The organism is Olsenella sp. KH3B4, assembly GCA_900111695.1.
Classification (GTDB): domain Bacteria; phylum Actinomycetota; class Coriobacteriia; order Coriobacteriales; family Atopobiaceae; genus Tractidigestivibacter.
Window position 1 is genome coordinate 172,489 of sequence record FOHD01000003.1, and the last position, 57,671, is coordinate 230,159.

47 protein-coding genes and 1 tRNA gene (1 of these 48 running past the window's edge) are annotated in these 57,671 nt (G+C 61.6%); 35 read left to right on the forward strand and 13 right to left on the reverse strand.

Features of this window, described 5'->3' with window-relative positions:
- The first annotated feature begins 1 nt into the window (after nucleotide 1).
- Genes BMX94_RS04150 through BMX94_RS04160 form a run of 3 tightly spaced genes read left to right on the forward strand, consistent with a single transcriptional unit; the run spans nucleotide 2 to nucleotide 2,056 of the window.
- On the forward strand, nucleotides 2-811 hold the full coding sequence (locus BMX94_RS04150; protein ID WP_177171321.1) for a mechanosensitive ion channel family protein: 810 nt from the start codon (nucleotides 2-4) through the stop codon (nucleotides 809-811).
- Nucleotides 812-825: 14 nt separating this feature from the next.
- Nucleotides 826-1,350 (forward strand): S-ribosylhomocysteine lyase, encoded by a 525-nt coding sequence (locus tag BMX94_RS04155; protein ID WP_091003972.1) that lies wholly within the window; start codon nucleotides 826-828, stop codon nucleotides 1,348-1,350.
- Nucleotides 1,343-2,056 carry a 5'-methylthioadenosine/adenosylhomocysteine nucleosidase gene (locus tag BMX94_RS04160; RefSeq protein ID WP_286160014.1) on the forward strand — a complete coding sequence of 238 codons (714 nt, stop codon included), beginning with the start codon at nucleotides 1,343-1,345 and terminating at the stop codon, nucleotides 2,054-2,056. Before BMX94_RS04155 ends, BMX94_RS04160 begins: the two co-directional genes overlap by 8 nt.
- Before the next feature lie 227 nt (nucleotides 2,057-2,283).
- Here the strand turns inward: BMX94_RS04160 and BMX94_RS04165 are convergent, their stop codons facing one another.
- The gene (locus BMX94_RS04165) at nucleotides 2,284-3,141 is read right to left on the reverse strand and encodes a DegV family protein (RefSeq protein WP_091003976.1); all 858 of its coding nucleotides are present in this window, start codon (nucleotides 3,139-3,141) and stop codon (nucleotides 2,284-2,286) included.
- 138 nt (nucleotides 3,142-3,279) lie between these two features.
- On the opposite strand from BMX94_RS04165, the gene BMX94_RS04170 reads away from it, so the two are divergent.
- Nucleotides 3,280-3,960: a DUF1836 domain-containing protein gene (locus BMX94_RS04170; RefSeq protein ID WP_091003978.1), complete on the forward strand. Its 681-nt coding sequence runs from the start codon at nucleotides 3,280-3,282 to the stop codon at nucleotides 3,958-3,960.
- Between the two features lie 82 nt (nucleotides 3,961-4,042).
- Nucleotides 4,043-5,425 carry a Na+/H+ antiporter NhaA gene (gene nhaA / locus BMX94_RS04175; protein ID WP_091003981.1) on the forward strand — a complete coding sequence of 461 codons (1,383 nt, stop codon included), beginning with the start codon at nucleotides 4,043-4,045 and terminating at the stop codon, nucleotides 5,423-5,425.
- Nucleotides 5,426-5,904: 479 nt separating this feature from the next.
- Here the strand turns inward: nhaA and BMX94_RS04180 are convergent, their stop codons facing one another.
- Nucleotides 5,905-7,347 (reverse strand): lipopolysaccharide biosynthesis protein, encoded by a 1,443-nt coding sequence (locus BMX94_RS04180; RefSeq protein ID WP_286160015.1) that lies wholly within the window; start codon nucleotides 7,345-7,347, stop codon nucleotides 5,905-5,907.
- Between the two features lie 257 nt (nucleotides 7,348-7,604).
- Here BMX94_RS04180 and BMX94_RS04185 point away from each other — a divergent pair, with 257 nt between their 5' ends.
- Together BMX94_RS04185 and BMX94_RS04190 are read left to right on the forward strand one after the other, a co-directional pair.
- A complete protein-coding gene (locus BMX94_RS04185) occupies nucleotides 7,605-10,367 on the forward strand; it encodes a phosphoenolpyruvate carboxylase (RefSeq protein ID WP_091003983.1) in 2,763 nt (920 codons plus the stop codon).
- Between the two features lie 455 nt (nucleotides 10,368-10,822).
- Entirely contained in the window at nucleotides 10,823-13,327 is a 2,505-nt protein-coding gene (locus BMX94_RS04190) for a phosphoketolase (RefSeq protein WP_091003984.1), read from the forward strand.
- Nucleotides 13,328-13,448: 121 nt separating this feature from the next.
- Here BMX94_RS04190 and BMX94_RS04195 read toward each other — a convergent pair whose 3' ends face one another.
- From BMX94_RS04195 to yedE, 3 genes are read right to left on the reverse strand one after another with little or no spacing between them, the layout of a single operon-like run.
- The gene (locus tag BMX94_RS04195) at nucleotides 13,449-13,709 is read right to left on the reverse strand and encodes a putative Se/S carrier protein (protein ID WP_091003987.1); all 261 of its coding nucleotides are present in this window, start codon (nucleotides 13,707-13,709) and stop codon (nucleotides 13,449-13,451) included.
- Nucleotides 13,710-13,719: 10 nt separating this feature from the next.
- Nucleotides 13,720-13,929: a sulfurtransferase TusA family protein gene (locus tag BMX94_RS04200; RefSeq protein ID WP_091003990.1), complete on the reverse strand. Its 210-nt coding sequence runs from the start codon at nucleotides 13,927-13,929 to the stop codon at nucleotides 13,720-13,722.
- A gap of 2 nt (nucleotides 13,930-13,931) precedes the next feature.
- Nucleotides 13,932-15,014: a YedE family putative selenium transporter gene (gene yedE / locus BMX94_RS04205; protein WP_091003993.1), complete on the reverse strand. Its 1,083-nt coding sequence runs from the start codon at nucleotides 15,012-15,014 to the stop codon at nucleotides 13,932-13,934.
- Between the two features lie 107 nt (nucleotides 15,015-15,121).
- On the opposite strand from yedE, the gene BMX94_RS04210 reads away from it, so the two are divergent.
- The 3 genes from BMX94_RS04210 to BMX94_RS04220 all read left to right on the forward strand — a co-directional run bounded on the left by BMX94_RS04210 (nucleotide 15,122) and on the right by BMX94_RS04220 (nucleotide 18,497).
- Nucleotides 15,122-16,282 (forward strand): aminotransferase class V-fold PLP-dependent enzyme, encoded by a 1,161-nt coding sequence (locus BMX94_RS04210; protein ID WP_091003995.1) that lies wholly within the window; start codon nucleotides 15,122-15,124, stop codon nucleotides 16,280-16,282.
- Between the two features lie 123 nt (nucleotides 16,283-16,405).
- Nucleotides 16,406-18,052, forward strand: a complete 1,647-nt coding sequence (locus BMX94_RS04215; protein ID WP_091003998.1) for a Wadjet anti-phage system protein JetD domain-containing protein — start codon at nucleotides 16,406-16,408, stop codon at nucleotides 18,050-18,052.
- Nucleotides 18,053-18,128: 76 nt separating this feature from the next.
- Entirely contained in the window at nucleotides 18,129-18,497 is a 369-nt protein-coding gene (locus BMX94_RS04220) for an arsenate reductase family protein (protein WP_091004000.1), read from the forward strand.
- A 55-nt stretch (nucleotides 18,498-18,552) separates the two neighbouring features.
- Here the strand turns inward: BMX94_RS04220 and BMX94_RS10690 are convergent, their stop codons facing one another.
- A complete protein-coding gene (locus tag BMX94_RS10690; protein WP_218138456.1) occupies nucleotides 18,553-19,170 on the reverse strand; it encodes a DUF2200 family protein in 618 nt (205 codons plus the stop codon).
- 339 nt (nucleotides 19,171-19,509) lie between these two features.
- Between BMX94_RS10690 and BMX94_RS04235 the strand changes: the two genes are divergently transcribed.
- Nucleotides 19,510-20,607 carry a putative NPN-dependent ornithine cyclodeaminase gene (locus tag BMX94_RS04235; protein ID WP_091004001.1) on the forward strand — a complete coding sequence of 366 codons (1,098 nt, stop codon included), beginning with the start codon at nucleotides 19,510-19,512 and terminating at the stop codon, nucleotides 20,605-20,607.
- A gap of 39 nt (nucleotides 20,608-20,646) precedes the next feature.
- Here BMX94_RS04235 and BMX94_RS04240 read toward each other — a convergent pair whose 3' ends face one another.
- Nucleotides 20,647-21,855 carry a hypothetical protein gene (locus BMX94_RS04240; protein WP_143052265.1) on the reverse strand — a complete coding sequence of 403 codons (1,209 nt, stop codon included), beginning with the start codon at nucleotides 21,853-21,855 and terminating at the stop codon, nucleotides 20,647-20,649.
- Nucleotides 21,856-22,716: 861 nt separating this feature from the next.
- Here BMX94_RS04240 and BMX94_RS04245 point away from each other — a divergent pair.
- The 8 genes from BMX94_RS04245 (at nucleotide 22,717) to BMX94_RS04280 (ending at nucleotide 33,003) form a co-directional block, all read left to right on the forward strand.
- A complete protein-coding gene (locus BMX94_RS04245; protein WP_091004006.1) occupies nucleotides 22,717-23,433 on the forward strand; it encodes a TetR/AcrR family transcriptional regulator in 717 nt (238 codons plus the stop codon).
- A complete protein-coding gene (locus BMX94_RS04250) occupies nucleotides 23,433-28,121 on the forward strand; it encodes a 2-hydroxyacyl-CoA dehydratase (protein WP_091004009.1) in 4,689 nt (1,562 codons plus the stop codon). The genes BMX94_RS04245 and BMX94_RS04250 overlap by 1 nt, the downstream gene beginning before the upstream one ends.
- 83 nt (nucleotides 28,122-28,204) lie before the next feature.
- Nucleotides 28,205-29,041, forward strand: coding sequence for a Cof-type HAD-IIB family hydrolase (locus tag BMX94_RS04255; protein ID WP_091004012.1), 837 nt, complete (start codon nucleotides 28,205-28,207; stop codon nucleotides 29,039-29,041).
- 138 nt (nucleotides 29,042-29,179) lie between these two features.
- Nucleotides 29,180-30,487 (forward strand): peptidase T, encoded by a 1,308-nt coding sequence (pepT, locus tag BMX94_RS04260; RefSeq protein ID WP_091004014.1) that lies wholly within the window; start codon nucleotides 29,180-29,182, stop codon nucleotides 30,485-30,487.
- 8 nt (nucleotides 30,488-30,495) lie between these two features.
- Nucleotides 30,496-31,041: a hypothetical protein gene (locus BMX94_RS04265; RefSeq protein WP_218138457.1), complete on the forward strand. Its 546-nt coding sequence runs from the start codon at nucleotides 30,496-30,498 to the stop codon at nucleotides 31,039-31,041.
- 137 nt (nucleotides 31,042-31,178) lie between these two features.
- Entirely contained in the window at nucleotides 31,179-32,027 is an 849-nt protein-coding gene (locus BMX94_RS04270; protein WP_091004017.1) for an HAD family hydrolase, read from the forward strand.
- On the forward strand, nucleotides 32,027-32,824 hold the full coding sequence (locus BMX94_RS04275) for an HAD family hydrolase (protein WP_091004018.1): 798 nt from the start codon (nucleotides 32,027-32,029) through the stop codon (nucleotides 32,822-32,824). The genes BMX94_RS04270 and BMX94_RS04275 overlap by 1 nt, the downstream gene beginning before the upstream one ends.
- 102 nt (nucleotides 32,825-32,926) lie before the next feature.
- Nucleotides 32,927-33,003 (forward strand) — tRNA-Met (locus BMX94_RS04280).
- A gap of 109 nt (nucleotides 33,004-33,112) precedes the next feature.
- Here BMX94_RS04280 and BMX94_RS04285 read toward each other — a convergent pair.
- On the reverse strand, nucleotides 33,113-33,433 hold the full coding sequence (locus BMX94_RS04285; RefSeq protein WP_091004020.1) for a DUF3784 domain-containing protein: 321 nt from the start codon (nucleotides 33,431-33,433) through the stop codon (nucleotides 33,113-33,115).
- A gap of 255 nt (nucleotides 33,434-33,688) precedes the next feature.
- On the opposite strand from BMX94_RS04285, the gene BMX94_RS04290 reads away from it, so the two are divergent.
- From BMX94_RS04290 to BMX94_RS04345, 12 genes are all read left to right on the forward strand, one after another.
- On the forward strand, nucleotides 33,689-34,873 hold the full coding sequence (locus BMX94_RS04290) for a Fic family protein (RefSeq protein ID WP_091004023.1): 1,185 nt from the start codon (nucleotides 33,689-33,691) through the stop codon (nucleotides 34,871-34,873).
- A 601-nt stretch (nucleotides 34,874-35,474) separates the two neighbouring features.
- Complete coding sequence (locus BMX94_RS04295; RefSeq protein ID WP_091004026.1) at nucleotides 35,475-35,738, forward strand: type II toxin-antitoxin system prevent-host-death family antitoxin; 264 nt, start codon at nucleotides 35,475-35,477, stop codon at nucleotides 35,736-35,738.
- Nucleotides 35,739-36,062: a type II toxin-antitoxin system RelE/ParE family toxin gene (locus BMX94_RS04300; RefSeq protein WP_091004029.1), complete on the forward strand. Its 324-nt coding sequence runs from the start codon at nucleotides 35,739-35,741 to the stop codon at nucleotides 36,060-36,062. It begins immediately after the preceding gene.
- Nucleotides 36,063-36,337: 275 nt separating this feature from the next.
- Nucleotides 36,338-37,348 carry a phosphoglycerate dehydrogenase gene (locus BMX94_RS04305; protein WP_091004030.1) on the forward strand — a complete coding sequence of 337 codons (1,011 nt, stop codon included), beginning with the start codon at nucleotides 36,338-36,340 and terminating at the stop codon, nucleotides 37,346-37,348.
- Between the two features lie 375 nt (nucleotides 37,349-37,723).
- A complete protein-coding gene (locus BMX94_RS04310; protein WP_091004032.1) occupies nucleotides 37,724-38,353 on the forward strand; it encodes a bifunctional 4-hydroxy-2-oxoglutarate aldolase/2-dehydro-3-deoxy-phosphogluconate aldolase in 630 nt (209 codons plus the stop codon).
- Between the two features lie 26 nt (nucleotides 38,354-38,379).
- Complete coding sequence (locus tag BMX94_RS04315; protein ID WP_091004034.1) at nucleotides 38,380-38,826, forward strand: PTS sugar transporter subunit IIA; 447 nt, start codon at nucleotides 38,380-38,382, stop codon at nucleotides 38,824-38,826.
- Nucleotides 38,827-38,839: 13 nt separating this feature from the next.
- The gene (locus BMX94_RS04320; protein ID WP_091004037.1) at nucleotides 38,840-39,139 is read left to right on the forward strand and encodes a PTS sugar transporter subunit IIB; all 300 of its coding nucleotides are present in this window, start codon (nucleotides 38,840-38,842) and stop codon (nucleotides 39,137-39,139) included.
- A gap of 30 nt (nucleotides 39,140-39,169) precedes the next feature.
- Nucleotides 39,170-40,438 (forward strand): PTS galactitol transporter subunit IIC, encoded by a 1,269-nt coding sequence (locus tag BMX94_RS04325; protein ID WP_091004040.1) that lies wholly within the window; start codon nucleotides 39,170-39,172, stop codon nucleotides 40,436-40,438.
- 83 nt (nucleotides 40,439-40,521) lie between these two features.
- A complete protein-coding gene (dgoD, locus tag BMX94_RS04330) occupies nucleotides 40,522-41,667 on the forward strand; it encodes a galactonate dehydratase (protein ID WP_072355257.1) in 1,146 nt (381 codons plus the stop codon).
- A gap of 3 nt (nucleotides 41,668-41,670) precedes the next feature.
- A complete protein-coding gene (locus BMX94_RS04335) occupies nucleotides 41,671-42,579 on the forward strand; it encodes a phosphotriesterase family protein (protein WP_286160016.1) in 909 nt (302 codons plus the stop codon).
- Between the two features lie 62 nt (nucleotides 42,580-42,641).
- On the forward strand, nucleotides 42,642-44,282 hold the full coding sequence (gene ilvD, locus BMX94_RS04340; protein WP_091004044.1) for a dihydroxy-acid dehydratase: 1,641 nt from the start codon (nucleotides 42,642-42,644) through the stop codon (nucleotides 44,280-44,282).
- A gap of 878 nt (nucleotides 44,283-45,160) precedes the next feature.
- Nucleotides 45,161-49,870 carry a sensor domain-containing diguanylate cyclase gene (locus BMX94_RS04345; protein WP_091004046.1) on the forward strand — a complete coding sequence of 1,570 codons (4,710 nt, stop codon included), beginning with the start codon at nucleotides 45,161-45,163 and terminating at the stop codon, nucleotides 49,868-49,870.
- Between the two features lie 82 nt (nucleotides 49,871-49,952).
- Here BMX94_RS04345 and BMX94_RS04350 read toward each other — a convergent pair whose 3' ends face one another.
- Nucleotides 49,953-51,002 (reverse strand): threonine aldolase family protein, encoded by a 1,050-nt coding sequence (locus BMX94_RS04350; protein ID WP_091004050.1) that lies wholly within the window; start codon nucleotides 51,000-51,002, stop codon nucleotides 49,953-49,955.
- A 142-nt stretch (nucleotides 51,003-51,144) separates the two neighbouring features.
- Here BMX94_RS04350 and BMX94_RS04355 point away from each other — a divergent pair, with 142 nt between their 5' ends.
- Nucleotides 51,145-52,038 (forward strand): SPFH domain-containing protein, encoded by an 894-nt coding sequence (locus BMX94_RS04355; protein ID WP_091004053.1) that lies wholly within the window; start codon nucleotides 51,145-51,147, stop codon nucleotides 52,036-52,038.
- Between the two features lie 124 nt (nucleotides 52,039-52,162).
- Here BMX94_RS04355 and BMX94_RS04360 read toward each other — a convergent pair whose 3' ends face one another.
- Nucleotides 52,163-52,813 carry an amino acid ABC transporter permease gene (locus BMX94_RS04360; RefSeq protein ID WP_091004055.1) on the reverse strand — a complete coding sequence of 217 codons (651 nt, stop codon included), beginning with the start codon at nucleotides 52,811-52,813 and terminating at the stop codon, nucleotides 52,163-52,165.
- Between the two features lie 12 nt (nucleotides 52,814-52,825).
- Nucleotides 52,826-53,758 (reverse strand): substrate-binding periplasmic protein, encoded by a 933-nt coding sequence (locus tag BMX94_RS04365; protein ID WP_177171322.1) that lies wholly within the window; start codon nucleotides 53,756-53,758, stop codon nucleotides 52,826-52,828.
- 359 nt (nucleotides 53,759-54,117) lie between these two features.
- Between BMX94_RS04365 and BMX94_RS04370 the strand changes: the two genes are divergently transcribed.
- Both BMX94_RS04370 and BMX94_RS04375 read left to right on the forward strand, forming a co-directional pair.
- A complete protein-coding gene (locus tag BMX94_RS04370) occupies nucleotides 54,118-54,411 on the forward strand; it encodes a type II toxin-antitoxin system Phd/YefM family antitoxin (RefSeq protein WP_091004059.1) in 294 nt (97 codons plus the stop codon).
- Nucleotides 54,386-54,763 carry a type II toxin-antitoxin system VapC family toxin gene (locus BMX94_RS04375; RefSeq protein WP_091004061.1) on the forward strand — a complete coding sequence of 126 codons (378 nt, stop codon included), beginning with the start codon at nucleotides 54,386-54,388 and terminating at the stop codon, nucleotides 54,761-54,763. Before BMX94_RS04370 ends, BMX94_RS04375 begins: the two co-directional genes overlap by 26 nt.
- A gap of 92 nt (nucleotides 54,764-54,855) precedes the next feature.
- On the opposite strand, the gene pepF is transcribed toward BMX94_RS04375, so the two are convergent.
- A complete protein-coding gene (gene pepF / locus BMX94_RS04380; protein ID WP_091004063.1) occupies nucleotides 54,856-56,646 on the reverse strand; it encodes an oligoendopeptidase F in 1,791 nt (596 codons plus the stop codon).
- Nucleotides 56,647-56,746: 100 nt separating this feature from the next.
- Nucleotides 56,747-57,259, reverse strand: a complete 513-nt coding sequence (locus tag BMX94_RS04385) for a YbhB/YbcL family Raf kinase inhibitor-like protein (protein WP_091004065.1) — start codon at nucleotides 57,257-57,259, stop codon at nucleotides 56,747-56,749.
- Between the two features lie 291 nt (nucleotides 57,260-57,550).
- On the opposite strand from BMX94_RS04385, the gene BMX94_RS04390 reads away from it, so the two are divergent.
- A protein-coding gene (locus tag BMX94_RS04390; RefSeq protein WP_091004068.1) for an ABC transporter substrate-binding protein crosses the window boundary here: on the forward strand, nucleotides 57,551-57,671 show its 5' portion. Its footprint extends 974 nt past the window's final position; 121 of the gene's 1,095 nt are visible here — the first part of the coding sequence; it begins with the start codon at nucleotides 57,551-57,553; its stop codon lies beyond the right edge, outside the window.

Sequence of the window (57,671 nt, forward strand, 5' to 3'; positions counted from 1 at the left end):
GATGGAGGACGTCCTCGCAAACATAGACGCGTCAGCGTTTGTCGGGAAGGTCGTCTACCTTGCCGTCGTCGTGGGCATCGCGCTGCTCATCCAGCGTGTGGTGGTGCACGGCCTCAAGCGCGCGCTGGACGCGGCCGGGGTGCCCAAGGCGTCGATCTTCGTCAACATCGTGCGCACGGTCATCTGGGCGTTTGCGCTGCTCGCCGTGCTCGAGCCCGTCTTAGGCGTCCAGCCCACGGCCTTTGTCGCCGCCCTGGGCGTGACCTCCGTGGTCATCTCGTTTGGCCTGCAGGACACGGTGTCAAACATCGTCGCCGGCCTGGGCCTCATGATGGGACGCGTGGTGCGCCCCGGCGACCAGGTCACCATTGGCGGCTTCACCGGCGAGGTGGTGGACGTCACCTGGCGCTCCACCATGGTGCGCGACAAGGGCGGCAAGGTCGAGGTCATTCCCAACTCCGTGCTCAACAAGACCGCGCTCACGCGCGAGACGGACTGGTCGGTCACCGACTGCCCCGTGGAGTTCTACGTCGAGCAGGGCAGCGATCTGGATGCCGTGACCCGCGAGGTCCAGCGCCTTGCGAGCGAGAAGTGCGGGGCGGCTCTCGCGCCGGGCTTCTCGACTGAGGTCCTCTTCGACCACCTTGGTCCCCTGGGCATCCATGGCACGGCTCACCTGCACCTTGTTGCCGGTTCAAACTATGCCGTGCAGGCCGATGCGCTCGTGCGCGCCATCTCTCGCGCGCCGTGGATCGCCCGGCCGGCGTCTGCGGACACGAGCGCATCGATAATCAACGACGCAACCAACTGAAAGGCAGTGACGCCATGAAGACAATCGCAAGCTTCACCGTGAACCACCTCGTGCTCGAGCCGGGCGTCTACGTGAGCCGCGTGGACGAGGACCCCGATACTGGTGCCGTGGTCACCACCTTTGACCTGCGCCTCACGGCACCCAACCGCGAGCCCGTCATGGACACGGCCGCGGTCCACGCCATCGAGCACCTGGGGGCCACCTTCCTGAGAAACGATCCCGAGTGGGCCGGCCGCGTGGTCTACTTTGGTCCCATGGGCTGCCGCACGGGCTTCTACCTCGTGGTGTTTGGCAAGTGCAGCTCGCGCGAGGTGCTGCCGCTCGTGCGCCGCTGCTTCGAGTTCGTGCGCGACTTCGAGGGAGAGATCCCCGGCGCCCGGCCTGAGGCCTGCGGCAACTGGCACGATGCCGACCTCAACCTGGCGCACTGGTGGGCTCGGCGATACCTCGCCAACACGCTCGAGGTCATCGACGACGCGCACCTTACCTATCCGGCCCTGCTTGACGGCGAGAAGAACGAGGGGTCCCAGGATGCGTAGAGACATCAAGATTGGCATCATCGGCGCCATGGAGGTCGAGGTGGCGCACCTTGTGGCAAGCCTTGAGGACGAGTCAGTCTCGACCGTGGCGGGCATGGAGTTCCACGCCGGCACTTTGGGCGGCGTGCCCGTGGTCGTGGTGCGTTCCGGCGTGGGCAAGGTCAATGCGGGCGTGTGCGTGCAGGTGCTTGTCGACCGCTACGGCGTGACGCACGTGGTCAACACTGGCGTGGCAGGGTCGCTTGACGCACGTATCGACGTGGGCGACATCGTGGTCTCGACCGACTGCCGCTATCACGACGTGGACGCGACCGTCTTTGGCTACGAGCCAGGGGAGATTCCGCAGCTGGGATGCGTGGGCTTCTCGGCAGATCCCGGCCTGCGCGCCCAGGCGGTGGCCGCCGTGCGAGACGTGGCCGGCGGCGTGCGGGCCTTCGAGGGGCGCGTGGTCTCGGGCGATACCTTCGTGGCGGACGCACACGAGAAAGAGCGGCTGGCGCGCGACTTTGGTGGCATGTGCTGCGAGATGGAAGGTGCCGCCGTCGCCCAGACGGCATGGCTCAACCGCGTGCCGTTCGTGGTGGTGCGCGCCATCTCGGACAAGCCGGGGTCTACGACGCCGGTGGAGTACTCCGCCTTCGAGACGGCTGCTGCCGAGCATTGCGCGGCTATCGTCGCGCGCATGGTTTCTCGCCTGGGGGAGTAGGGCGGGGCGCCGAAGCTTTGGTTTTCTCAGCGATTGCGTACGAAGTCGCAGCTCCGGCGCGTATTTGACGCCGGAAGGTGCGTTGCCGTAGCCATCACGTACGAAAGTGCCCCTCCGGCGAGAAAAACTCGCCAGAGGGGCCATCTCGTACGCATTTGCTTCGATTACGCGCCCTCTGGCGTCATTTTCTCGCCGAAGGGCGCGTTTCCGTCAACGGGCCGTCGCCCCTACACCCCCTGGATGCAGATCCCCACGATCTCCGGGCCGGTATGCACCAGGAGATCGGCCGAGATGCCCGAGCGTATGACCTCGACGGCGTTGTCCACTTGGGCAAGCACGCGCTCCTCAAGCTCGTCGAACATGTCGCACGCGCTCGAGCAGCAGATGGCCACGCGCACCTTGTCGTACCTTCTCGCCTGCTCCTCAACGAGGGAGATCTGCGTGTCGATGGAGCGCTCCCAACCGCGTGCCTTCCGCGCGACCACGTAGGCGCCCTCCTCGTTGCAGGTGATTACGGGTTTGATGTTGAGCGCGGATCCCAGTCGGTACACGGCGGCACTGATGCGGCCGCCCTTGCGCAGGTACTCAAGGCTCTTTACCGAGAAGAACACCGAGTTTTTGCGTGCCACCAGCTCGAGCATCGCGCCAATGTACTGCAGGGTGATACCCTCCTCGACCATGCGTACGGCCTCCATCACTACAAGCCCCGCGCCAACTCCGATGCTCTTGGAGTCCACCACAACAACCGGGAAGTCGTCCAGCTGGTCGGCAAGCATGCGCACGGTGTCGCAGGTGGCCGAGAGGCCGGAGGAGATGCTCACGAAGACTGCGGCCGCGTAGCCGTCGTCATGCGCGCGGTCGAACTCGCGTCGGATCGTTGCGGGCGAGGGGAGCGAGGTCGAGGGAACCTCGGTGGCCATGCGCTCGACGAGTTGCTCGGGCGTGATGGTGACGCCGCTCTCGAACGTCGAGCCGTCCGAGAAGTTTATGCGCAGTGGGACGATGCGCACGTCGTGCTCGCGCGCGAACGCGGTGGGCGTGTCCGTGCCCGTGTCGGTGATGACTGCGATTCTCTGGCTGTTCAACGTTCCCTCCAATGGACATCGGAGAAGGAGAGCGCGTCCGATTTTTTCATTGCCACAACTATAGCCATTGCATCTAGTTTTGAATACTAGATAATCTAATCACACAGAATCCAAGCGTTGCGGGGGGGGCGAGTGAGAATGGCGGACGAGAAGGACCAGGCATGCTGCCCCGGTGTCCGTGACGCGTACCGCGCCCTCGCCGAGCGCATGACGAGCATCCACATCTCCCGCTTCTCCGAGCTCCCACGCATCGAGCTCTACCTGGACCAGCTTCTCTCCCTCGTTGACGACGAGCTCTCGTTCATGCGTCTGCCGGACGAGGGTCCCCTGGTCACTGGCTCGATGGTGAACAACTACGTCAAGCGCCATGCGGTGCCCGCGCCGGTCAAGCATCGCTACACCAGGCGTCACATCTGCTACGTGACCTGCGTGTGCCTCTTTAAGCGAGCGCTCTCGATCGAGCAGGTCACGCGCCTTATCGGCTATGTCGAGGAGGAGAACCTCGACCTTGCGCACACCTACGACGAGCTCTGCTCCGCGCTCGAGTGCGCGCTTGCCGAGCAGTTCGCGGTGGGCCCGGACTTTGTTGCGCCGGCGGTGGAGCCCGTGATCGACCTCCGCGACGCCACCGGCGCCAAGGTTGACTCTCCCCTCGACCGGACCATCGAGGCCGCCGTGGTGAGCCTTGCCGCAAAGATCTACGTCGAGCAGGTCCTGGCCCTCGGCGACGCGGTTGCCGCCGCGGCTGCGAGCGCTGCCCCCACGACCGACGGGACAGCCCCCTCGACCTCGTCACCAGACGTAACAACGGTAAAATAAGTTTGCATTATGGGTTGGGTAGGATAAGAGGGTAACGAAGGGCCCGAGCGGCCTCTCCTCAAGGAAACGGACAACACAACCAATGGCAAGCATCTACGGTGAGCCCGCGGTCATCAGGCGCATCGAGCAGCGCAGCGCTGTCCACAAGGTGACCTCCAACGGAACAATAGCCGCTGCGGTCATGGTGTTCGCTGCCATCGCGGCAGTCATCACGGCCAACTCTCCCGCCTTCGAGGTGGTAGAGGAGGTGCTCCACGCACCGCTCTCGCTGGGCATAGGCCCGGCGACCTTCTCGATCTCCATCGAGGGCTTTGTCAATGACTTTCTCATGGCCATCTTCTTCCTTCTCGTGGGCATCGAGCTCAAGTACGAGATGACCGTGGGACAGCTGAGAAAGCCCAGACAGGCCGCGCTCCCCATGCTCGCCGCGGTTGGCGGCGTGGCGGCTCCCGCGGTGATCTACCTCGCCCTCAACGCCGGAGGCGCCGTGCACGGCTGGGCCACGCCCATCGCCACCGACATCGCCTTCGCGCTGGGTGTGATGTCGCTTCTCGGCGACCGCATCGCCCCGGCGACCAAGGTCTTCTTCCAGACGCTCGCCATCGCCGACGATATCCTTGCCATCGTGGTGATCGCACTCTTCTACGGCCAGACGCCCAACGTGGCTTGGGTGGCGGCGTCTCTCGGCGTGGTCATCGTGCTGTGGATCATCGCGCGCATGAAGGTCTACTCGGCCAAGCCCTACATGCTGGTGGGGCTGGTGCTGTGGGTGTGCATGTACAACTCCGGCATCCACGCAACGCTGGCCGGCGTGATTCTGGCGTTCTTCCTCCCCGCGCGCTCCGACGTGCGCCTCTCCAAGCTGGGCAACTGGCTTGACGCCCGCGCCCGCGAGCTGGACGACACGTATGACGACGAGAGCCACGTCCTGGGCCAGCACGACTTCACCACTGCCGCCGTGCGCGTTGAGCGCGTAATGCACCACGTCACGCCGCCGCTGGAGCGCATGGAGCGCTACATTTCGGTACCGGTGAACTTTGTGATCTTGCCTATCTTTGCGTTTGTGAACGCGCAGGTGAGGATTGTGGACATGGATCTCGCCACCATCATCGCAGACCCGGTGACCAAGGGCGTGTACTTTGGCGCCGTGCTGGGCAAGCCCATCGGCATCATCCTGGTGACATGGCTTCTCGTGCACATTGGCTTTGCCAAGCTGCCCAAGCACGTCGACTGGCCACAGATCATCGCCGTGGGCATCATGGGTGGCCTGGGCTTCACGATGTCGATCCTCATCTCTGGGCTGGCGTTCCCCGATCCCAGCGAGGTCATGGCGGCAAAGTGCGCCATCCTCGCCGGCTCCGTCACCTCAGCCATCCTGGGTCTGCTCTTCGTGCACGTTGCGAGCGCCGTGAGGGAACGCCGAGAAGCCCGCGAGCACGCGATTGACCTGGACGACGAGTCGTAGCTGCTTGGGAGCGGCGCTGGACTTCGGCTCCGGCGCCGCTTGCCCTCTCCTGCATGGGGTTTCGTGTACAGAATTTGCGGTTGCCGGTCGTTTTTAGCTGAATTGCCGAGTACGAAGGCTCTAACTATTTATGGATCCGCAGGTAGAGAAATGGCACCGGCGAAGTGATACTAAGCTGGACCCCGAATTTTGACCGGCAACCGTAAATTTTGGGCACGCTCCGCTTTCTTTGCCCCTCTCCTCGCCAAGAAAGCTTCCCTCCGGTACGCCCGTTGAACCCCACCCCCGGCCCCACCCCCGGCCCCCGTCCTCGTCCTCGTTCTTTATCGGTATCTGTGAAACGGTTGTTGCATTTGCCCAGTTGGCGGCCAACGCGTTTCACAGATACCGATAAAGAATGCCGAAGGGCGGGGGGAGACAGGGGAGGAGAGAGGCGGGCCCGGGTCCCGAGAAGCTCGAGGCCGAGAAAGAAAGAGCCCCTAGTAGCGCTCGAGGCGCTTGCGGATGGCGAAGTACTCGGAGAGCAGCAGCACCAGCAGGATGCTCATCACCACCACGGCGCCAACCACGGCGCCGGAGAGCCCGGAGAACCCAACGAGCAGCCACAGCACCGGCACCGAGAAGGCAAAGGCGATGAGGTAGAGTCTGCTCACGGCCTGCTGCTCGCGCAGCACCGTGATGATCTGGTACAAAAAGTCAATCGCCGCGCAGATGCCCCCGTTGGCCACCATCACGTAGACCAGCGGCCTAAACTGCTCGAAGTCCAACCCGTACAGGAAGCTCATGATGGGGATGCCAAGCCAGCCCATGAAGAGCCCCACAATCACGGTAATGCCAGCGATGACGCCCATCATGGCCAGGATGATGAGGTCAAAGCGCTTGTGCTGCTCGGGGTCGTCCCAGATGCTCGCCAGTCGCAGCAGCTGCGGCTTGTAGATCATTGCCGCGGCCATGAGGATGGCGTGCGCAGGGAAGTACATGGCGTTGTAATAGAGCTGGTTGTCGTAGGAGAGCGCGCCCTCGATGGCGAACTTGGGCATCGAGTCGATGAGGTTGTAGAGAAACGCCGCCAGGAACAGCGGGAAGCAGTTGACGAAGATCTCCTTCACGCCGCGCCACGTGAGCGGCAGCGAGCGCTCGGTCTCCATGAGGGCCAGCGGCAGGGTGAGCAGCACGAAGGATGCCGCGGCACCCACTGCCATGCCGATGCTCGAGACCACCATGTTGCGCGTGATGAACAGCAGGATCGTGAAGACCACAAAGGAGAGGGCGCAGCGCACCGCCTGGGAGAGGCCGGCCAGGTAGAGCTTGTCCTTCTGCTGGAGCCTGCCCTCGTAGACGTCGCCCAGCGCGTCGAAGAAGCGAAATCCCATGACCCCGCACACGATGGCCGTCATGTCTGCGTCGTAGCCGCGGATGCGGCAGTACAGAAGGCCGATAAGGACCATGACAACGCAGGTCGCAATGCGGTTGACCTGGTAGTCGTAGAACGAGTCCATCTCGTCTATGTCCGAGACCTGGTACGTGCGCACGCCGTAGTTGCCCACAAAGAACAGGAGCGTACCCACGACCATGGCCATAGAGAAGAGGCCGGCGTTCTCGGCGCCCACGAACTGCGTGGCCACGATGGTGAGTAGCGGGAAGAACCCTCCCCAGCACGCCTGGCCAATGGAGTTGCACACGTAGTCTCGCGTGGTCTGGTGCGAGAGGTACTGCTCGGACTGCTGAGAGATGCTGCCCGAGAAGACCGAGGAGATCAGGCGGTCCCACCAGTGGTTGGTGACGCGGCGGAGGAAGCCCTCCTTCTTGGGCTTTGCGGCGGAGCGGCTGGAGCGGCCCTCATGCCTCCCGGCGCGCGACCCCACGAGCGAGCTCAGTCCTCCCTGCCGGGTTCTCCTGCGCTGCCTGCTCGTACGTGCCATGCGCCGACCATCCTCTCACAGCCACTGGGGCCAAGCATCTCTCGTCCGCCGGTCAACTATAGGGGCCATTGTATCGCGCCGCATGCGAGCGGTCGCGCATCCGGCTCCATCGTGTACGTTGCGTTTCGCCTTTGCGTTTGCTCGGTGGGGTTTACGCTCGCCTTGCGCGGGCTTGCTATGGTAGGTCCTGCATGCAGCGACATGCGGCACACGTGCAAGTCCGTCGGCGGGACCGGCGGAACCTGAGGGAGGAATGCATGACAGAATCCGAGCTATCGGGCCTAGGGCAGGGAATCGTGCCCGTGGCGCCAAGCGAGGCCGAGCAGGCGCGCTCCGCGCTCGCGCTGGTGGACGTCCCCGAGGAGCTTCGCGACAACCTGGCGCTCTTTCTGCGCCTGGTCCGCAAGGTGCTCGTCGAGAACGACCCAGACCTTCTCGCCACTTTTGACCTGCTGCTGGGCGACGCGATCCGCGTGACCTACGCCGACGGCGTGGCGCACACGGACGAGAAGGCCGCCCTTGCCGAGAAGGCGTTCCAGGAGTTCGTCTCGACCATCGACGGGCTCTCCATGGACAGGGCGACGCTGCTCATGCGCGCCTTCGTCACCTACTTCCACCTGGCGAACATCTGCGAGGAGAACTACCGCGTCTCCTCGCTGCGCAGGCGCGAGAGCGAGGTCCCCACGACGGAGACCGCCGACCCCATCAACGACCTCACGGTGGCGTACGGCCAGCTGGTGGACGAGTGCGGCCGCGCAAAGGCGACTGCGCTCCTCAACCGCCTGGAGTTCCACCCCGTCTTCACCGCCCACCCCACCGAGGCGCGCCGCAAGGCCGTCGAGGGCAAGATTCGCCGCATCTCCGAGCTTCTCGCCAAGCGCGCTACTCTCTCTGGCGTTGAACTGGTGGAGAACGAGCGCCTCATGCTGCAGGAGATCGACGCCCTGGTGCGCACCTCGCCCATCGCGTACAAGAAGCCGACGCCCGTCGAGGAGGCCGACACCGTCATCGACATCTTTGACGCCACGCTCTTCGACATGGTGCCCGAGGTCTACCGCCGCTTCGACGACTGGGAGCTGGGCGAGCGGGCAGGCACCGTGCCGCCCGTGTGCCCGGCGTTCTTCCACCCCGGCAGCTGGATTGGCTCCGACCGTGACGGCAACCCCAACGTCACCGCAAAGGTGAGCCGCAAGGTAGCCGAGAAGTTCCGCGTGCACGTGCTTGAGGCCCTGGCCGACAGGACCTACTACGTGGGTCGCAACCTCACGCTGGACGCGCGCTTCACCAAGCCCTCCGACGCGCTCGTCAACCTGTGGAACCACCAGGTCGAGATGAGCGAGGTTCTCTCGCAGCGCGCGCTTGAGGTCTCCACCTCCGAGCTGCACCGCGCCGTCATGATCGTGATCTCCGACCGCCTGCGCGCCACCATCCAGCGCACGGCCGACATCATGTACGCCTCGGCCGAAGACTACATTGCCGACCTGCGCATCGTTCAGCGCTCGCTGGCCGCGGCCGGTGCCGTGCGCACCGCGTACGGCCCGCTGCAGAAGCTCATCTGGCAGGCGGAGACCTTCGGGTTCCACCTGGTCGAGATGGAGTTCCGTCAGCACTCGCTCGTGCACGCACGCGCGCTCGAGGACATCCGCGAGCACGGTCGCTGGGGCGAGAGGGGAGAGCTCCAGCCCATGACGCGCGAGGTTCTCGACACCTTCCGCGCCATTGGCAGCATCCAGCGCATCAACGGCGTGAAGGCCGCGCGGCGCTACATCATCTCGTTTACGCAGTCGGCGCAGAACGTGGCCGACGTGTACGAGCTGGCGCGCCTGGCCTTTGCGCACGAGGCCGACGTGCCGGTGCTCGACGTGATCCCGCTCTTCGAGCAGGTCGAGGACCTGGAGAACGCCGTTGACACGCTCGACCAGATCATCAAGCTCGAGCCCGTGCAGAGGCGGCTCGCCCAGACCGGCAGGCGCATGGAGGTCATGCTCGGCTACTCCGACTCCTCCAAGGACGCCGGCCCCACCTCGGCCACGCTGGTGCTTCATGCCGCGCAGGCGGCCATCGCGCAGTGGGCCGAGAGGAACGACATCGACCTGGTGCTCATGCATGGTCGCGGCGGCGCGGTGGGACGCGGCGGCGGTCCGGCTAACCGCGCGGTTCTCTCGCAGCCCAAGGGCTCGGTCAACTGCCGCTTCAAGCTCACCGAGCAGGGCGAGGTAATCTTTGCCCGCTATGGCGACCCAACGCTTGCAAGGCGCCACGTGGAGTCCGTCGCCGGCGCGACGCTGCTGCAGTCGTCGCCGTCCATCGAGTACGTGAACACCGAGACGACGGCCAAGTACGCTGACCTGGCCACAAAGCTGGACAGCGCGTCTCGTCGACGCTACCGCGACCTTCTCGACACCGAGGGCTTCGCCGAGTGGTTCTCCACGGTCACGCCGCTCACGGAGATCGGCCTCATGCCCATTGGCTCGCGACCCGCCAAGCGCGGCCTGGGAGCCAAGTCTCTGGACGACCTGCGCACCATTCCGTGGATCTTCTCGTGGTCGCAGGCGCGCATCAACCTGGCCGCGTGGTACGGGCTGGGCACGGCGTGCGAGGAGCTGGGCGACCTCGACCTTCTCCGCCAGGCCTATGCGGAGTGGCCGCTGTTCACCACGTTCATCGACAACATTGAGATGTCGCTCTCCAAGACCGACGAGCGCATTGGGCGCATGTACCTGGCACTGGGCTCGCGCGACGATTTGGCCAACAAGGTCCTGGAGGAGATGCGCCTCACGCGTAAGTGGGTGCTGGCGATTGTGGGCGACGAGTGGCCGCTGGAGCATCGTCGCGTGCTGGGGCCGGTGATTCGCGCGCGGCTGCCGTTCGTCAACGTGCTGTCGGTGACGCAGGTGCGCGCGCTGCGCGCGATGCGTACGCGCGGCGAGCACCTGACGCCGGAGGAGCGCGAGAGGTTCATTTATCTGATCCTGTGCACCGTATCCGGCGTTGCGGCGGGACTTCAGAACACGGGGTGATGCGGGCGCCGTGGCACGTGCCGTCGCGGAGCGGGTGCTGCCGCGGTGGTGTTTTTGCAGCTAGAACGTATGTGGTGGGCCCTCCGGCGTCAGCCTGGCGCCGGAGGGCTGCTTTTTGCAGCAAGTGCGTACGAAGTCGCTGCTGTGGCGCCGTTTTGTCGCCATAGGGCGCGTTCTCACAGCGACCCCGTACGAACCCTCCGCCGCAGCGTCTCCCCGGCGCCACAAGGCGCGCGCCAGCGCCCGACCCCGTGCCAACGGGCTTCTCGCACGCGCAATTGTGCAGAACTTGCGACTCCGCGGTAATGTCTCGTCTCTTCTCGTCTTGGTAAAACGTTTTACCAACTACACTCCAACTGTGAGCATCGTACGTGACAAGAACAAGTAGGCGAGCGGTGCAAAAAGCCCGCCCAAGCGACGGCGCCACAAGGCCCGTCAGCGAGAGGAGAACGAGAATGGCTCAGCCTGTGTTGGGAACCCCTTGGAAGAAGCTTGACGGTCCCGTGAGCGAGGACGAAATCGCGTGGGTCGACAAGTACTGGCGTGCCGCCAACTACCTGTCCGTCGGCCAGATCTACCTGCGCTCCAACCCCCTCATGCGCGCGGACTTCAAGAACCAGGATGGCCCCGACGGCTTCACCCGTGAGGACGTCAAGCACCGTCTCGTTGGCCACTGGGGCACCACACCCGGCGTCAACTTCCTCTTTGGCCACGTGAACCGCCTCATCCACGACCACCAGCAGAACGCCATCTTCCTCATGGGCCCCGGTCACGGTGGACCTGCCGGTACCGCGCAGTCCCTGCTCGACGGTACCTACCGTGAGGTTCGCCCCGACATCACCGACGACGAGGCCGGTCTCCAGAAGTTCTTCCGCCAGTTCTCCTATCCTGGCGGCATCCCCAGCCACTACGCGCCCGAGACCCCCGGCTCCATCCACGAGGGCGGCGAGCTTGGCTACGTACTCTCCCACGCCTACGGCGCGGTTCTCGACAACCCCAGCATGCTCGCGGTTGCCGTGGTGGGCGACGGCGAGGCCGAGACCGGCCCGCTTGCCACCAGCTGGCAGACGAACAAGTTCATGGATCCGCTAACCGACGGCATCGTGCTGCCGATCCTGCACCTCAACGGCTACAAGATCGCCAACCCCACCATCCTCGCCCGCATCTCCGACGGCGAGCGCGACGAGTTCTTCCGCGGCATGGGCTATCACCCCTACAACTTTGTCGCCGGCTTTGACGAGGAGGACCACGCCTCCATCCACCGTCGCTTCGCCGCGCTCCTCGAGGAGGTCTTCGACGAGATCTGCGACATCAAGCGCCGCGCAGCCGCCGGCGAGGCGTCCCGCCCGTTCTACCCCATGATCATCTTCCGCACCCCCAAGGGCTGGACCTGCCCCAAGGAGATCGACGGCAAGAAGACCGAGGGTTCCTGGCGTGCGCACCAGGTGCCTCTGGCGTCTGCTCGCGACACCGAGGCCCACTTCGAGGTCCTCAAGGGCTGGCTCGAGTCCTATGACCCCGAGGGTCTCTTTGACGAGAAGGGCGCCATCCGTCCCGAGGTCACCGAGTTCATGCCCGAGGGCGAGCTGCGTCTGGGCGCCAATCCCAACACCAACGGCGGCAAGCTGCTGAAGGACCTCGAGCTCCCCGACACGGCGAAGTACGCGATCGACGTCGAGAAGGGCGGCCATGGCTTTGGTGCCACCGAGGCAACCCGCGTGCTGGGCGAGTACACCGCCGAGCTCATCAACAACAACCGCGACATGTTCCGCATTTTCGGCCCCGACGAGACTGCGTCCAACCGCCTGCAGCCCAGCTACCAGGTGACGGACAAGCAGTGGTTCAACGGCGACCTCAACGACGACCCCGCCAACGACGAGCACCTCGCGCCCGTGGGCAACGTTATCGAGCAGCTCTCCGAGCACCAGTGCGAGGGCCTTCTCGAAGGCTACATCCTCACCGGCCGCCACGGCCTGTGGTCGAGCTACGAGTCGTTCGTGCACATCGTGGACTCGATGGTCAACCAGCACTGCAAGTGGCTTGAGGCCACCGTCCGCGAGATCCCCTGGCGCAAGCCCATCTCCGGCCTCAACATGCTGCTCTCCAGCCACGTCTGGCGTCAGGACCACAACGGCTTCTCGCACCAGGACCCGGGCTTTGTCGACGTGCTTCTCAACAAGTGCTTCAACAACGACCACGTGGTGAACATCTACTACCCGGCCGACGCCAACCTGCTCCTGGCCGTGGCCGAGCGCGCCTACACCTCCACCAACTGCGTGAACGCGGTCTTTGCCGGCAAGCAGCCCGCCCCCACGTGGGTCACGCTCGACGAGGCCCGCGAGGAGCTCGCGGCCGGCGCCGCCGAGTGGAAGTGGGCGTCCAACACCGCCGATGGCGAGGAGCCCGACATCGTCCTCGGCTGCTGCGGCGACGTGCCCACGCAGGAGACCATGGCCGCGCTCGAGCTTCTCGACAAGCTCGGCGTCAAGTGCCGCCTGGTGAACGTGGTTGAGCTTCTCAAGATCCAGAACGCCTCCGAGAACGACGAGGCGCTCACGGACGAGCAGTTTACGGCCCTCTTCACGGCCGACAGGCCCGTCCTCTTCGCCTTCCACGCCTATCCCGGCACGGTTCGTCGCCTCATCTGGGACCGCCCGAACCACGACAACTTCCACGTCCACGGCTACGAGGAGCAGGGCTCCACGACCACGCCGTACGACATGCTGCGCCTGAACCACATGGACCGCTGGGCGCTCGCTGCCGACGCGCTGCACATCCTGGACGCCGAGAAGTGGGCCGACCAGATTGCCGAGTGGGAGCAGTTCCGCCAGGACGCCTTCCAGTTCGCCGTCGACAACGGCTACGACCACCCCGCCTTCACCGACTGGGTGTGGCATGACGCCAAGGACACCGCCGCGGCGATCAGCGCCACCAAGGCGACCGGCGGCGACAACGAGTAGCGCGCCTTGCACGTCTCGGCTCTAACTCTGCTGCAAGGGAGAAGCCCCTTAGGCACACGAAAAGGACCCGTCGGCTTTGCCGGCGGGTCCTTTCTTCTGCGGGAGAGTCGCTCCTTTGGGTCTAGTCCTCGAACTCGTAGACCGTGACGTAGCGTGGGTCCTCGCCCTCGTGAACCTCCACGATCTTCTCGACCTCCTCGGGAATGTCTGGTGTTGGGCAGGGTGTAGGTCCCGAATACCTTACGCATGTTCCGCAGCTGCTGCTGAGCGAGCGCGGTACCGGACACATGCGGTTCTCCCAGCCAGCGTTCGTGAGCAGCCGGGAATAGCGCGTGGCGCCAAAGTGTGAGTAGAACAGGGCGATGTAGTTCGTCTCGGCCACGGCAGCACGCCTATGCCTTGGTGAGGATGAGCTTCCACCCGTCCTGGGTGTCCTCGACGGCTACGGTGTAGCCCTGGCTCTTGCCAAACCTGGTGACGTTCTCGCGGGCGGCAACGGCATCTACCAGCACAATCACACCCTCGGGATCCTCCTTCACGGCGTTTCTGGTAAGCACGACTGGCTCCGGGCAAGAGAGCCCCTGCGCGTCGATGGTCTTCATGGCTACTCCTTTGCGGTCTTGAGGTTGGTGAGGGCGATTACGGCAACAACGACGATGCCGATGACCACGGCAATCATGCCGTTGGTGGTGGGGCCGTCTCCGCTGGCGGCGAGGCCAAAGTTGTGCGCGAACGCTGCGCCAACAAAGAGACCGAGGATGGTAACGGCGCTGTCGGTGTTGCCCTCGCCAGAGAGGATGAGCTGGCGCAGCGGGCAGCCGCCCAGGAGCACGCAGGCAAAGCCGGTGAGGTAGAGGCCCAGGAAGTTCCAGATGCCATCGCTGTGGGCGATGGGCTGGTTCTCAAAGCCCAGGTTGAAGTACGAGGTGCCGGTGGTGGCGGAGAAGATGAGGTTCATGACCAGTGCCGAGACAAGTACGGCAACAAAGCCCAGGAGTAGACGGTTCTCACGGAAGAGAATCATGTCGCGGATGCCACCCACCATGCAGAAGCGGGTGCGCTGCGCGAGGACGCCCACGATGATGCCGGCTACGAGCGAGATGGCGAGAGGTGCGTGCATCGAGCCGGGGCCCTTCTCGCTAAAGAAGATGAAGGCGGGTGCCGCAATGAGGAGTACAAGGAAAACGAGGGCAATTACGGGGAGGATGCCACCCTCGGACTTGGAGACCTTGCGGGTGCGGCTGAGCGAGTAGCCGCGGTTGAGGAAGAACACGCCGGTCGCGATGCCGCAGGCAAAGCCCACGAAGGCGACGACGGCGTTAAGGTCTCCGCCAGCGATGCGCAGAATCATGCGGAATGGGCATCCAAGGAACATGAGGGCGCCGATCATGGCAAAGAACCCAAGGACAAAGCGGGTCATGGGCGCAGAGCCACCGCGGGGCGAGAATTCCTTGGTGGCCAGGGCGGCAAAAAGGCTGCCAAAGATGAGGCCGATGATCTCGGGCCTGATGTACTGGACCACCTCGGCGCGATGGAGGCCAACGCCGCCGGCGGTATCGCGCAGGAAGCAGGCGATGCAGAATCCCATGTTCTTGGGGTTCCCAAAGAGCACGAGCGACGCGCCTATCACTCCCATGATGACGCCGGCAATAATCGTTATTGCCTTCTCGTTCTTGGTAAGGTTCATGCGAAACGTTCCTTTCTACCCGTTCGTGTACAGCTGGGGGACTCATATATAATTGTTTGGGTTCATGAAAATATGTTTGGTATTAGGTGAGAGGTACTGGTAAACCGATGAACGCGTATTTGGATAACGCTGCCACAACGTTTCCTATACCAGAGTGCGTGCCCCAGGCCATGTACGAGTTCATGACCACGTGCGGCGCAAACGTGGGCCGTGGCTCATATGCCAGTGCGTTTGACATCGAGGGTGAGGTGCTCGAGACACGCGAGGGGCTGGCCTCGCTGTTTGGCGCGCCAGATGCCCGAGACATCGCCTTTACCCGCAATGTGACCGAGTCGCTCAACCTCCTGATAAAAGGCCTGCTCCACGACGGAGACCACGTCATTGTCTCCTCCATGGAGCACAATGCGGTCATGCGGCCGCTTGTCCAGCTGGGGTCTTGCGGCGTGAGCTTCTCGCGCTGTCCGTGTGACGAGACGGGCATGCTGGACGTTGATGCGCTTGTGGAGTGCCTGCGCCCAAACACGCGCGCCGTGGTGATGCTGCATGCCAGCAACGTTACGGGCACCGTGATGCCTGTGGCCAAGGTGGGTGAATTCTGCCGCGCACACGGGCTGACGTTTATTCTCGACGCGGCTCAGACTGCGGGCGTGGTGCCCATCGACATGGGGCTCATGGGCGTTGACGCCGTGGCGTTCACGGGCCACAAGGGGCTCCTCGGTCCGCAGGGCATAGGAGGCGTGGCCGTGACAGAGGAGCTTGCGCATCGCATTGAACCGCTGGTGGTTGGCGGTACGGGCTCCGTGAGCGACAGGGAGACCATTCCCAGCTTCATGCCGGACCGTCTAGAGGCGGGCACGCCCAACCTGCCGGGAATCGTGGGCCTGCATGCAGCGTTGGGGTGGCACGCCGCACAGGAGAAGGGCGCCGTGCTGAGACATGAGCTTGGGCTCACGCAGCGGTTCCTCGATGGCCTGGGGCCACTTGAGCGCACGGGGTGCGTGCGCGTGTGCGGGCGCAATGACGTGGGGGAGCGCGTGGGCGTGGTCTCTCTCGCCACGCCTGGGCGTGACGAGGCCGAGGTAGCGACTCTTCTGGATGAGCTCTACCACATAAGCGTGCGCGTGGGCCTGCACTGTGCGCCCTCTGCGCACAAGACGATTGGAACCTTCCCAACCGGCACGGTTCGCTTCTCGTTTGGGTTCTTCAACACCGAGGAGGACGTGGACTGGGCGCTTGTCGCGCTACGGGAGCTTCTGGAGAGGGGCTAGGGGCGCATCTGGGGTCTCCGAGCGCGTAGAACCGTGTGATTATCCAAGAGAGCTGTGGGTGTAGCTGCGACAACGTGCGTGTTGCCGTATCCTTCTTGCATGACCGCGTGAAAGGAACCCTGCATGGCACGAAAGCTGACCGACGTCGAGCGTATGAACCTTGATTACTTGAGGGAGGCCCTCTGCCAGGTTCTCGAGCCTTCGCAGAAGAACAAGGCCGCGTCTGTGGCGAGTGCTCTCGTGCGCGTGCGGGGTGACGTGGTGACGGACGAGGACATCTCGCGGATTGTGGGGAAGTACGGCAAGAACGCCCAGGTGGCGCTCGTCGCTGCCATTCGCTCCGAGGCGCTCGATCCTGTGGAGGGGCAGGAGGGCGTCTACACGCTCCGCGTTCCGACGCAGGTAGAGGGTGCGGTTGACGTTGCCGAGGAGGCTGGGGTCGCGGATGCCGAGAAGCCCGAGGAGGCCGGCTCGGCGGCCGCAGCCGAGACCGAGGCGGATTCCGAGCATGCTGCGGATGCCGCTCCTGAGGCCGAGCCGGGATTCGCTGCCGAGGTTGCGAACGTCGACGCCGCGCCGGCGCCCGAGAGGAGAAAGCCGCGTCGCCACAGGAGGAAGCCGGCGTCTGCGAGGGAGAGCGAGGAGCCTGCTGAGACGGGCGTCTCGCCTGAGGGGTTGGCCGCGGCCGAAGAGGCTGCGGAGGGCTCCGCAGCCGAGCAGGAGGCCGCACCCGCCCGCGAGGCCGCGACGGCGCCCGCGGCTGCGGAGCCCGAGGCCACGACGGCGCCCGAGGCCGCGTCCGCACCGGCCGAGGCCTCCGTGTCCCCGACGCCAGCCGAGAAGCCCGGGCGCTCCTCCAGCCCACGCACCCAGCGCGGCCGGCTCCGTCGGTTTGGGAAGGGCGGTCCCTCTCGTCCCATGCAGCTCTCCGAGGTTCCCTACGTGCGCCGCGGCGGTCCCGCCGAGACCGAGGTCCGCGCCAAGATCCTCGAGCTTGACCAGCGCTTCTGGATGAACGGCTGGCTGCTCAGCCACCCCGGCGCGTACACGCTCTTCGAGCGCCAGCTCACGGCCATCAACGATGCGCTGGTCAACGGCGCACTTCCTGGCGACATCACGCGAAGGCAGCTTGCCTACCAGATGGGTGGGGACGAGAAGTTCTTCGAGTACGGATCCGACGGGCACAAGCTCCTGCGCGCGATGGGCATGGAGGACGTCATTCGCCACCGACCTATGCCCAAGCCGGACCTTCTCTACCACGCGCCGCGTCGCCGGAAGCACATGCGCGTGCTGGTCACCGAGAACCTTGACCCCTGGCTCGACGTGCACGACCTCATGTATGAGGAGGGCCGCACCACCATTCTGGGCGAGCGCATCCATGCGGTGGTGCTGGGTGGCGGCACGCCCATCCTCGAGCACAACCGGCTGGCGCTGCTGCTTGACACCCTTGGCGCGGATTCCGTCGAGGTGCTCTACTGGGGTGACATAGACCGCGCGGGCATCGACATCATGGTGCGCCTGCGCGATGTCCTGGGCGCGCACTATCCGTTTGCGCCCTTTGCTCCCGCCTACCAGCTCATGATTGACAAGGCGATGGAGCGCTACCCGGATCCCGCCGACAACGAGCAGACCTGTCAGGTGAACCTTGGCATGCCGGACATGTCGCTCATGTGCGAGGGTCTCACCGACGAGGCCACCGCCTACGCGCGCAGTGTGGTTGAGGGCTGCCGCCTTATCCCCCAGGAAATCCTCACCCGACGCGACCTATGAGACAAAGGGACAGTCCCTTTGTCTCATAACGGAATCGTGTCGAATCACCCCGCACTCAACAGACGAGGAGAACGCCATGGCCAAGCTGCTCTTTATCGAGTACCCAAAGTGCTCCACCTGCAAGCGCGCCAAGAAGTGGCTGGATGAGCGCGGTGTTGCGTACACCGACCGCCACATCGTGGAGGAGAACCCCACTGCGGCGGAGCTTGCGGAGTGGCAGGCGCGCTCCGGGCTTCCCGTGCGTCGTTTCTTCAACACCAGCGGGCAGCTCTACCGACAGCTGGGCGTGAAGGCACAGCTCGATGCGGGGATGAGCGATGCGGAGGCCTTCGATCTTCTCGCCACCAACGGCATGCTGGTCAAGCGGCCGCTTGTGGTGGGGGAGGACTTCGTGCTTGTCGGCTTCAACGAGGCCGCCTGGGCAGCCCGCCTCGGGCGGGATTGAGTTCCCCGGCAACGGGATCCCACTCCCCGGCAATGGAATCCCATTGCCGGGGAGCTTAATCCCGCGAGCTGCGGCGAAGGACCTTCTCGAGCGGACGACCCTTTGCCAGCTCGTCCACCAGCTTGTCCAGCACGCGCACCCGGTGCATGGTGGGGTCCTCGACCTGCGCCACGTCCACGCCGCAGACCTTTCCGCCTACCAGCGCTGCGGCGGGGTTGTACGCCGGCGCGTCGTCCAGCCAGCTGGAGAAGCTCACCGCCTCCAACCGCTCGTCGGTAAGGTCGGCAGCTGTGTAGCCGAGAAGCCACTCAATCACGGAAAGCAGCTCCTCTCGGCTCCGGCCCTTGCGCTCGACCTTGGCGGCGAGAAGGTCCACGTATGTCCTTGCCGGCCCGTCCACCTGGGTGCAGACGAGAGAAACGTCAACCTTCTCGCCTGGCTCCTTTCCAATTGCCGCGCGGATGTCCTTGCGGATGCCCAGCACGTAATTGCGCCCGCCTTCCTCGCGCTTCTCGGCAACCACGCTACCGTCGTAGGGAACGCCGTCGAAGGTTGCGTGCACCTTGATGCGCCCCGCGCCAAACACGCGCGGAAGGTCGAGAGGGACGTGCACAAACGCCCCGTCGATGCCCTCGACTTTCTCGATTGCGGCGCTAAAGCTATAGGTCTTCACGTCTGCTCCTCCCTGCAGCCTTGCGAGAAGTATAGGTTCTGGTCCCGCTCCGAGTGCCGGCTACGCCCTGGCGCTGGATGCCGCCCGGCATCGGTCGTCGTCCCGGCGCCGGATGTCGCCTGAGTGCCGTTATTGGCAGCAAGTGCTGCGGAAACCCCCGCTACGGCGCCAATCCGGCGCCACAATGCCCGTTCCCACAGCAACACCGTACGACCCCGGCGGCGCCTATGTTTCGCCGCGCTATCCCGCTGGGTCAAGTTTGTTGCCATGTGCCAAACGCTGCTATGACGCACCCCAGGGCATGCTATCTTCCGACCCGTCGACGAGAAGGGAGCAGCCATGGCGTTCCAGCTACCGGTCTACCACCACCCCGATTTCTCCGCGCTCGGTCTGGACGATGCGCCCAACGTCAGGTGGGGGACCGTCGAGCAGAACGGCGTGATACCCGAGGGCTTCCACAGCACGTCAATGTACCCAGAATATTTCAAGATTGATGGCAGCTGGAAGCTTGCTTCCTCTTCTCGCATGGATGCCTGCATCGTCTTGAGAGACGATGGCACCCTCCACGTGGTCACCGGGCGCCACCTCAAGGAGGGGGACCTGGTCGCGCTGGGACGAAGCGAGGACGGCTCGGAAGGCATCTACGTTCAAACGGATGGCTTCGAGGACCCGTCTGCGTCCAATGGCGAGAAGTTCGCCTTTCGCCAGGGTCGCAGCCGCGAAACCGCGTACACGCGTGACTATGACGACCTTATCGAGCTGTTGAAATACGAGCGTGACCACGGGTTTATCGAATGGGTGATGGGGCCTGCGTTTGCGTTCGACGCAGATTCTCGTCACGCCATGCAGCGGCTGGTTGAGGAGGGCTACGTCCACGCGCTCTCCGGCGGCAACGCGCTCGCCACGCACGACCTGGAGGGCGCCATGTTCCATACGGCGCTTGGCCAGGACATCCGCACGCAGCAAAGCATGCCCAACGGTCACTACAACCACCTAGACACCATCAACCGCGTGCGTCGGTCCGGCTCGATTGCGCAATTTGTTGATGATTACGACCTGCAAGACGGCATCATGTACGCGTGCGTGAAGAAGAACATCCCGTTTCTGCTGGCTGGGTCGATTCGTGACGACGGCCCGCTGCCGGAGACCATCGCGGACGTGTACGAGTCCCAGCATCAGATTCGCGTGCTTGCGCGCAAGGCGACGACGGTCATCTGCATGGCTACGATGCTGCACACGATCGCGACCGGCAACATCACGCCCAGCTATCACGTTAATGAGGACGGTGCCGTACGGCCGGTCTACATCTATGCCGTTGACGCCTCGGAGTTTGTCGTCAACAAGCTGCACGACCGCGGGAGCCTCTCGGCAAAGACGATTGTCACCAACGTGCAAGACTTCATCTTCATTGTGGCCAAGGGGCTGGGCGTGCTCTAGGGGCTGCGCGCCGCGGCCGCCCTTCGGGACGTGAGCGCCCTACAGCACAAACTCAACGATGCGGTCCTCGCTTGCCGGGCTTGGCTCTGGGTACTCCCGTTCTATGAATTGTTGCATGTACTCGACGCCAGGCTTCCAGTCGAGCAGCGCCCAAATCAGAAGCTGCCGTTTGGCGCAGATGGCGGGAGAGTCGAACGCCTTCCAGCACATGGAGAAATCCCGCTCTGAGAAACGCTCGGCGGCACAAATAACCTGTTGCATGAGGGCGTCAAGCCCAGAGTTGCTGTACAAATCTTCCATTGTGGCGTTGACAATGACCAGCCCGCGCGAGGCAAGCTCTCGCGTCCGGCGCAAGTCGTCGACGTACTTCTCGCGTACGTGGGCTTTCTCGTGAGCGACTGCTTTCTGGAGAAGCGCGTTACCGGGACTCTCAGCTGCTGCCGTGGCAGCAGAGACAATACGGTCCAGCTCAAGGTGGCCGCCGCCTTCATAGTTGATGCCCACGGGTGCATCGGGTACCAACATATCCGGCACTCGAGACTCCTTCCCAAAGCGAGTCGCGTTGCCGTATTCTGCCTTTGACCGCTCGTTAAGGATGAGCCGACCAATGCCGTATCCCAGCATCTCAAGCGGAAGGGCGGCCATGGCGGCAATGAGCGATTCCGTGGGCGACCACGAATTGTTTGATACATACTTTATGCATTCCCTCGCTGCGCTGAGTCCCGGGATGCCGTGACATCGGGCTATGAAATCCTCGATTTTCTCAACAGTCGTAAGTGGGGGCACTCCGTAGGTGATGGGACCGAGTCTTGGACCGTTCGCGTCACGCGAGTACTTACCGGTTAGTTCGTAGCCGAGAAGAACCAGTACCTGCGGAATCATTACCGTTGCGAGTTCGACAAATAGGAGCTCGGGCGATGCAATTTGGATTCCCGAGCCAATGTCCAGAAATGCGTCATCGGGAAGTCCCTTTGAGTAGATGGTGCACGAGAAGAACCTTGCGCGTGTGCGGTCGGGGTCAGACGGCACGGCGATATGAAGTGGTGTTCTTTGAGTTGGTTGTGGAAGTCCCAGCCAGTCAAGATTGGCGGCTGCCGGAGACCAGCGTTTCTTGCCATCCGGATGCCGAGGCGAGCGGAGAGGAGCCTTTGCCATGTGACTGATAAGCCGATTGACCTGCGGTGCCTTTCCACACCTGATTGTCCTGAGCGCTCGAAGCGCAGATTGCTTATTGAACGACAGCTGCATGACTCACCCGCCCCTGGCCGATTGGTGGCGAGTAGTATACGAATGTGCTGCTGCCGAGAAGTGCTAATAATCAATGAATATTGGTCATATAATACGCATTGTCATCTTGCGTCACTTTAGTTACGCTCCCTGGCATTTTTCGTCCTCATTTGCGCTTGTAGGGGGCAAAAATGCCTTGGTTTCTCGCTAGTATCCGCAGCAAAATGACACTGCGGGCATGTCGCTCACGGTTTTCTGACAAGCGCCTCTCAAGACTCTGACCGAAATTTGTCAGAAAAGGCGGGTTTTCTCGCATCCCAAAATGAATACAAAAGTTTCAACTACCTTCTCTGGTGGCTCGTCTGGGTCCCCGGCTCACCCGTGCTCCCGCGGCTCATCCTCTATCCAGACATTGTTACCGGCTCGTTGATGAAAACGATTGACAACTGGGGAAATGCCCGAATTGCTTGCCGGGCCGGTAACAACGGAAGCGCTGACTGCGGGTAGCTCCCCGCTTGTTACCGGCACAATTGACCGGGCGGCTGCCAACTGGGGAAACGCGCGACATGCTTGCCGGGCCGGTAACAACGGCCACGCGCCCACCTGGCACTCCCGCTCGCTTGTTACCGGCCCGTCTGGGCTTCCGATTGTTTCCGCAGGCAAGATCTGATAACCGCTCTGCGCCGGTAACAACCAAAGGCCCCGGTGGCGGGGCCTTTGGTGAGCCTCTGCGAGGGCCGCCCAAAGAACCCGCCGCCCCATTGTGGAGCGCGTGTGACACTCGTGCCATGACAAGCACGCCGAGAAATAACTACTCACACTGTGCAATACTTCACAGGGCGTGAAATAGTATTCACTGTGTGAAGAAATGGGGGCCAGGGCTTGAGCCAAACCGTCAGCGAGGTCTCGCCGGCAGCAAGCGACACCCCGCAGGTCACGGACCGTCGCACGCGCCGCACGCGGCTCGCGCTCCGCGATGCGCTTGCGGAGGAGATAGCCGCCACGGGCGACCTCTCCCGCGTCACGGTGACCGCCGTGACCGGCCGCGCGGGCGTCACGCGTCGCACGTTCTACTCGCACTACAAAGACATCCCGGACCTCGTGAACTGCATCGAGACGGACACGGTAGCCGAGCTCCGCCCGCTGGTGGCGCAGCTCTCCAGCATCCATCTCGACCAACTCGCCGAGGCCATCAACCACCAGGAGCCCTGCCCGGGTTCGCAGGAGATCCTCTCCTACTTCAAGGAGCGCGGCTCGTATCTGCGGCCGCTCCTGGGCGAGGGCGGTGACCCTGCCTTCTCGCAGCGCATCCGCACCATGGTCCACGAGGTCGTGGCCAGTCGCGCGCTCGACGGCATCGACCTGCGCGCCCTGGGCGCGTTCTTCGACTACTACCTCACCTTTGCCATATCTGCCGAGGTCGGCGTGCTTCTCCGCTGGCTCGAGGGCGGCATGCGCGAGAGCGTGCGCACCATGGCGCGCATCATGACCGCCCTCATGTTCGTGCGCCCCGGCGACCTATACGACAGCCCCATAGAGCTCGACCTGCCCAGCTTTGCGCTGGCAGTCATGCTTCCCGACGAGGAGGACAACAACTGATGACCGAGAACAACGCAACCGCCGAGCCGCTCGAGCTCACCCAGAACGGCGCGGAGCTCTACCCCGCAACGCCGCAGGACTTCACCGGTGCCGACCTGCGCCTGGGCATCGACGTGGGTTCGACCACGGTCAAGCTCGCCGTCATCGACGCCTCGGGCAACCTGGTCTACGCCAACTACGAGCGTCACCACACCGACATCCGCGCCACGGCAAAGGAGCTCTTCGCAGGCGCCCAGCGCGTCGTGGGCAACGTCCCCATGCGCGTCTCGATCACCGGCTCTGGCGGCATGCTGCTTGCCAAGTGGCTCGACCTCGAGTTCGTCCAGGAGGTCATCGCGTCCAAGCGCGCCGTGGAGGCCCTCATCCCCCAGACCGACGTCGCCATCGAGCTGGGCGGCGAGGACGCCAAGATCATCTACTTTGACAACGGCATCGAGCAGCGCATGAACGGCACCTGCGCCGGAGGCACGGGCGCCTTCATCGACCAGATGGCGACCCTCCTCAAGACCGACGCCATGGGCCTGAACGAGCTGGCCAAGGGCGCCACGCAGATTCACCCCATCGCCAGCCGCTGCGGCGTCTTTGCCAAGTCCGACGTCCAGCCGCTGCTCAACGAGGGCGCCCGCCCCGAGGACGTGGCCGCCTCCATCTTCCAGGCCGTGGTAACGCAGACCGTCTCGGGCCTTGCCTGCGGCCACCCCATCAAGGGCTATGTGGCATTTCTCGGCGGCCCTCTGCAGTACCTCTCCGAGCTGCGCCGCCGCTTCTACATCACGCTCGACCTCGACGAGGAGCACCGCGTGGTCCCCAAAAACGCGCACCTCTTTGTTGCCACCGGCGCCGCGCTGGCGGGCGAGTCCGAGAAGCGCGTGACCTTTGCCGAGGTCATCCGCTCGCTCGAGCAGCTGAAGGACGTCCAGGGCTCTGAGGTCCAGCGCCTGGACCCGCTCTTTGCCACCGAGGACGACTATAAGGAGTTCAAGGAGCGCCACAACAAGGAGGTCGTGCCCAAGGGCGACCTGGCCAGCTACCGTGGCCGCGTCTTCATTGGCATCGACGCCGGCTCCACCACCATGAAGTGCGCCGTGGTGGGCGAGAAGGGCGAGCTTCTCTACACCTGGTACGGCAACAACAACGGCGACGTCCTGGGTACCGCGCGCCACATCATGGACGGCATCTACGATGCTATGCCCGAGGGCTGCACCATTGGCCACGTGACCACCACCGGCTACGGCGAGGGCATCCTCATCGAGGCCCTACGCGCGGACTCTGGCGAGATAGAGACCGTCGCCCACCTGCGCGGCGCGAAGGCCTTCGTCCCCGGCGTCGAGTTCATTCTCGACATCGGCGGCCAGGACATGAAGTGCCTCCAGGTGCGCAACGGCGTCATCGAGCACATCATGCTCAACGAGGCGTGCTCGTCTGGCTGCGGCTCGTTCATCGAGAGCTTCGCCAAGTCCATGGACATGAGCGTCCAGGACTTCGCGAAGGTCGCCGTGACCGCAAAGGCCCCTGTCGACTTGGGCAGCCGCTGCACCGTCTTCATGAACTCCCGCGTCAAGCAGGCGCAGAAGGAGGGTGCGACCATCGGCGACGTTGCCGCGGGCCTCTCGTACTCCGTGATCAAGAACGCGCTCTTCAAGGTCATCAAGCTGCGCGACTTCGACGAGATTGGCACATACTGCGTGGTCCAGGGCGGCACCTTCATGAGCGACGCCACCCTGCGCGCCTTCGAGCTCCTCACAGGCCGTAAGGTCATCCGTCCCGACATCGCCGGCTGCATGGGTGCCTACGGCGCGGCCCTTCTCGCCCGCGACCGTGCGGGCGCCACGGGCACCTCGACCGTCCTCTCGCGCGAGGACATCGACAACCTCAAGGTCAAGCACACCAACGTTCACTGCGGGCGTTGCGCCAACAACTGCCTGCTCACGATCAACGACTTTGGCGGCGGCCACCGCTTCATCACGGGCAACCGCTGCGAGAAGGGCGCCGGTCGCTCGGGCAAGACCAAAAACGACGCCCCCAACCTCTTCGAGTTCAAGAACAAGCTACTGTTCGATCGTCCCTGCCTGGACGCCGACACGGCGCCGCGCGGCACGGTGGGCATCCCCCGCGCACTCAACATGTACGAGAACTACCCCTTCTGGCACGCGTTCTTCACCAAGCTGGGCTTCTCGGTGATGATCTCCGACCAGACGTCCTCGAAGACCTACGATGCCGGCATCGAGTCCATGCCCTCCGAGTCCGCCTGCTACCCGGCAAAGCTGAGCCACGGCCACATCATGAACCTCCTTGCCAAGGACCCGGACTTCATCTGGATGCCCTGCATCCGCTGGGAGCGCAAGGAGGACGACACCGCCACCAACCACTACAACTGCCCCATCGTGATGAGCTACCCGCAGGCGCTTGGCCTGAACGTGGACGAGCTCTCGGACCCCAGCGTGGAGTATCTCGCACCCTTCGTGCCGTATGACGACAAGCGCGAGCTCAAGCGCCGGCTGTACGAGCTCATCTCGGTTCAGCGCGAGCAGGACGCCGCCAAGGGCAAGGGACGCTTCCGCGGTCCGCACATCACGCGCGCCGAGGTCGACGAGGCCGTAAACGTTGCCTGGCAGGCCGACATCGACTTCAAGAACGCCATGCACCGCGCAGGCGACGAGGCCCTGGCCTGGATGGAGGAGCACAACGCCCACGGCATCGTGCTGGCGGGGCGCCCCTACCACAACGACCCCGAGATCAACCACGCCATCCCCGAGCTGGTGCACTCCTTTGGCTTCGCGGTGCTCACCGAGGACTCGGTGGCGCACAAGATGGAGCCCGAGCGCCCCATCCGCGTGGTTGACCAGTGGATGTTCCACAGCCGCCTCTACCGTGCCGCGCGCTTTGTGGCCACCCGCAACGACCTCGACCTTATCCAGCTCTTCTCGTTTGGCTGCGGCCTTGACGCGCTGACCACCGACCAGGTCCAGGAGATCCTCGAGGCCTCGGGCAAGATCTACACGGTGCTCAAGATCGACCAGGTGTCCAACCTGGGTGCCGCCCGCATCCGCATCCGCTCCCTCATGGCCGCCCTTAAGGAGCAGCAGGAGCAGCTGGAGGAGAAGACCGCCGAGGGCGAGGCCAAGGAGGTTGAGCCCGTGGGCGTGCACCTGGCCGACGGATCGCTCGAGCGCGCCCGCAAGACCGACCTCTCGCGTCGCACGCCCGTCTACCGCGAGGCCAAGAGCGCTGCTTTCCCTAAGGTTCGCTATACCAAGGAGATGCAGGAGGCGCACTACACTATCCTCGCGCCGCAGATGAGCCCCGTGCACTTTGAGCTTGCCGAGGCGGTGCTGCGCGACTATGGCTACAATCTGGTGCTTCTCCCCTCCGTTGACCAGGGAGCTGTGGACGCCGGCCTCAAGTACGTGAACAATGACATCTGCTACCCGTCCATCCTCACCGTGGGCCAGATCATGGAGGCCGTCGAGAGCGGCAAGTACGACCTCTCGCACACGGCTGTCCTCATCTCCCAGACCGGCGGCGGCTGCCGAGCCACCAACTACATCGCCCTTATCCGCAAGGCGCTGCGCGAGAGCGGCCACCCCAACATCCCCGTGATCTCGATCAACATGGCCACGGGCCTGGACGAGGACAACCCCGGCTGGTCCATCAAGGACCCGGTTCTTCTCACCAAGGCCATCTACGTGCTTCTCTACGGTGACCTCATGATGCAGTGCGTCTACCGCACGCGTCCGTACGAGGCCGAGAAGGGCTCGGTCAACGCGCTGCACGACAAGTTTATGGCCCGCATGAAGGAGGCCGTGCACACGCTCAACAAGCGCAGCTTCGAGGAGATCTGCCAGGAGACCATCACGGCCTTCGACCAGATTCCGCTCGTGAACGACCGCTCCAAGCCGCGCGTGGGCGTGGTGGGCGAGATTCTCGTCAAGTTCCACCCCACGGCCAACAACCAGCTGGTCAAGGTCATCGAGGCCGAAGGCTGCGAGGCCAACGTGCCCGGTCTTGTCGACTTCTTCCTCTTTGGCCTCACGAGCCCCATCAACATGAAGGGCGAGCTGGGCTCCAAGGCCTCCAAGCGCCTCACGCACATGGCGGGCATCAAGCTCATCGAGGCCGCGCGCAAGCCCATGGACCGCATGCTGGCGCAGTCCTCGCGCTTCGAGCCGTACGAGGACATCTTCGAGCTTGCCGATAAGGCCGAGCAGGTCCTCTCCCTGTGCAACACCATGGGCGAGGGCTGGCTGCTCACGGCCGAGATGGTCGACCTCATCGAGCACGGCACGCCCAACATCGTGTGCGCGCAGCCCTTTGCGTGCCTGCCCAACCACGTGGTTGGCAAGTCCGTGATCAAGCGCCTGCGCCAGATGCACCCCGAGAGCAACATCGTGGCAGTTGACTACGACCCCGGTGCGTCCGAGGTGAACCAGCTCAACCGCATCAAGCTCATGATTAGCGTGGCCAAGGAGAACTATCGCAACGACCACGAGCGCGGGTTCCGCCTGGAGAACCCCAACGACCCCACGGTGAACGACGCCGTGGCGCCCTACGTAGACGAGTCGCGCTTCCACCACGATTCCATTGTGAACGAGGGCGGCGTGGGCCACGGCGCGCCGGCGATCCATCTCACTGACGAGCAGCTCGCGCAGATCGAGGACGCCAAGCGTCGCGCCGGCGTGACCAAGTAGGAACGGGACGGGATTAAACTCCCCGGCAATGGAATCCCATTGCCGGGGAGAAAAATCCCGCGAACGAGAGGAGAAAGCGTAACGTGGTCAAGCTCGTCTTTGTCGATATGGACGATACCTTCCTCACACCTGAGAAGACCATCACGCCGCTCAACCGCCAGGCCCTCGACCTTGCGTACGAGCGGGGCATCCAGTTTGTGCCGTGCACCGGCCGCAACCACACCGGCCTTCCGGAGGAGCTGGCGCACCACCCCAGCGTGCGTTACGCCGTCTGCTGCAATGGCGCCATCGTCCGCGACCTGCACGAGAACCGCAACCTCCGCGAGGTCACGCTCGACCACGCGCTTCTCCATAGCCTTTGGCACGACCTCCAGGACCGCGAGGTCACCTTCGACCTCTTTGCGGATGGCGGCGTCTTCACGGCGCGCGACCGCTGGCACGTCATCGACGAGATGGACGTCTCGGAGGCAACCCGCGGCATCGTCACCTCGGTGCGCACCTGCTGCGACAAGACCGTCGACCAGATGATCGACGCGGCGCACTCCATCTGCAGGGTGAACGTGTTCTACCTCAACGAGAAGGACAAGCGCGCCGTGTGGGATGCGGTCGACGCGCGCCCGGAGCTTACTCGCGCATCCTCGCTTCCCTGCAACGTCGAGATCACCCACGCGGGCGCCGACAAGGGCGCAGGTCTCGCCTGGCTCTGCAACTACCTGGGAGTCCCCGTCGCGGACACCATCGCCTTCGGCGACTCCTCGAACGACATCGCCATGCTGCGCGTGGCAGGTGACGGGGTTGCGATAGCAAACGCAACCGCGGAGTGCCGCGCCGTGGCCGACCACGTGACCGCGAGCTGCGAGGACTCCGGTGTGGCGCGCTACCTCATGGGGGAGGGAAAGCCCCTCTTCGTGGGGGCGTAGGCCTCTCTGCGCTTCTCGGCTACAGCGCTGCGCCGGGCACCCTCGGCGCCCCTCTCCGCAAGGGTGTAGACTTTCGCCTGACGACCAAGTGGCCCGCACGGGGCGGGCCTTCACACGGCAGTCCGAAAGGAAGACCGCATGAGCGACGTTCTCGACCGCTTCCTGCGCTACGTGCAGGTTGACTCCCCCTCAGACCCAGACAATGAGGAGGAGGTGCCGTCGAGCCCGCTCGAGCATGGCATGGCGCGCCTCCTGGCAGACGAGCTCACGGCCATGGGTTGCGTGGACGTGAGCGTCGACGAGCACGCCTACGTCCTGGGGACCGTCCCCGCCTCCGCTGGCGCCGAGGGTCTGCCCGCCCTCTGCCTGTGCTCGCACCTCGACACCACGGCCGACGCCCCCTCGCTGGGCGTGCGCCCGCACGTGGTGCACTACGAGGGCGGAAACCTTGTGGCTGGCGTGGTGGACGGCCAGGCCGTCGAGACCACGCCCGAGCAGGTGCCGGATCTCGCGGGCTTCGTGGGCCAGGACATCGTGTGCTCCGACGGCTCCACGCTCCTGGGGGCAGACGACAAGGCCGGCGTCGCCGAGATATGCGCGCTTGCTGCCCGTCTCCTCAAGGATCCGAGCATTCCGCATCCCACCCTCAAGCTGGCCTTTGTTCCCGACGAGGAGATTGGCCACGGGGCTTCCCTTCTCGACCTCGAGAAGCTCGGCGCGGCCTGGGGCTACACGGTCGACGGCGAGGCACTGGGCGAGTTCAACTACGAGACGTTCAACGCCGCCGAGGCCCTGGTGCGCGTGCGTGGCGTGATGGTGCACCCCGGTTCGGCAAAGGATGTCATGGTGAACGCCATCACCGTTGCCGCCGAGTTCGACCAGCTGGTGCCCGCAGCCGAGAGGCCCGAGCATACGAGCGGCCGCGAGGGCTTCTACCACCCCACGGTCATTCGCGGCACGGCCTCGGAGCTCACGCTCTCCTACATCGTGCGCGACCACGATGCCGAGAAGTTCTCGCAGCGTCAGCAGACGCTCTGCGACATCGCGGAGTTCCTGAACAAGCGCTATGGCGAGGGGACCGTCACCGTGACGCTGCACGAGCAGTACCGCAACATGGCCGAGGCGTTTGGCGAGTGCCCCTTCCTCATCGACAATGCGCTTGCCGCAAACCGCGAGGCCGGCGTGGAGCCCAGCGTCGTCGCCGTGCGCGGCGGCACCGACGGCTCGCAGCTCTCGCTGCGCGGCCTGCCATGCCCCAACATCGCGACGGGCGGCTACAACGCGCACTCGGTTCGCGAGTTCATCCCCGTTCCCTCGCTCGAGGTCATGGTCGAGATCCTCCAGAACCTGGTTGCCAAGTTCGCCGTCTCGCAGGAGGCCGTCCCGCAGGAGGCCGCTCCGCAGGAAGCGACTCCGCAGGCGTTCGGCCAGACGGCGGCCCGATGAGCCCCGAGGTGGCAGATCTCTTCTCGGTGGCGGCTGCCGTGCTGCCCGTGCTTGCCTGTCTCGTCGAGTGGGCGGGCAGCGTGGGCATCTCGGAGCGGCACCACAGCCACCACGACACCTACGTCATCTCCTCGGCGCTCTCGCGCTCGTTTGCGTTCGCGATGCTGCTCATGGGGGCCATCGGGCTCATGCTCGGTTGGCTCTGCGACATGGGCGGCTTCGATTCCAGCGCGGATGTGGTGGTGCCGTTCTTCTCGGCCTTCGTGATCGTGCTCTTCGTGCTGTGGGCGCTCATGAGGCGCTATCGCGTCTCGCTCTACGACGACTTCATGGACGTGAGGCCGTATCTTGGCTCCGTGCGGACGATTAGGTACGACAAGATCGAGCGCATGGAGTGGCGCGGCGTTCGGTGTGGGACGGGTTTCAGAAGCCTCGAGATCATCTCGGCGGGGGAGCGGCCGGTGAGGCTTCCGGGAGTGCTGGACCTTGAGCACATCCTCGTCCACATCGACCGCGACGACGCGCTGGTTGGAGGCATGCCACAGCGGCGCTAGGCGTGGGCCTTCTCGGCGCCCCCTGGCTCCGCTTGCATGGGGCTTGCCTGTTCCTGACAACTCTCGCGTCGCGTGACACGGGGCACCCCTATGATGGAAGGAAGCTGCCCAATCGCGTTTATCCGGGGGTTATCGCCTTGATCAAGCTCGTTCTCTCCGACATGGACAACACGCTCATCCCGTTTGGGGCGCGTCACGTCTCGCCGCGCACGCTCGAGGCCATCCACGACGTGATCAATGCCGGGGTCCACTTTGGCCCGGACACGGGGCGCGACTACGTGGAGCTCATGCGCTTCTTCCACATGGACGAGGCGTGCTTCATGACGGGAATCATGTCCAACGGCAAACGTGTGCGCGTGGATGGCCGCGACGTGTGGACCTACTCGATTCCGCACGACTGGCTCCAGCGCATCGCGGACGCGCTCAAGCCCGAGCGTGGGATGTTCCTCGTGTGCTTCCCCCTGGACACCAACCTCTTCAACCCCGGCTACGTGGTGGGTGCCTCGGAGGAGGAGATGAACGAGTACGAGAGGCTCGTTCACTTTAACGGCGGCCGTGTGGAGGACGTCCCCAACATCGACTTCATTGCCGCCGCCATCGCGTGCAATGGTGACGAGAAGCGCCATGCCTACTGCCAGCAGCTCATTGCCGAGGCGTGCCCCGAGGTGGAGACCATCATGTCGGTTCCCAACTGGTTCGACGTGCTGCCGCTGGGCATCAACAAGGCGTCGGCGCTCGACACCATCCTTGACGCCGTGGGGGCAACGCGCGACGAGGTCGTGGTCTTTGGGGATTCCGGAAACGACGTTGCCATCCTGAGCGAGGTCCACTACTCCGTTGCCGTGGCAAACGCGACGGACGAGGTCAAAGGGGTCTGCAACTTCCACTGCGGGGCATCGGCGGACGAGGGCGTGGCGGACGCGCTGTTCGAGATTGCCCGCGCCACTCGCGCCAACGAGGTTCCGGCGTTTCTGAGGGAGGGCTAATGGTACGTCTCATCGCTGCCGACATGGACGGCACCCTGCTCGACGAGAACGCTCAGGTCCCCGAGGAGACCTTCGAGCTCATCGAGGCGCTGCGCGAGCGCGGGGTCATCTTCTGCGCGAGCTCCGGGCGCAGGTACAAGACGCTGCGCTGGCTCTTCGAGCCCGTGGCTGACAGGATGGACTACGTGGCGTCTCTTGGCACGCAGGTCTACGCCGACGGCGTACTGCTTGACCGCGAGGTCTTCTCGACGCGCGCGGTGCTGCGGCTCTTCCGCACGTGCCAGGAGTTCGACTGCTTCCACCTGGTGCTCTACGATCGCTCGCACACGTACCTGCTCAACGACCAGAGCAACTACGTGCGCGAGCTCGACAAGGACCTGCCCAACGCCGAGCGCGTCTTTGACCCGCCGTCGCCGGACGTGAGCATTATCAAGGCGGCCATCTGCTACGACCGCACGCACGAGATCATGGACATGGTCTACGTGCTCGAGCGCGAGCTGGGTGACGTCTTCTCGTTCATGCCGTCGGGCAACACCTGGATCGACGTCACGCCGCGGGGGATCAGCAAGGCCACGGGGCTGGAGGCGCTGCTAGGCTACTATGGCATTGATAGGTCCGATGTGGTGGCGTTTGGCGACTCGATGAACGATTACGCGATGCTGCGGTACGTGGGGCATCCCTATGTGATGGGCAACGCGCGCTATGCCGTGAAGCAGATTGCCGAGAAGGTCGTGGGCACCAACGTCGAGCATGCCGTGCAGACGGAGATGCGCAGGATCCTCGAGGAGCTGGGGTAGGGCGGCTGCGAAGATTTTGTCCACTCTGTGGAGATGCTTTCCAGTGTTGACCGCAAGAGGTCCTGAGCATATAGTTATTTCTTGCGCTGAGGCGCAACCCATTGCGGGGTGGAGCAGTTTGGTAGCTCGTCGGGCTCATAACCCGAAGGTCGCAGGTTCAAATCCTGCCCCCGCGACCATAGAATCAAGCCCTGACCTGCGAAAACAGGTCAGGGTTTTTTCTTTTCACAAAGGCTAAAAATAGCAAAAGTAACAGTATCAGTAACGGTATCGCAGGGAGACTTGCATCTACTTTTTGCACTTCGTGTTTGCGAGGTAGACCATGGCGGCGCAATCGACCCCAACGATGGCAATCGCCACGCACACGAACGCTATTGGAGTCGCCTCTCCCAACAATGCCAAGACGAGAAGCACGACCGTGACCACGAGCATCCCCACGCCCATGACCCGGAGCAGCTTTCTCTCATCCACCGCCTCCCTCTCCGCCTCGGTGGCCGTATTGTAGCCTGCGACGAGGCTTGCACCGCGGCCAGACAGGAACGTAACGGTCATGATGGCGGACGCAGCGAATATGGCCCACAGTACAATGCGTGCGAACATCTCACTCATCTCGAACTCTTCTGCGCGGTCCTTCAGCCCACTGTATACCTGACGGCTTTATACCCATCTATCCGAGCTGCATGTCGTCCTCCAATGCCTCCTCGTCGGCCACTGTAGGCAGGCGGCGGGATGTGCCGGATGCCGACCGTCCGCTGCCGGCTCTTCGCCGTGTCGTCACTGTCTTCCTTGAGCTAACAACGGAAGCCAATTACAATTCAATTCCGTAAGAGCAAACGGAATCGCACCGAACATCGAGGAGCTGCGATGTGGCCGGGCATCACATACGAGGCATGCGCTTGGGAACGGGACCCCGACGAGCTGGTGCTCGTCCCCAAGAGCCGAAGGCGCAAGATCCTGCCGACATACGAGGCGGCGGTTCCCGCCGGCATCGCCTCGCTCCCCGTGGAGATCCCCTCGCCGCTAGCGCAGCGCCTCGCCGAGGTGGAGGTCTCCCTCGCGCGCTTCGATACCGCGCAGGAGGCACGCGGCTACTCCCTTCCCGCGCTCCTGCTCCGCAGCGAGTCTTCGTCGAGCTCGCAGATCGAGCGACTCACCTCGAGCGTGTGCAACGTCGCACTCGCCGAGCTCAGCGGCAAGGTGCCGGCCAACGCGCTGCTCATCGCGGGCAACGTTGCCGCGATGCGAGAAGCGCTTGGGCAGAGCGGCGAGATCGACATAGATTCGATCTGCGCCATCCATGACGTGCTCATGAAGGGAACGCGAGAGGCGAAGGGCTTGCGCGACGAGCAGGTCTGGATAGGCGGTTCCCCCTACAGCTCTCATGGGGCCACGTTCGTGCCCCCGCATGCAAACCGCGTAAGGCCGTGCCTGGAGGATCTCGTGGCATTCGGCATGCGCGAGGACATCCCGCCCATTGCGAAGGCCGCCGTATTCCACGCGCAGTTCGAGACCATCCACCCCTTCACGGACGGCAACGGGCGCACGGGCCGCACGCTGCTGCACCGTATGCTCGCCCGCGACGAGGTGCTCTTGCATGCGATGCTGCCTGTGTCGGCCGGGCTCCTGCACGACGTCGACAGGTATATGGACGCGCTTGAGGCTTATCACGCAGGTGCAATCGAGCCAATAATCGAGTGCCTCGCGGACGCGCTCGAGCTCGCCGCGGTCATCGGGTCGCGCATCGCGTCCGACGTGAAAGAGGTCCTCGACAACTGGGCTGCTGCCAACACGGACCGCGCGGGCTCCGCGTCGCACCGGCTTCCCGCGCTCCTCGTCGAGCAGCCGGTCGTCGACGTCGCCTACGTGGCATCGCATCTCGGCATCACCGACCGGGCAGCCCGCAATCTGGTCGAGGTCTCCTGCGAGCGGGGCATCCTCGCGAAGATGGGCAACGCGAAGCGCGGGGCCTTCTACCAGGCTTCCGACCTGATCGTGGTGCTCGAGGAGGCCTCGAGCCTTGAGGGCATCCGCAGAATCGCCGCGCGTTAGCCGCGAGGCGGAGCGCCGTTTCTCTCCACGACTCACAGTCCGAGCAGTTCGAGCACGCTCAAATCAGGTCTCACTGCCGAGATTGAGTTATGTCGGTCCGGCGCATCATATGTCTGGGTCGACCTCCTCGTTTACGAGGATCCTCCACTTCGCATCGAGCTTGCCCGTTCTGGCGGATGCCGGCGAGAGGAAGGAAGCTTCGAGTCTAAAGGGCATTCGCAAGATTGACCGCGCGAGAGCCGAAAGATAACCGAGGCGTGATGCGACACGTCTCATAACCCGGAGGTCGCGGGTTCAAATCCTGCCCCCGCGACCAAAAATCAAGCCCTGACCTGCGAAAACAGGACAGGGTTTTCTTTGAAGGCCGTCGATTCTGGGCGACAGTAACAGTATCGGAAACAGTATCGCGGGAAGACATCCGGCTCTTTGGTCCCCTTTGCGTGTCTGCGTTTACGCTGCCCTATGCCGTAGTAGCTCACGTCGCTCACCGCCCATGCAGGTTCCCGTGGGGATTCCCCGGCCACGATATTTCTAGCCATTGCCGCTTCTACAATGACGCTGTAAAATTAACGTGTATATTTACAGCACAGAGAGGCGCGACATGCCCAACATCAAGCCGATATCCGACCTCCGTTCTTACACGGCAGTGCTCGACGAGGTGGCGCAGGGATCTCCGGTGTTCCTCACCAAGAACGGGCGCGGGCGCTACGTCATTCAGGACATCTCCGACTACGAGCGCAATGAGGCCGAGAAGACCCTCCTCGCTCAGCTAGATTACGGCAAGCGTGTTGCTGACGAGCGCGGGTCTCTCACGACCGAACAGGTTAAAGGCATCTTCGAGGGGCGCTTTGCGCAGGAGGCCTAGATGGAACTCGTATGGTCGCCCGTGGCGGTGGACGATCTGAAAGCTGCGGCCGACTACATCGAGTCCGAGCTCGCAAGCCCTATGGCGGCGAGGCGCCTCGTCGATTCCGTGGTTGAGAAGGCGCAGCTTTTCGCCGACGCCCCGGGGGCTGGGATGACGCTTCGCACTCTCAATGGGGTCGACACGGGATACCGCTACATGCTCAGCGGGAACTGGATGGTCTTCCTGAAGCGATACAACGGACGGGCGCTCGTTGTAAGGGTGCTCTATGCGAAAAGCGACTACATGAAAACGCTTTTCGGGGAAATCGACAGCGAGCGTTAGAGCACAGTAATGCCAACCTGCGCGACATAGACTCATGCAACTAAGTTACCGAGCAATCCAGTTGCATAGACGCCCATTAATGCAACTCAGTTGCCCGGCAAATCAATCCCGCTCATCTAGATTGCCGTTTTCCGGCAACTGCAAATAATTCTGTGAAGGCTTACGGCTACGACGGCGAGATTGTCTCCCTCTTGGATTTCTACATTATGATGTGAGAGGTAACCGGACGGTGACTTGGTCTCACGCCGCCACATCAATATCCTGCGGAGAATGACATGGGTTCCAACTGGGTTGTTTGCTCTACTGCTGTGACCTTTGGACGCGGCTCGGACGAGCCAATCGAGCGTCTCAAGGCTGCTGGTTGCGAGGTCCGGCTCAACCCCTATGGACGACCGCTTACAAAGGCGGAGATGCTGGATTTCGCAGCGGATGCAAGCGCCATTATTCTTGGTAATGACGACCTGCCCGCAAGCGTCATCCGTCGTCTCAAGAAGCTGAGGATCATTGCCCGCTACGGCGTTGGTTTTGATGGAGTTGACGTGGCGGAGGCTCGTGACCTTGGCATTGAGGTTACGTACGCGCCCGCGTCAAACCGTGAGGAGACCGCGGATTTTACGTTTGGGCTCATCCTTGACCTTGAGCGGCACATTTCGCAGATGGTCATAGATACGCGCTCGGGTGGCTGGACCAAGCTCACGGGCACGAGCCTCTACGGTAAGACCATCGGTATCATTGGCGTCGGGCAGATTGGGTGTGCCGTGGCTCGCAGGGCGATGGGCTTCGGCATGGACATTCTTGGCTATGACATCGTCCAGCGCAATGAGGCCACAGTCTATGGCGTTGTTTACACCACGCTCAATGATCTGCTGAGAAGGTCCGACATCATCACGATTCACCTTCCTTTGGACGAGTCGACGAAAAACCTCATCGGCGCCCGGGAGCTGAGACTCGTTAAACCGGGGTCCATTCTCATCAACACGGCACGAGCCGGTATCGTGCGCCATGGAGCTCTTGACAATGCGCTGCAGTCCGGGAAGCTTGCGGGCTTTGCCATCGACGTCTTCTCCAAGGAGCCGCCGGAGCATCAGCCCTACTACGATTACGACAACGTGCTCGTAACGCCCCACGTTGCGGGAAATACCTTTGAGAGTAGCCGCCGCATGGGCAATATCGTTGTGGACAATATCCTTGCCGTTAAGTCTGGGGTCGAGCCGCCAGACCCCATCACTCCTCAGCACCTGTATGAGTCCATGATGGTGATGGGACAGTCAGCAGACGGCGAGTAGTTTTTCTGGCTGCGAGTGATCAACACATTTTTGGGCTTGGCAGCGTCTCCCTATGATGTTTTGAGCGTGCTGGTTTGAGCCCATATAATATGCAAGAGTAGTTGATATTCATACAAATAGTGATGTCACACGATTGCATTTGGGGTCTTATAAATATGTAGAAACTATGAACATATAACTGTTCATAAAGAAAAATATACGCATAGAATCATATAAGTGCAGGTAACTGTATAACAATACACATTATTAAATACAAATAATGCTCAATCTAAAACACTGCTTGTATATGTGGTGGAACTGTGTTCAAATAATTGCAGAAGTGAAGATTAATTCATTCACATTCCCCATTTGCAATGTGGAGTAGGGAGGAAAAGCGTGATAGACGCAAGCCTTACCAAGTTTCCTAAAGTGACGGTTATTCTCCGTGGATACAACTATGAGCAAGTTCGATGCGTTGTGAGAAGCATGGTCGGGACCAAGCTCGGAGCCATCGAGGTTGCGATGAATACTCCTGGGGCGGCTCAGATTATTGAAAAGGTCGTCAATGAGTTTGGCGATGAGGTTCTTGTTGGCGCCGGGACCGTTATTTCCGCGACGCGAGCCAACGCAGCGGTCGAGGCGGGCGCTCGTTTTGCTCTCTCGCCAATCTGCTTTACCGAGGAGATCTTTAGCATCTGCAAGGCGAATGGCCTTCTCACCGTTCCCTCTGCGTTCTCGCCCTCTGAGGTCTGGAGCATGTTCGAGATGGGCGCGGATATCGTGAAGGTCTTCCCCGCAGGCACGCTGGGCCCCAAGTACATCAAGGACATTCAAGCTCCTCTCAACCCCATGCCAATCATGGTTGTGGGCGGCGTGAATGGAGATAACTGCCAGGAGTTCTTCGACGAGGGTGCTTCATACGCTGGCATCGGGTCCGGCATCTTCGATCCTAGGCACATCATCGAGATGGATGAGGGTGCTCTCAAGGCTGATATTGAGGCGTTCGAGCAGAAAGTCCGTTGGTAGCGGGCGCAGAGAGGATTGACTCCGGTATGTCTCTCAATCTCTATCCAGAAGATATTCTCCTTCGCATCGATGCCGATAGCTGCGAGGAAGTACTACATCTTGCTTCCTCCCATCTGCTCGGAGAGGGAAAAGTCAAGCAATCTTATGAAGAACACCTCTTGGCTCGAGAGGAGGATTATCCGACCGGTCTTGCGCTCGGCGGGATAAACGTTGCAATTCCCCATACCGATTATCAATACGCCAATACCACTCAACTGCTGGTTGCAACGCTCGCCAAGCCAGTCATGTGGCACAACATGGAGGACTCTGATGAGTTGATTCCGGTAAGCGTGGTAGTTCTTTCCGTGTTTGATAAGCCTGAGCACCAGCTTGAAGCCCTTCAGCAAATCATGGGCGTCTTGCAAAAACAGGAACTCGTTGCGCAAATCGTTGATGCCGATTCTGCGCAACAGGTAATAGAGCTTTTCAATTAGGAAGGGTTAGAGCATGGAGAAGAAGACGGTTATCGTGTGCTGCGCCTCATCGATGATTACGTCGACCATGGCGGTTGCCAAGGTGAAGGAAATTGCTGCTGCTTGCGGTGCACCTGAGCCTCGCATTATTCAGTGCAAGTTCTCCGAGGTTCAGGGAAACCTCGCTTCTAATCAGGTCGACTTTATTGTTCCTACTGGCAAGCTCAAGGGTGTTGAGACGGGGGATGTGCCTGTAATTAAGGGGACAGCCTTTGTTACTGGTGTCGGCGAAGACAAGGCAAAGGCCGAGATTGAGGCTCAGCTTAAGGCATAAGTGTTACTTGCAAACTAGGAGGTAGAGGCAATGGACTTCGTGGTAACCGGTCTCCAAACAATCGCTTCGATGGGCCCCATGGTCATGATGCCAATCATCATTCTGGTCCTCGGACTTATCTTCCGTGTGAAAATCAATGTTTTGCTGAAGTCTGCCCTGCTCGTAGGTATTGGTTTTGCGGGCGTCAACATGGTAATCAACTGGTTTGTCGCCCAGGTTGCAGGTTCCGTAACCAACATGGTCTCGAACTGGGGAATTCAGACCTCTATCATGGATGTGGGATGGCCTGCTAGAGCTGCAGCAACATGGGCATTCCCTCTTGCCGCAATCGTTGTCTTTGTCGTTCTCGGTGTAAACGCCCTGATGCTTATTACCAAGACCACAAAGACCGTCATGGTCGACTTCTGGTCGTACAACCATTTCATCTTTACGGGGGCTCTTGTTTGGTATGCGACAAACGGCAACCCTTGGATTTCTATCATCGCGTCTGCAATCGACTTCATCATCACGATTAAGATTGCTGACTGGACCACTCCCGTTGTCGAGGACTATTTCGAGCTCGAGGGTGTCAACTTCCCGACTTCAAACTCTGCAATCTGGGCTCCTGTTGCATATGTTTTGAACAAGCTTTGGGATGCTATTCCGGGCATCAACAAGATTGACATCAATCCGAAGGGTGTCCAGGAGAAGTTTGGTTTCGTAGGTGAGCCGATGTTCATGGGATTCATCATCGGTGCTGCTATCGGTCTTCTGGCGGGCGACTCGATTGACAAGGTCCTTATCGTTGCCATGAGCACTTCCGCAACGATGGTTCTGACTCCCAAGATGATGCAGATTCTTATGGAGGGTCTCCTCCCGTTCGCAAACGCTGTCAAAGAGATCCTTCAGAAGCGTTTCCCTGGTACCGACTTCGTCATGGGCATCGATGCTGCCCTGACCGTTGCTAATGAGTCCGCTATCACGGTCGGAATCATCATGGTTCCTATCACGCTCCTCCTCGCGGCAGTCCTGCCTGGCAACAAGCTCCTCCCCATCGCCGATATTGCCTATCAGGCGATGTGGCTCGCCGCATGGCCGGTTGCGTTTGGAAAGGGCAATATCTTCCGCGGTATCCTCTCCACGACCATAATTACTTGCATCGTGCTGTGGATTGCTACCGCCCTCGCGCCCGTTCACACCCAGCTCGCAATTGCCGGTGGCTTCGTACTGCCGGATGGCATGCAGTTCATCTCCACTGAGGATGCAGGAGAGCACCTTATTGGCTTCTGCCTCCAGTGGCTTGCGGGCTTCTTGGCCTAGTTCATTGCATGAACAGTGTCTATACGAGGGGTGGGGCATAATGCTCTGCCCCTCTCTCTTCCCACCGATAAGTTAGGACGGCAATGAAGGTTACCGAAGTACAGATTTACGAGGTCAAGCCGAGGTGGATATTTTGCAAAGTTGACACCGACGAAGGCGTCAGTGGATGGGGCGAGATGGTGTCTGGCACCAAGACACAAACAGTTGTCGAAGGTGCCAAAGAGCTTTCGGAAAGAATCGTCGGTCGCGACCCATTCGAGATCGAAAGACTCTGGCAAGAGCTGCACAGGTCCTTCTTTCGTGGCGGTCCCATCAACGGGACGATAATCTCTGGACTCGAGATGGCCCTCTGGGACATCAAGGGCAAGGCGTTTGGTGTTCCAGTGTGGCAACTGCTGGGAGGTAAGGCGCGTGACCGCGTGCGAGTTTATTCGTGGATTGGCGGTGATCGCCCCGCAGATGTCGCAAAAGGAGCTAAGGATAGACTTGAAAAAGGTTTCCGTGCTGTGAAGATGAACGCTACCGAGGAGCTTCATTACGTTGACACCTATGACAAAGTCCAGCAAGTTGTTGACAGGGTGGAGTCTATCCGAAGCGCATGTGGGAACGAAATTGAAATAGGTATCGATTTTCACGGGCGCGTTCACAGACCTATGGCAAAGGTGCTTGCGCATGCCCTCGTTCCTTACCATCCCATGTTTATTGAGGAGCCTGTACTGCCTGAGAACTGGGAATCATTTGACGACATAGCTCGCGAGGCGCCCATCCCAATTGCAACGGGGGAGCGCCTGTACTCACGTTGGGAGTTCAAGCGCCTATTTGCCCAGGGGGCGGTCGACATCATTCAGCCGGACGTCTCCCTCTGTGGAGGCATTCTTGAGATGCGTAAGATAATCGCAATGGCCGAGGCATTTGATATGGCGGCCGCGCCACACGCTCCCTATGGACCAATCGCCCTCGCCGCAACTCTTCAGGTTGACGCATGTTCACCCAATGTGTTTATCCAGGAGCAGAGCCTTGGAATTCACTACAACCAGGGGTTTGACCTCCTTGACTTTGTTAAGAACAAAGAGATCTTTCAGTACTCAGACGGATATGTTGACGTTCCAAGCAAGCCTGGACTAGGACTTGAAATTGATGAGGAGAAGGTTAAGGGGGTATCTGCCGAAGGGCTCGTGTGGAGAAACCCTAGCTGGAAAAATTACGATGGCACCATTGCGGAGTGGTAGGGAATGATGATTAACACTGTTCTCGGAGAAGTTTCCCCTCAGGACCTAGGAACAACCTACATTCATGAGCATCTGTACGTCTCACCAGACGAGCTTGCACGCTACTATGATTACACTCTTGACGTGCCATCGAAAAGTATCGAGGAAGCCAAACTTTTCAAGGCTGCGGGTGGCCGCACGATTGTGGACATGACGCCTCTGGCGTATGGTCGCAACCCTGAAGCTCTCCGCTTTATTTCCCAACACGCTGGTATCAATGTACTGTGCATCACGGGGTTTCACAAGGATTTGTGGCTTCCTCGTTGGTTTGATAACTTATCTGATGAAGAAATCTCGTGTGAGCTTACGCGTGAGATTGAAGATGGAATAGGCTTCTCAAAGGTCAAGCCCTCTGCAGTGAAGATCGGTACTTCCCTGGGTAAAGTAACGGAGCGGGAGAAGCGTGCAATTAGAATTGCTACTCCGGTTGCCCTGAGGCACCACCTACCAATCATTACGCACTGTGACAAGGGTACGATGGGCCTTGAGCAGCTCGATTTGCTCGAAGCTCAGGGTATGGATTTGTCTCATGTATGTCTCTCGCACACAGATCTCACCTTGGATTCTGCCTATATGAAATCCCTCATGAGCAGGGGGGCGTTCCTCTCTTTCGATCACGTCGGAAGGGACCTTAGCGCACGCGATGCTAATCGCGTGCGGATATTAAAGGACCTCATCACTTCAGGATTCGGAGACCAAATCTGTCTGGCGGGAGACATGGGCAAGAAGAACTATTTCAAGTCGTATGGTGGTGCACCTGGCCTCGATTACATCCTCACAGACTTGAAAGAGTATCTCCTGGATGAGATTGGCGAAGAGGACTATTGGAAGATGTTGATAGACAACCCCCGGAATGTCCTCGATTGGTCCTAACGAAATTGGATAGGGGAATTTAGACCTCTATCCTTACCACACAACAGGAAAGGCAATACACTATGCAACGCAAGATCGATCAGCTCGAGCCCTTCCAGCGCGCCATCTCAAAGGCACACCTTGCAGCTGCGGGCATTTCTATTGATTCGCTCGAGGATCCGAACAAGCCGCTTATTGCGATTGCAAACAGCTGGAATGAGGTTTGCCCCGGCCACGAGCCGCTCCGACAGCTTGCCGCGGAAGCTAAGAAGGGCGTGCTTGAGGCCGGTGGAGAGCCTATAGAGTTCAACACTATCGGAATGTGCGATGGAGTTGCCCAGGGCCATCCCGGCATGAGGTACTGCCTGCCGCATCGTGATCTCATTACCGATTCTTGCGAGGCCATGATCGTCGGCGAGGGGGTCTTTGACGGCGTGGTCTACATGGGCTCGTGCGACAAGATTATCCCTGGCATGCTCAATGCCGCCGCACGAATCAATCTTCCCTCGGCAATTGTCACCGCTGGCCCCTGCTATGACGAGATAAAGCCCTCTGAATCCAAGGCGCTTCGTGCGGCGTTCTTGCGCGGGGAAGCAACAGAACGCGATGTAATCGAGGGAACGCTCAGATACTACACGGGCCCAGGCATCTGCCCGTTTTTGGGTACCGCAAACACCATGGGATGCATCCCGGAGGCTCTCGGCATGATGCTTCCATATGGTGCCCTCTGGCCAAGCTCTACTAGCCAGCGAAGGTTCAGCGCTCGACAGACCGGCGCACGCGTCGTTGACCTTGTCCGCAGGGGAATCCGGCCCTCTGATATCATGACCCAAGCGGCACTTGACAACGCGGTAACGCTCCTTGCCTCTATCGGCGGTTCACTCAATGCCTTGGTGCATCTTCCTGCCCTTGCGCACGAACTCGGCCTTGAGGTCACTTGGGATAAAGTTGCCGATATCACCAGCCACACTCCTGTTGTTTGCAATGTGGTGCCCAATGGTGATATCAGCTGCATCAATCTCTATAAGGCAGGCGGTGTTCCTGCTGTGCTCAAGACTATTGAGGGCGATCTTGACACCACGGTCATGACTGTGACGGGGCAGACTCTCGGCGAGAACCTAGACAAGGACGTACCTGTCGACCGCTCCGTCATCCGAACTCAAGATGACCCTGGCTCGGTCTGCAACGGAATACAAGTGCTCTACGGAAATCTCGCTCCCGAGGGGGCTCTTGTCAAGACGAGTGCCGTTCCAGCCGAGCAGCATGTTTGGACGGGAAAGGCCCAGGTCTTCGAATCCGAAGAGGAAGCATTTGCTGCTTATAACGCGCACACAATCAAACCTGGAACTGGCGTTGTAGTGCGCTACGAGGGCCCCAAGGGAGGCCCGGGCATGAAGGAGCTACACCGAGTCACCGAGATCATGAAGGGCATTCCCAACTCGGCAGTCATTACGGATGGCCGTTTCTCTGGTGCGTCGGGTGGACTTTCCGTAGGATATCTCTGCCCCGAGGCGTTCGAGGGTGGCGCGATTGCTCTCGTAAAGAATGGCGATGAGATTCACGTTGACCTAACCAAGAACCTCATTGAGCTGCACGTCTCTGATGCGGAGCTCGAGAAGCGTCGTGCTTCGTGGAAGCCGGTCATTCACGAGAATGGAGGACACCTGCTTGAGCGTTATTCGAAGCAGGTGGCTTCTGCAAAGACTGGTGCCGTGTTGAGCTAACTATCGCGATTCCCAGCTGGGAATTCCTTTTTGGGCACCGCTCGGCTCTTTGTTCCGTCCGGTGCCCTCATTATTAAACCAAGGATTTCAGTGCCACGCCTTCTCTGACGTTCTCAGGGAAGGCGTGGCTGCAGATGTTCGTCGTGTTGGCGACCCTACTGTTGTCGACACGCTCGTTAGTGCCTGTTGCTCCGGAAGTGGGACCCACCGTCGTCAACGGGAAGTAGTGGTTGAGAGGGTCTTGTCAAACCCTAGAGCTGCGAGGAGCCGTGCCTGCCTGTACATATTGCAGGTGGCGGGTTTAACATCCGGGGAGGCGATGCGTGCCTACCGCCACGAGTCGACGTACTCGGCAAGCGTGAGGCTAGGCGTGTCCCGCGTGGCCTTCCGGTACAGTTTGGCCTCGTGCTTATCCGTAATCCGTCCTCGCACCAGTCATCGGTCCCGGTGCGGTACGTGCGAGCGAGTACTAATAATTGTCGGCGTTGGGGTTCATCCCAATCTCGAAGCACCTGTGCAGCCGTCTCCCGCTGCGCATGCGAATAGTGCTTGCGTTGCGGGATTGAGTTGCCGGGCAACTCAATCCCGCGGTGGCAAAAGCGCACACGAAAACAATCCCTGGCACTTCTCGGCGGCGTTTTCCCAGGAAGTCGCTGACACCCATCGTTTTCGCGTGCGTTTTTCCCGAGAAACGCGCGCACTACCCTTTCATGCAACTTTTCTGCCCGGCAACTCAGTCCCGCGAACCCCGCGGCGATGACCCCGCAGCGTGTCCATACCCCCATCGATAGCAATGAAGCTGAAATGGAGAAGACCTAGTATGGTTTCGCGTTTCTGATTTGGTTGGAATGGCAAAACGGTAAGGGCGTGGTTGAGAGATGGCTAATACCCTGGGGTCTCAAAAGGACCACATCCAGGCGCAGCTCAGGCAGTGCTATGACCTGCTCGATGGAGGGGTCTGCTTCGTTCTTGCCGACGGAACCGAGCGAATCGCCTTCGCCAACAAGGAGGTGGCGTCTCTCTACGGGTGTGAGAGCGTGCAGGACTTCCTGCATGTTTGCTCCTCAAGTTATCAGAACATGATGGAGGCGGAGGACTACACGCCTCTCGCGGAGATTTCCGCCGAGAACTCCGAGCACTTCCCCATCGCGTTCCACTATCGGACAAAGGCGGGACACTTCCGAAAGGTGCAGGGCTCGGGCACGCTCAGGGACACCCCCCTCGGGCGGGCCTACGTTCTCACGATCTTCTCGGCCGAGCAGGTCTCCAGCGACCTGAGGGGGAAAGACATCACGGGCGTGCTGGGCATGCACGACTTCTTTCGGGAGGCCCTGCATCAGGCGCAAGACCGGCTGGCGCAACCGAGGGTGCGCGCCTTGTACCCGGTCTGCTTTGACCTCACCAACTTCGCGGAATACAACCGACTGTACGGTATGCATCGGGGAGATGAGTGCCTGAAGAGAATCGCCGATGTCATCACCGAATACTTCCCGGGGACATTAGTCGGCCACCTCACCGCCGACCACTTCGTGGCGCTCCTGCCATCGGCAGGCATTGAGCCGAAGCTCGAGCAGGTCACCAATGAGGTGAGCCGCTTTATTGATGACGATGGAATCCAGCTCAAGGTTGGCATATACCGGCCGTCGGAGGAAGATACGCTGGATGACCTGCGTCATGGCTTTGACTTTGCGAAGATGGCATGCGACAGCATCAAGTCGGATAGCAATCGGAGTATTGCCGTCTATCACCCCTCAATGGGGGAGACCATCGCCAACAAGGCCTATGTCCTGCGCCATTTCAGCGAAGCACTGGAGAAGCACTACCTCAAGGTGTACTACCAGCCGGTGATTCGCACGCTGACGGGGAAGCTGAGCGGGTTCGAGGCTCTGGTGCGCTGGGAAGACCCCGCACTCGGCTTGGTCTACCCGAACGTTTTCATTCCAGTGCTCGAAGAGGCCCAGCTCATCAGCCGTCTCGATCGGTACGTCCTGGAACAGGTTGCGCGGCTGATTCGAGATCGTATGGACAACGGCCTGCCTCTGGTTCCCGTCTCCGTGAACCTCTCGGCGTATGACTTCGATGGGGCAGGCCCGCTTGACTCGATCGAGAAGACGGTACAGCGCTACCGGATTCCAAGGACTGTGCTGTGCTTCGAGATTACAGAGAGGGTCATGATTCGGAACCATCTGACCATGTCGAAGATGGTCCACGAGTTCCAGCACGCTGGCTACCAGGTGTGGATGGATGACTTCGGGAGCGAATACTCGTCGCTGAACTCGCTTCATAACTATAACTTCGACGTGATTAAGATTGACATGGGCTTCTTCAGTCACTTTGACGATAGGAGCCGGCAAATCATCACCTCGGTGGTGACAATGGCCAGGATGCTCGGCGTGCAGACGCTGGCCGAGGGGGTAGAGACGCAGGAGCAGGTCTCCTTCCTGAAGAAAATTGGCTGCGGGCGCATCCAGGGGTACTACTACGGACGCCCGATGATGTACGAGGGCACGCTTTCCCTCATGCACAGCAAGGGCTTTCAGCTGGAAACGCCAGAGGAAGCCCACATGATGGATGCCGCGGAGGACATCAACGTTGCCTCTGATGCCCCCACGGCTATCTTCAGATTTGACGGGAAGAACATCACGCTTCTCCTTGAGAATGACGCCTACAAGAGGGAGCTGAGAACCACTGGAACGCAGGATATGGCCGAGGCAAATGCTAACCTCGGGGCGGAGGGATACCCGTTCCGTGGCAGGTTCCAGCAGCTTTTGACTGACGCGTCAAGGTCGAGGGCATGGGAGACCCTGACATATGCGGATAATGGCCAGTACATTCGGGTGAGCGTCCATTGGATTGCTGGGGACGAGAAAGACTGGGTCGGCGAGGCGCACCTCTACAACATCAGCAACGACTCGGCAATTCAACAGGCGAAGACGCTTGACAATACGCTGCGCAATATCTTTCAGCTTTACGAGGGCTTCTATCTTCTCGACCGCGGCAAGGGTGAGGTTAAGGTCCTGAGGTCTAGCCATTCGGAGGTGAACCAGCGGAAGGTTCCCCAAGCCGTCCAGGCGTTCATCGAGTACTTCACCGCGAACCTGGTATATCCGGATGACAGGGCACGCTTTCGGGCATTTATCGGCTCCGAGGACGTGGGGTCGAGTGTCGAGGCCGGAAGAGGCTCTATACGGGCCGAGCTCGTGCGTATTCGAAAGGCAGACGGCACCTATCGGTGGACGGTGTTCGAGGCACTCGCGATGTACAAGAGCGCCACTAAGAACGTCCTTCTCTGCGAGCGGGATGACATCTGGGAAGGGAAGGATGATAGAGACACCCTCCTTCCCGTGTTCTGCCGTTCTTTCGGAGTCTTTGGAGCCGGTGCCGTGCGGCCGGAGACCCTGGAAGAGAGTAGTCTCTTCCGCTCGCTCTGCAATGACTCTCCATACCCGTTCTTCTGGGAAGACAAGGAAGGTCGAATCCTTGGGGTAAGCAAGGGCTTCCTCAAGGGCGGGGGGTTCCGCGACGCATCGCCGTTTCTGGGGAAGACCGAGGAGGAACTCGGAGGCAACTTTGACCTGCCGAAGATGAGCCACTCTGGAGATGGACAGCCGAGTGACGGGAAATATGACACCGAGGCACGGGAGCTGACGTTGATGAACGGCAGGCTCCAGGAAGTCCGCATTTCTCGCTCGCCCTGGTACCAGGAAAAGGAAATTGCGGGAACGCTGGGCATGATTAGTGCCCCTGGACCGGAAGGTGATGACGAGGAATCTCGTCTGGGCCTTGTCGATCCCGAGACAGGGTTTCTCAGCTTCCGGGGTTCAATCGAGGCCGGCCTGCTGTATGCAGACCAGTATCGCCTGAGGAGGCTTGAGTACGTCGGCCTTCTCATGGACGTTCCCGCCTTTGCGGAGGTGATGCGTGACAGTGCCGAGAATGCGAAGGCTATATTGACAGAGCTATCGACAACGCTTCGGAAGGCCTTGACTCCTGGGTGGGCCGTTGCGCGAATTGGGCTTTGCTGCTTTCTCTGCTTCTGCCAGAGGGACAACGCCGGAAAGATCGAGGAGCGGCTAGGGGAGGTCTCGGAAATCCTTCCGCAGCTGTGGAGACGTCTTGGAGTCCGGACGGTCCCCACGCTCGCGCACGCGGTGGCGTATAGCTCGGAGGTGAGAAGCCTTGACGAGATGTTCCAGCTTCTGACAAGAAGGCTGAGCAGCGCGGAGAAGGAGGTATATGGAGACAAGCCCTATACGGACGATCGCCTGTTCGTGAGGCGAGAGGTGCTGGATGGCATGCCGGAACGCGTTGTCATCAGCGATCCTAAGACGTATGAGCTCGTCTATATGAACCAAGCTGCGCGGAGGGATGTTGGGATTAGCCAGGACGACAGCCTCAAGGGTCGCTTCTGCTACAGAGTGCTGGAAGGCTTCGATGCCCCATGCAGGGACTGCCCGAACATGATGCTGCGGATGGACCGTGCATTCTGTACGTCCCACATGAGCCACAAGACCGGAGAAAGCTTGATTGTCCGCTCGTTCCTCACGTCGTGGGAGAGGCGGTCGCTCAAAGTTACCATCGCCTTCAACCTGAACGAGTATCTGGATACGCTCGCAAAGGATCGTGGTCTTTTCTACCAGGAGATGCGCGCAAACGAGGCGATATCCCGCGGCATGATGGAGGCAGATCCGGAAAAGGGAATTGAGCAGACGATTGCGTGCATAGCCGAGAACATGCAACCGGAGCGGTTCCTTATATTCGAGGAGCGAGACGACAATACGGTCAGCGCGACCTACGAATGGAGGGCTCCGGGCGTGGTCGCGCTGAAGGACGAGCTCCAGAGCATTCCGAGGACGGGTCTGACGGCCCTGTATGAGGGATTTTCCTCGAATAGGCTGGTCATGGTTAGTGACATGGAAGCGTTCCAGAAGGAGCACCCAAACTTTTCGCTTCGCATCCATGGGGTGCATGGCTTCATCTCGGGACAGCTGCTGCTCCAGAACCAGCGAGAGGGCTTTACGCTGGTCATCAACCCATCGGAAGAGAGCTTCCAGACGGGCAGCATCTTGTACTCAACGCTCACCGACTTCATCGCGGTGATGGTTCGTAACAGAAACAGCCTGCACGAGCTGGAGAAGCAGAGCATGATTGACCAGCTCACCGGTGCCGGCAACAGACGTGCGCTGGAGCGCCGGATTCGGGAGTGGCAGGGCGATGGCGTGCTGGGCGTGATTTCAATCGACCTTAACGGATTGAAGAACACGAATGACACGCAGGGCCACCATGCTGGCGACGTGCTGATTCGCGAGACCGCGCGCGTCCTCGAGGAGTGCGCTGGTGAGGACTGCGTTTTCCGGACCGGTGGAGACGAATATGTCGTTGTGACTGAGGACCTTGAGGAGCGAGATATTCGGCTGCTGATTCAGCACATGCGAAAGAGCGCGGTGAACAACGGCATCAGCATGGCAATTGGATATTCGTGCATTCGGGGGAAGCTCACGGACTTCGATGCGCTGCTTACGAAGGCAGACTTCAACATGTACCAGGACAAGGGGCACAGCTTCCGCAGGAGGCGCGGGGATCGCTAGCGGGATTGAGTTCCCGGGCAACTCAATCCCGCGGCGGGCATGCAATCGAGTTCCCTGGCAATGGAATCCCATTGCCAGGGAACTAAATCCCGCGGGCAAGCGCCACGAACGCGTCAACGTCCTCGTCGGAGCTCGCCCAGCTCGTTGCCAGCCGCACCACCGTTCTGCCGTCGGCCAAGCGTTCCCAGAAGCTCATCTCGACGCGCTCCGAAAGGTGCACGTACTGCTTCTCGTCCAGCGCGACAAACACCTGGTTGGTCTGCTGCGGATACATAAGCTCGCAACCGGGGTCATCGAATGCTCGCGCGATTCGCCCAGCCTGCACAATTGCCCTCTGGCCAATCTGCTGGTAGAGGCCATCGGAGAAGAGCGTCTCAAACTGAATGCCCGTAATCATTCCCTTGGCGAGAAGAGCTCCGCGTCGCTTAACAAGCGTGAAGAAGTGGGGGCACGTCTCCGGCCTGGGAAAGACCACCGCCTCGCCGAGAAGTGCCCCGCATTTGGTGCCGCCAACGTAGAAGGCGTCGGCAAGGCGGGCCAGGTCGGCAAGAGCCACGTCGTTTGCCGGCGCTGCAAGAGCGTACGCCAGCCGCGCACCGTCAACGTAGAGCCGCATGTCGTGCTTGTCGCACGTTGTCCGCAACGCGCTAAGCTCGCGCAGCGAGTAGAGCGTGCCGTATTCGGTTGGCTGGGAGATGTACACCAGCCCCGGCATGACCATGTGCTCGCGGTTCTCGTCCTGCTCCCACGACTTTGCCAGGGCATCCACGTTGGCGGCTCCCAGCTTGCCGTCTCTCTCGGGCAGTTGGATGACCTTGTGCCCGCAGGCCTCAATTGCCCCCGCCTCGTGGACGCTCACGTGGCCCGAGCTCGCCGCGACGACGCCTTGCCACGGCGCGAGGAGCGCATCAATCGTGACGGCATTCGCCTGCGTGCCTCCAACCAGGAAGTGGACCTCCGCCTGCGGCGCACTGCAGGCATCGCGGATGAGCTTGCGTGCGTGCTCGCTGTGGGCGTCCATCCCATATCCGGCGTTGGCCTCCATGTTCGCGGCGACCAGGCGCTCGAGGACGCGCGGGTGCGCGCCCTGCTGATAGTCGGATGCAAACGGCAGTCTCTTCTCGGTGTGCATCGTAATTCCTTCCTGCAAGGTCAACCGGACCCATGGGGTGGTGTGTCAAGTCCAATACAGTGCTGCGGTACCGCGTTGGGACCTGACCCTGATATGCTCTATTGAGGTTACCTAATACAGGCGACAAGCAAAGGAGCTCCTCATGGCCATGATCGTACTTATCGTCATCATTGCGGTTCTCGTGCTCTCGACGGGCTACGTCGTGCGCCAGCAGCACGTCGCCGTTATCGAGCGCCTGGGCAAGTTCCACGGGTTTGCCGGACCGGGCTTTCACGTGAAGTTTCCCTTTATTGACGTCACGCGCGACGTAAGTCTCATGACCGAGGACGAGCACATGACCTTTGATGCCAAGACCTCGGATAACGTGACTATCGAGCTGGACGTCTCTATCCAGTACCATGTGGATTACGGCGACGTCGAGAAGGGCGCGGATTCGGGCGTCTATCGCAGCTTCTATACGCTGCAAGATCCCGTGGGGCAGATGCAGGACTACCTGGCCGACGCGCTGCGCTCGCAGATCCCCGCGCGCACGCTTGACGAGGTCTTCTCCGAGAAGGACGCCATTGCCCACGCGATCGACGAGGTCGTTGCCGCCAAGATGCTCGACTACGGCTACGTGCTGGTGACCACCCTCATCACGCGAATTAAGCTCCCCAAGGAGGTTCAGGAGTCGATGAACCACATCATCGCCTCGAAGAACAACCTCGAGAGCGCGACCAACGACGCCAACGCCGCTAAGGCAAAGACCGTCATTGCGGCGCAGGCCAAAGCCGAGGCAATGGCAGCCGAGGGCAAGGGCATCGCCGACCAGCGCGTTGCCATCGCGCGGGGCATCAAGGACTCCATCGACACCATCCGCGAGTCCGGCGTGACCGAGGAGGAGGCCAACCGCCTCTTCGAGTTCACGCAGTGGACGGACATGATGAACAACTATGCCGCAAGTGGTAAGGCTACTACGGTGCTGCTGCCCGAGGACTTCGACCAAAGCGGCGTCTTCAAGAGCATCGTCGCTGGTAAGAAGGCCGGGGAGAAGTAGGCAGAAGGCCGCTGGCAGCGGGCGTCGCAGCGGGCGTTGCGGCGGGCGGAGGACTCGGGCGGCGGGCTTGGGCGCAGCCGGGTGCCGCCGGGGTTCCCCGCCGCTGCCTGGCGGCTTCGGAACCTTAGCCCTGCCTCAATCGGCGCTCCAGGCGTTTGCTCACGGCGACAAGTGCCATCACGATTACGTAATAGATGACGGCGACGGCGATGAACGGCTCAAACGCTCGGTACGTAAGAGCCTGCACGCTCTGTGCCGCACGCATCATGTCCATAAGGCCGATGGTCGCCACGAGCGAAGAGCTCTTGAGTACCGTAATGACCTCGTTGACCAGAGCGGGGGCTACCGAACGCAGCGCCTGCGGAATGATGATCTCCCACATCATGAGGTGATAGGGGAGGCCCAAGGCTCGTGCGGCGTCGTATTGGCCGCGGTCCACCCCCTCGATGCCCCCACGCACGGTCTCGGAGACGGTGGCCGACCCATTGAGCCCCAGCGTGAATACCGAGGCAGCAAACATCGAGATCTTGTACCCCGTGAGCTGCGGCGTCGCGAAGTACGCAATGAAGAGCAGCACGATGAGGGGAATCCCACGGAAGATAGACGTGTAGAAGTCAAGCACCGCCCGGAGCGGCTTGCACGGCAGCACCTTGAGCACGGCGATAAGGAAGCCCAGCGCAAAGGCCAATACCAGGGCGGCTGCCGTCACCTCTAGGGTGACGGCGAGGCCGCTCAGGAACATGGGAGCATATGGTTCGATGACCGAGAAGTTCATGCCACTCTTTCGCTAGTTGGCGCTGGATGAACCCACACCCTCGGTTGCAGAGCCAGATGCCGAGAAGTCACCGCCCCATTCGAAGTCGGGGCCAACGTAGGTGCCAATGAACTGGTCGATGGTTCCGTCCTCGAGCATCTCGCCGACGCATTGGTCGAAGGCGGCCATGAACGCTGCGCCCTTCGTGGCCATGACGCGGTAGACGCCCACGTAGTCCTTGGTCTCGTTTCGGTCGAGAAGGCCTAGCACCAGGCCGTCGTTGGCGTCGCGCATGGACTGGCCCTCGGCGCCGTCGCACACGTAGGCGTCGATGCGGCCGGCGAGAACCTCTTGCAGGCACTGATCGCCGCCGTCGTAGGTGTGGATGTCGGCGTCGGGCAGGACAGCAGCAACAAACTTGTTCTGTACCGTGCCCGTGGTGCAGGCAATGCTCTTGCCTGCCAGGCCGTCGATGCTTGTGATGGGGTCGCCGCCCAGCGTGAGCACGCCAACGAGCGGCTGGTAGTAGCCGCGGGTGAAGTCATAGGTCTGCTCGCGCTCCGCGTTCGAAGACATGGCCATCGTGAAGGACGTGTCGCTTGCCTGGACGGAGGCAAGCGTTGCGGCAAACTCCTGCGGCTCGAAGTCGTAGGTGAAGCCAAGGCGGCTGGCTATCTCGTCTGCTACGGCGATATCCAGGCCAACGACCTTCTGGGTGCCGTCTGACTGCATCTCGATGTAGCGGTACGGCGCAAAGGCATCGTCGCCCACGAAGGTGAGGTGCTGGCCAGAGAGGTCATTTGTCGCGGAACCACTTGTGGCTGACGTGTCCGTGGCACTACTCGTGCCATCGCCCTGCTGCGTGCCGCCACATCCCGCAAGAGCCAGCGGCGCAAGGGCTGCTCCTGCTGCCATCACGCCGAGAAAAGATCTGCGATCCATAGAGCCAGAGAAGTCGGTGCTCATAACTATCCCCCCATTTCCGACTGTAGTGCCAGCCATTGTATCCCACTAAAATCCTAGTTGTTAGGTAGGATACATACTGGTAGCTTTCGCGGCCGTGTGGAGCCAAGTGAAGCTTACGGTGCTCGGCTGTTTGCCGTCGAAGCGTTCCGGTAACGGGCCTTGGGGCCCAGTTCTGATATGCCGCAGCGGCGGATGGGCTGGAAGACGGCGGCTCGTCTCGCTAGCGGTATTGTCGCACAGATTTCAGACGAAATTGCGAACAAACGTTCGCCCTCAATATTCGGCCGTTTGCCGATAGGGAACTGACCAACATGTTGGTCATATGAGACGCTCTATGTGCGGCGAGGGAGGAGAAGTCTATGGCGTACATAGAGATCAGTCTTGAGGGAGCTCGTCACGTTGGTCTTGCCGAGGCCAAGGCTGGGCTTAGCGGGATTGTCGTTGGGGCAGAGTCTGCTGGGGAGATATGTGTCATCGAGCGCTACGGGAGGCCGGCGGCACTGGTGGTTCCCTATCCGCATGCTGTCTCAGGGTCCGAGCGCGCTAGGGGCTCGCTCAAGGAATTTGCCAGTCCAGAAAAACGTATACAGGAGTGCGGCGCCTTTGCAGAGGCTATGGAAGTGAAGCATGTCGGAGAAACCCGTGCTTCTTGATGCGAATGCAGCCCTTCGCTACTTGCTCGAAGACAATGACGAGCAAACCGAGGAGGTTTGTCGGGCGGTTGCATCGGGAGCGGAGGTCACGCTGGAAGTGCTTGCAGAATGCGTCTACGTGCTCTCGTACGTGTATGAAGTGCCCAGGTCACGTGTGGCCGAGAGCCTCGGCCTTCTTCTCGATGACGTTGCGTGCCAGCGACGAGGCATAGCCCTGGCAGCGCTGGGGCTCTGGTCGGGTAGCACTTATGACTTCGTCGACTGCGTGCTTGCGGCTGAGCATTCCGAGTTGGGCAGAGACGTCCTGACCTTCGACAGGAAGCTTCTCTGCCTGCTTGCAACGGTCGGATAGCTGCGTGCACAAAAACGGCGCCCGGCCAAAGCCGGACGCCGCCTGGGGTGACGCAATGGCGAGGGTCCTCGCCGTGATGCGCTGTGCTTGCCCTAGAGTTCGTCTCGAAGCTGGTCAACAAGCTGGGAGAAGTACGTCAGCGCGTCTTCGACCGGCTTGCTTGTGGCCATGTCCACGCCGGCGCCTCGCAGGAGCTCGATGGGAGGCTTGCTCGAGCCGCCCTTGAGGCAGCCCAGGTAGTCCTTCACCGCAGGCGCACCCTCGGCAAGGATGCGGTTCGAGATGGCGATGGCGGCAGCGTAGCTCGTCGCGTACTGGTAGACGTAATAGCCGTAGTAGAAGTGCGGGATGCGTGCCCACTCCAGGCGTATCCCGTCATCCACGGTCACCGCGTCGCCAAAGTACTGCGCGTTGAGCTCGCCCCAGCGCTCGCAGAGGGCGTCAGCCGTGACACCACGGCCATCAGCGTTCATCTCGTTCACGTCGCGCTCGAACTCGGCGAACATGCACTGGCGGTAGAGCGTCGCGCGGAAGGACTCCACAAAGTTGTTGAGCACGTAGGCGTGGGTGGCAGGGTCCGTGGTGTGCTCGAGCAGGTAGTGCGAGAGCAGTGCCTCGTTGCAGGTGGAGGCAACCTCGGCCACGAAGATGGGATAGTCGCTGTAGGTAGGTGATTGCGTATGGCACGAGAGGTATGTGTGCACGGAGTGGCCCATCTCGTGCGCGAGCGTGAAGACGTCGTCGAGGCTCCCGTCAAAGCTCGTGAGGATTACGGGGTTGGTGCCGTAGGAACCTGCGGAGTAGGCGCCGGAGCGCTTGCCGGGGGTCTCGTACACGTCGATCCAGCGCTCCTCGAGGCCCTGACGCACGATGGCCAGGTAGTCCTCGCCAAGCGGCTCGAGCGCCTTGAGGATGAGGTTCCAGGCCTCCTCGTAGGTGAAGGTGAGGTCCACGGAGTCGACGAGGGGCACGTACATGTCCCAGAAGTGCAGCTCGTCCACGCCCAGGACGTCCTTGCGCAGGCTTGCGTAGTTGTGGAGCGCGCCGAGGTTCTTGTGCACCGCGTCCACGAGGTTGTCGTAGACCGAGGCGGGAACCTCGTTGGCATCGAGACAGTACTCGAGGGCGTCCTTGTAGCGTCGCGAGTCCGCAAAGAACTTGAGCTGCTTGACCTGGGCGGCGAGAAGCCCGGCGCAGGTGTTGCGGTGCGCGCCGTAGCTCGCGTAGACCGAGTCGAAGGCGGACTTGCGCAGCACACGGTCGTGATTGCGCTCGAGGCCGATGAAGCTGCCGTGGCTCACGGGGTGCTTCTCGCCCTTTGCGTCCGTGGCGTCCGCAAAGGTGAGGTCGGCATCGTTGAGCTGCGAGAACACGCGCTCGGGCTGGGCGGCTGCGTCACCGGCGCGTGCGAGGATGTCCTCCTCTGCCGCCGAGAGGCGGTGCGGGCGCATGCGCAGCTCGCGCTCGATCGCGCGGCGGTAGTGCTCGAGGTCTGGCTCCTCGGCAAAGAAGGCGGCAAGCTTCTCGTCCGCCATGCCAAGAAGCTCTGCCGAGAACCACGAGCATGCTCCCTGCGTCTCCACCTCCAGGCCCATGACCTGGTCGGAGTAGACTTGGTAGCGTGCCACACGGGTGTCGACGTCGGCGCAGCGGTCGGCGTAGTTGCCCAGGCGACTGAGGGTGACGTTTGCCTCGTCCGAGAGGCGAAGGTAGGCGAGAAGGTCTGCCGCCGAGGCGCTCACACGCCCCTTGTAGGCCGCGAGCTTGCCGGGGAGGGCCTTGGCGTCCTCGAACTGACGCTCGAAGTCCTTGTCGTCCACGCACATGGACGAGAGGTCCCAACGGTACTTCTCGGGAATCTGGTCGCGCGACTGGTATTGCATACGTGCTCCTTAGGGTGGAGTTCTTTCAGACTTTCCCATGGTACACGCTGGGGCGCGCGGCGGGCGAGACGCAGGGCGGTATGGTCGCCGGATGGTTTGGCTACGCGCGGGCGGGAAGCTGCGCCACGGCCTCGGCAAGGACGTGGCCCTCCATGGCGTGGAGCAGCTCGTTGAGCCAGAATCCCTCCCTGAGCTGCGGAGCATTGTCCAGCGCATACACGCGCAACGTGTAGGTGTGGTCACGGTCGGGCGGCTGAGGTCCGTTGTAGCGGCAGGTGAGGAGCGGATCGCGACTGCCTACCAGGCGCGACGCCGACGAGTTTTTGCCTTGGATCATTCCGCCAAAGCGCCGATTGGAGGCATCCTCAGGGAACTCGGTTGCGCTTGCGGGAATGTCGCAGGCGCACCAGTGAATCCAGGGGAAGCCGCACACGGGGATGGAGTCGACGTCGTAGAAGACCACGGCCAGCGTTGCAGCGCCCGTGGGTACGCCCGTGACCTCGAGGGGGAACGATCGCGTTGGCGTGCCGGCATACAGGCCGGCTGGGTCGGCAAACTTCGCGTAGGCGTCGGGGATGTAGCCGTTCTCGTCGAGCTTCACATGCACGTCCATGGTTGCCTCCTGAGGTTGGGATGCCACGTGCCTCTCGTCAGTATTGTATTCGGCGCCAAGCTTCTTCGGTCATCGGGCGCGCCCCTTCGTGCTACCGCTACCACCAGCCGGGCTGCTGCCGCCCCGCCCCGGGCTCCGACGGGCGGGCGGTCCTGCATGCTAGAATTACCTCGCCTGACGCGAGGCCAACTTTCGGCCGGACGAAAGGTTCCGCGCTCGGCCGCGCGTGCGGCCACACCACAGACGAGAGGCGCCCATCCAGTGACGCCGACAACATGTGAGGAGAAATCCATGCTCAAGAGCACCAACATCACCCGTCGCCAGGCGCTTGCCGCACTCGGCTCCATCACCGCCGGGCTTGCGCTCGCTGCCTGCGGCACCGGTCAAACAGAGTCCACGGATGCGCCCTCTT

What these genes read in the sequence shown, in the direction of transcription:
- BMX94_RS04385 (WP_091004065.1), bottom strand. Translation starts at nt 57,259, where the DNA reads ATGGACGTGCATGTGAAGCTCGACGAGAACGGCTACATCCCCGACGCC.
- BMX94_RS04315 (WP_091004034.1), top strand. Translation starts at nt 38,380, where the DNA reads ATGTCTCTCAATCTCTATCCAGAAGATATTCTCCTTCGCATCGATGCC.
- BMX94_RS04150 (WP_177171321.1), top strand. Translation starts at nt 2, where the DNA reads ATGGAGGACGTCCTCGCAAACATAGACGCGTCAGCGTTTGTCGGGAAG.
- BMX94_RS04250 (WP_091004009.1), top strand. Translation starts at nt 23,433, where the DNA reads ATGACCGAGAACAACGCAACCGCCGAGCCGCTCGAGCTCACCCAGAAC.
- yedE (WP_091003993.1), bottom strand. Translation starts at nt 15,014, where the DNA reads ATGAACCTTACCAAGAACGAGAAGGCAATAACGATTATTGCCGGCGTC.
- BMX94_RS04300 (WP_091004029.1), top strand. Translation starts at nt 35,739, where the DNA reads ATGGAACTCGTATGGTCGCCCGTGGCGGTGGACGATCTGAAAGCTGCG.
- BMX94_RS04360 (WP_091004055.1), bottom strand. Translation starts at nt 52,813, where the DNA reads ATGAACTTCTCGGTCATCGAACCATATGCTCCCATGTTCCTGAGCGGC.
- BMX94_RS04185 (WP_091003983.1), top strand. Translation starts at nt 7,605, where the DNA reads ATGACAGAATCCGAGCTATCGGGCCTAGGGCAGGGAATCGTGCCCGTG.
- BMX94_RS04320 (WP_091004037.1), top strand. Translation starts at nt 38,840, where the DNA reads ATGGAGAAGAAGACGGTTATCGTGTGCTGCGCCTCATCGATGATTACG.
- BMX94_RS04345 (WP_091004046.1), top strand. Translation starts at nt 45,161, where the DNA reads ATGGCTAATACCCTGGGGTCTCAAAAGGACCACATCCAGGCGCAGCTC.
- BMX94_RS04325 (WP_091004040.1), top strand. Translation starts at nt 39,170, where the DNA reads ATGGACTTCGTGGTAACCGGTCTCCAAACAATCGCTTCGATGGGCCCC.
- dgoD (WP_072355257.1), top strand. Translation starts at nt 40,522, where the DNA reads ATGAAGGTTACCGAAGTACAGATTTACGAGGTCAAGCCGAGGTGGATA.
- BMX94_RS04215 (WP_091003998.1), top strand. Translation starts at nt 16,406, where the DNA reads ATGGCACGAAAGCTGACCGACGTCGAGCGTATGAACCTTGATTACTTG.
- BMX94_RS04285 (WP_091004020.1), bottom strand. Translation starts at nt 33,433, where the DNA reads ATGAGTGAGATGTTCGCACGCATTGTACTGTGGGCCATATTCGCTGCG.
- pepT (WP_091004014.1), top strand. Translation starts at nt 29,180, where the DNA reads ATGAGCGACGTTCTCGACCGCTTCCTGCGCTACGTGCAGGTTGACTCC.
- ilvD (WP_091004044.1), top strand. Translation starts at nt 42,642, where the DNA reads ATGCAACGCAAGATCGATCAGCTCGAGCCCTTCCAGCGCGCCATCTCA.
- BMX94_RS04210 (WP_091003995.1), top strand. Translation starts at nt 15,122, where the DNA reads ATGAACGCGTATTTGGATAACGCTGCCACAACGTTTCCTATACCAGAG.
- BMX94_RS04155 (WP_091003972.1), top strand. Translation starts at nt 826, where the DNA reads ATGAAGACAATCGCAAGCTTCACCGTGAACCACCTCGTGCTCGAGCCG.
- pepF (WP_091004063.1), bottom strand. Translation starts at nt 56,646, where the DNA reads ATGCAATACCAGTCGCGCGACCAGATTCCCGAGAAGTACCGTTGGGAC.
- BMX94_RS04350 (WP_091004050.1), bottom strand. Translation starts at nt 51,002, where the DNA reads ATGCACACCGAGAAGAGACTGCCGTTTGCATCCGACTATCAGCAGGGC.
- BMX94_RS04190 (WP_091003984.1), top strand. Translation starts at nt 10,823, where the DNA reads ATGGCTCAGCCTGTGTTGGGAACCCCTTGGAAGAAGCTTGACGGTCCC.
- BMX94_RS04220 (WP_091004000.1), top strand. Translation starts at nt 18,129, where the DNA reads ATGGCCAAGCTGCTCTTTATCGAGTACCCAAAGTGCTCCACCTGCAAG.
- BMX94_RS04305 (WP_091004030.1), top strand. Translation starts at nt 36,338, where the DNA reads ATGGGTTCCAACTGGGTTGTTTGCTCTACTGCTGTGACCTTTGGACGC.
- BMX94_RS04335 (WP_286160016.1), top strand. Translation starts at nt 41,671, where the DNA reads ATGATGATTAACACTGTTCTCGGAGAAGTTTCCCCTCAGGACCTAGGA.
- BMX94_RS04290 (WP_091004023.1), top strand. Translation starts at nt 33,689, where the DNA reads ATGTGGCCGGGCATCACATACGAGGCATGCGCTTGGGAACGGGACCCC.
- BMX94_RS04355 (WP_091004053.1), top strand. Translation starts at nt 51,145, where the DNA reads ATGGCCATGATCGTACTTATCGTCATCATTGCGGTTCTCGTGCTCTCG.
- BMX94_RS04365 (WP_177171322.1), bottom strand. Translation starts at nt 53,758, where the DNA reads ATGAGCACCGACTTCTCTGGCTCTATGGATCGCAGATCTTTTCTCGGC.
- BMX94_RS04375 (WP_091004061.1), top strand. Translation starts at nt 54,386, where the DNA reads ATGTCGGAGAAACCCGTGCTTCTTGATGCGAATGCAGCCCTTCGCTAC.
- BMX94_RS04295 (WP_091004026.1), top strand. Translation starts at nt 35,475, where the DNA reads ATGCCCAACATCAAGCCGATATCCGACCTCCGTTCTTACACGGCAGTG.
- nhaA (WP_091003981.1), top strand. Translation starts at nt 4,043, where the DNA reads ATGGCAAGCATCTACGGTGAGCCCGCGGTCATCAGGCGCATCGAGCAG.
- BMX94_RS04180 (WP_286160015.1), bottom strand. Translation starts at nt 7,347, where the DNA reads ATGGCACGTACGAGCAGGCAGCGCAGGAGAACCCGGCAGGGAGGACTG.
- BMX94_RS04275 (WP_091004018.1), top strand. Translation starts at nt 32,027, where the DNA reads ATGGTACGTCTCATCGCTGCCGACATGGACGGCACCCTGCTCGACGAG.
- BMX94_RS04170 (WP_091003978.1), top strand. Translation starts at nt 3,280, where the DNA reads ATGGCGGACGAGAAGGACCAGGCATGCTGCCCCGGTGTCCGTGACGCG.
- BMX94_RS04160 (WP_286160014.1), top strand. Translation starts at nt 1,343, where the DNA reads ATGCGTAGAGACATCAAGATTGGCATCATCGGCGCCATGGAGGTCGAG.
- BMX94_RS04200 (WP_091003990.1), bottom strand. Translation starts at nt 13,929, where the DNA reads ATGAAGACCATCGACGCGCAGGGGCTCTCTTGCCCGGAGCCAGTCGTG.
- BMX94_RS04235 (WP_091004001.1), top strand. Translation starts at nt 19,510, where the DNA reads ATGGCGTTCCAGCTACCGGTCTACCACCACCCCGATTTCTCCGCGCTC.
- BMX94_RS04240 (WP_143052265.1), bottom strand. Translation starts at nt 21,855, where the DNA reads ATGCAGCTGTCGTTCAATAAGCAATCTGCGCTTCGAGCGCTCAGGACA.
- BMX94_RS04370 (WP_091004059.1), top strand. Translation starts at nt 54,118, where the DNA reads ATGGCGTACATAGAGATCAGTCTTGAGGGAGCTCGTCACGTTGGTCTT.